The organism is Sinorhizobium kostiense (assembly GCF_017874595.1).
GTDB classification, from domain to species: Bacteria; Pseudomonadota; Alphaproteobacteria; order Rhizobiales; family Rhizobiaceae; genus Sinorhizobium; species Sinorhizobium kostiense.
In genome coordinates this window covers 115,344-171,409 of the sequence record NZ_JAGILA010000003.1, presented here as the reverse complement: position 1 = coordinate 171,409, position 56,066 = coordinate 115,344, and the positions used below count along the sequence as shown (strand labels likewise).

53 protein-coding genes and 6 pseudogenes (3 of these 59 running past the window's edge) are annotated in these 56,066 nt (G+C 59.3%); 10 read left to right on the top strand and 49 right to left on the bottom strand.

The features are described from left to right. The 10 genes and pseudogenes from sctQ to J2Z31_RS13515 all read right to left on the bottom strand — a co-directional run. Window positions 1-823 carry the 5' portion of a type III secretion system cytoplasmic ring protein SctQ gene (gene sctQ / locus J2Z31_RS13560; protein ID WP_050577623.1) on the bottom strand. It extends 194 nt beyond the left edge of the window, so 823 of the gene's 1,017 nt are visible here — the first part of the coding sequence; it begins with the start codon at window positions 821-823; its stop codon lies off the left edge, out of view. Continuing rightward, the gene (locus J2Z31_RS13555; protein ID WP_028002613.1) at window positions 820-2,136 is read right to left on the bottom strand and encodes a FliI/YscN family ATPase; all 1,317 of its coding nucleotides are present in this window, start codon (window positions 2,134-2,136) and stop codon (window positions 820-822) included. The genes sctQ and J2Z31_RS13555 overlap by 4 nt, the downstream gene beginning before the upstream one ends. After that, window positions 2,129-2,689, bottom strand: coding sequence for a type III secretion system stator protein SctL (sctL, locus tag J2Z31_RS13550; protein ID WP_028002612.1), 561 nt, complete (start codon window positions 2,687-2,689; stop codon window positions 2,129-2,131). The genes J2Z31_RS13555 and sctL overlap by 8 nt, the downstream gene beginning before the upstream one ends. Continuing rightward, a complete protein-coding gene (locus J2Z31_RS13545; RefSeq protein WP_028002611.1) occupies window positions 2,676-3,320 on the bottom strand; it encodes a hypothetical protein in 645 nt (214 codons plus the stop codon). Before J2Z31_RS13545 ends, sctL begins: the two co-directional genes overlap by 14 nt. After that, the gene (sctJ, locus tag J2Z31_RS13540) at window positions 3,317-4,114 is read right to left on the bottom strand and encodes a type III secretion system inner membrane ring lipoprotein SctJ (protein WP_033058253.1); all 798 of its coding nucleotides are present in this window, start codon (window positions 4,112-4,114) and stop codon (window positions 3,317-3,319) included. Before sctJ ends, J2Z31_RS13545 begins: the two co-directional genes overlap by 4 nt. Window positions 4,115-4,125: 11 nt before the next feature. Continuing rightward, window positions 4,126-4,605: a hypothetical protein gene (locus J2Z31_RS13535; protein WP_028002609.1), complete on the bottom strand. Its 480-nt coding sequence runs from the start codon at window positions 4,603-4,605 to the stop codon at window positions 4,126-4,128. 53 nt (window positions 4,606-4,658) lie between these two features. Further along, on the bottom strand, window positions 4,659-4,907 hold the full coding sequence (locus J2Z31_RS13530) for a hypothetical protein (protein WP_028002608.1): 249 nt from the start codon (window positions 4,905-4,907) through the stop codon (window positions 4,659-4,661). 149 nt (window positions 4,908-5,056) lie between these two features. After that, on the bottom strand, window positions 5,057-5,854 hold the full coding sequence (locus tag J2Z31_RS13525) for a GH12 family glycosyl hydrolase domain-containing protein (protein WP_028002607.1): 798 nt from the start codon (window positions 5,852-5,854) through the stop codon (window positions 5,057-5,059). Window positions 5,855-6,398: 544 nt separating this feature from the next. Continuing rightward, window positions 6,399-7,775 (bottom strand): radical SAM/SPASM domain-containing protein, encoded by a 1,377-nt coding sequence (locus tag J2Z31_RS13520; protein WP_028002606.1) that lies wholly within the window; start codon window positions 7,773-7,775, stop codon window positions 6,399-6,401. A gap of 746 nt (window positions 7,776-8,521) precedes the next feature. Beyond that, window positions 8,522-8,668, bottom strand: a pseudogene (locus J2Z31_RS13515) (MucR family transcriptional regulator); the annotation flags it as partial. A 407-nt stretch (window positions 8,669-9,075) separates the two neighbouring features. On the opposite strand from J2Z31_RS13515, the pseudogene J2Z31_RS13510 reads away from it, so the two are divergent. Then, window positions 9,076-9,226: pseudogene (locus J2Z31_RS13510) on the top strand (transposase); the annotation flags it as partial. Between the two features lie 1,188 nt (window positions 9,227-10,414). Here the strand turns inward: J2Z31_RS13510 and J2Z31_RS13500 are convergent. The 4 genes from J2Z31_RS13500 to J2Z31_RS13485 all read right to left on the bottom strand — a co-directional run bounded on the left by J2Z31_RS13500 (window position 10,415) and on the right by J2Z31_RS13485 (window position 15,841). Then, on the bottom strand, window positions 10,415-11,662 hold the full coding sequence (locus J2Z31_RS13500; RefSeq protein WP_028002605.1) for an aminotransferase class III-fold pyridoxal phosphate-dependent enzyme: 1,248 nt from the start codon (window positions 11,660-11,662) through the stop codon (window positions 10,415-10,417). 13 nt (window positions 11,663-11,675) lie between these two features. After that, the gene (locus tag J2Z31_RS13495) at window positions 11,676-12,899 is read right to left on the bottom strand and encodes a GMC oxidoreductase (RefSeq protein WP_234710695.1); all 1,224 of its coding nucleotides are present in this window, start codon (window positions 12,897-12,899) and stop codon (window positions 11,676-11,678) included. Between the two features lie 257 nt (window positions 12,900-13,156). Then, on the bottom strand, window positions 13,157-14,596 hold the full coding sequence (locus J2Z31_RS13490; RefSeq protein WP_209439321.1) for a condensation domain-containing protein: 1,440 nt from the start codon (window positions 14,594-14,596) through the stop codon (window positions 13,157-13,159). A 126-nt stretch (window positions 14,597-14,722) separates the two neighbouring features. Further along, window positions 14,723-15,841, bottom strand: a complete 1,119-nt coding sequence (locus J2Z31_RS13485) for a sulfotransferase family protein (protein WP_234710694.1) — start codon at window positions 15,839-15,841, stop codon at window positions 14,723-14,725. A gap of 738 nt (window positions 15,842-16,579) precedes the next feature. Here J2Z31_RS13485 and J2Z31_RS29975 point away from each other — a divergent pair. Beyond that, on the top strand, window positions 16,580-17,473 hold the full coding sequence (locus tag J2Z31_RS29975; protein ID WP_209602386.1) for an aldose epimerase family protein: 894 nt from the start codon (window positions 16,580-16,582) through the stop codon (window positions 17,471-17,473). Between the two features lie 492 nt (window positions 17,474-17,965). Here the strand turns inward: J2Z31_RS29975 and J2Z31_RS29620 are convergent, their stop codons facing one another. Continuing rightward, window positions 17,966-18,100 (bottom strand): hypothetical protein, encoded by a 135-nt coding sequence (locus J2Z31_RS29620; RefSeq protein ID WP_268828480.1) that lies wholly within the window; start codon window positions 18,098-18,100, stop codon window positions 17,966-17,968. A 271-nt stretch (window positions 18,101-18,371) separates the two neighbouring features. On the opposite strand from J2Z31_RS29620, the gene J2Z31_RS29255 reads away from it, so the two are divergent. Together J2Z31_RS29255 and J2Z31_RS13470 are read left to right on the top strand one after the other, a co-directional pair. Then, on the top strand, window positions 18,372-18,590 hold the full coding sequence (locus J2Z31_RS29255; RefSeq protein ID WP_328243441.1) for a DUF1515 family protein: 219 nt from the start codon (window positions 18,372-18,374) through the stop codon (window positions 18,588-18,590). Between the two features lie 336 nt (window positions 18,591-18,926). Then, on the top strand, window positions 18,927-19,979 hold the full coding sequence (locus J2Z31_RS13470) for a beta family protein (RefSeq protein WP_028002600.1): 1,053 nt from the start codon (window positions 18,927-18,929) through the stop codon (window positions 19,977-19,979). Here the strand turns inward: J2Z31_RS13470 and J2Z31_RS13465 are convergent. The 16 genes from J2Z31_RS13465 to J2Z31_RS13390 form a co-directional block, all read right to left on the bottom strand. Continuing rightward, on the bottom strand, window positions 19,918-20,520 hold the full coding sequence (locus tag J2Z31_RS13465; protein WP_084617831.1) for a sce7726 family protein: 603 nt from the start codon (window positions 20,518-20,520) through the stop codon (window positions 19,918-19,920). The two genes, J2Z31_RS13470 and J2Z31_RS13465, sit on opposite strands and share 62 nt — an antisense overlap. 181 nt (window positions 20,521-20,701) lie before the next feature. Further along, window positions 20,702-21,109 carry a site-specific integrase gene (locus J2Z31_RS13460; RefSeq protein WP_234710729.1) on the bottom strand — a complete coding sequence of 136 codons (408 nt, stop codon included), beginning with the start codon at window positions 21,107-21,109 and terminating at the stop codon, window positions 20,702-20,704. 189 nt (window positions 21,110-21,298) lie between these two features. Continuing rightward, window positions 21,299-22,987, bottom strand: a complete 1,689-nt coding sequence (locus tag J2Z31_RS13455; protein WP_028002597.1) for an enoyl-CoA hydratase-related protein — start codon at window positions 22,985-22,987, stop codon at window positions 21,299-21,301. Window positions 22,988-22,996: 9 nt separating this feature from the next. Continuing rightward, the gene (gene hypE, locus J2Z31_RS13450; RefSeq protein WP_033058249.1) at window positions 22,997-24,052 is read right to left on the bottom strand and encodes a hydrogenase expression/formation protein HypE; all 1,056 of its coding nucleotides are present in this window, start codon (window positions 24,050-24,052) and stop codon (window positions 22,997-22,999) included. After that, window positions 24,049-25,206: a hydrogenase formation protein HypD gene (gene hypD, locus J2Z31_RS13445; protein ID WP_028002595.1), complete on the bottom strand. Its 1,158-nt coding sequence runs from the start codon at window positions 25,204-25,206 to the stop codon at window positions 24,049-24,051. The genes hypE and hypD overlap by 4 nt, the downstream gene beginning before the upstream one ends. After that, entirely contained in the window at window positions 25,203-25,430 is a 228-nt protein-coding gene (locus J2Z31_RS13440; RefSeq protein ID WP_028002594.1) for a HypC/HybG/HupF family hydrogenase formation chaperone, read from the bottom strand. The genes hypD and J2Z31_RS13440 overlap by 4 nt, the downstream gene beginning before the upstream one ends. Then, entirely contained in the window at window positions 25,421-27,694 is a 2,274-nt protein-coding gene (hypF, locus tag J2Z31_RS13435) for a carbamoyltransferase HypF (protein WP_028002593.1), read from the bottom strand. The genes J2Z31_RS13440 and hypF overlap by 10 nt, the downstream gene beginning before the upstream one ends. 3 nt (window positions 27,695-27,697) lie before the next feature. Further along, window positions 27,698-28,615 (bottom strand): hydrogenase nickel incorporation protein HypB, encoded by a 918-nt coding sequence (hypB, locus tag J2Z31_RS13430; protein ID WP_028002592.1) that lies wholly within the window; start codon window positions 28,613-28,615, stop codon window positions 27,698-27,700. Further along, window positions 28,615-28,956, bottom strand: a complete 342-nt coding sequence (gene hypA / locus J2Z31_RS13425; protein ID WP_028002591.1) for a hydrogenase maturation nickel metallochaperone HypA — start codon at window positions 28,954-28,956, stop codon at window positions 28,615-28,617. The genes hypB and hypA overlap by 1 nt, the downstream gene beginning before the upstream one ends. Then, a complete protein-coding gene (locus tag J2Z31_RS13420) occupies window positions 28,949-30,061 on the bottom strand; it encodes a hydrogenase assembly protein HupF (RefSeq protein WP_028002590.1) in 1,113 nt (370 codons plus the stop codon). The genes hypA and J2Z31_RS13420 overlap by 8 nt, the downstream gene beginning before the upstream one ends. Further along, the gene (hybE, locus tag J2Z31_RS13415; protein ID WP_028002589.1) at window positions 30,058-30,573 is read right to left on the bottom strand and encodes a [NiFe]-hydrogenase assembly chaperone HybE; all 516 of its coding nucleotides are present in this window, start codon (window positions 30,571-30,573) and stop codon (window positions 30,058-30,060) included. The genes J2Z31_RS13420 and hybE overlap by 4 nt, the downstream gene beginning before the upstream one ends. Then, window positions 30,563-30,778 (bottom strand): rubredoxin, encoded by a 216-nt coding sequence (locus J2Z31_RS13410; RefSeq protein ID WP_028002588.1) that lies wholly within the window; start codon window positions 30,776-30,778, stop codon window positions 30,563-30,565. The genes hybE and J2Z31_RS13410 overlap by 11 nt, the downstream gene beginning before the upstream one ends. Beyond that, on the bottom strand, window positions 30,775-31,623 hold the full coding sequence (locus tag J2Z31_RS13405) for a hydrogenase expression/formation protein (protein WP_028002587.1): 849 nt from the start codon (window positions 31,621-31,623) through the stop codon (window positions 30,775-30,777). Before J2Z31_RS13405 ends, J2Z31_RS13410 begins: the two co-directional genes overlap by 4 nt. Next, window positions 31,620-32,213 (bottom strand): thioredoxin domain-containing protein, encoded by a 594-nt coding sequence (locus J2Z31_RS13400; protein WP_328243363.1) that lies wholly within the window; start codon window positions 32,211-32,213, stop codon window positions 31,620-31,622. Before J2Z31_RS13400 ends, J2Z31_RS13405 begins: the two co-directional genes overlap by 4 nt. Before the next feature lie 248 nt (window positions 32,214-32,461). Then, window positions 32,462-33,736 carry a hypothetical protein gene (locus J2Z31_RS13395; protein WP_028002585.1) on the bottom strand — a complete coding sequence of 425 codons (1,275 nt, stop codon included), beginning with the start codon at window positions 33,734-33,736 and terminating at the stop codon, window positions 32,462-32,464. Window positions 33,737-34,142: 406 nt separating this feature from the next. After that, window positions 34,143-34,847, bottom strand: coding sequence for a PLD nuclease N-terminal domain-containing protein (locus J2Z31_RS13390; RefSeq protein WP_028002584.1), 705 nt, complete (start codon window positions 34,845-34,847; stop codon window positions 34,143-34,145). 1 nt (window position 34,848) lies between these two features. Between J2Z31_RS13390 and J2Z31_RS13385 the strand changes: the two genes are divergently transcribed. Further along, window positions 34,849-35,187 (top strand): hypothetical protein, encoded by a 339-nt coding sequence (locus J2Z31_RS13385; protein WP_150852053.1) that lies wholly within the window; start codon window positions 34,849-34,851, stop codon window positions 35,185-35,187. A gap of 286 nt (window positions 35,188-35,473) precedes the next feature. On the opposite strand, the gene J2Z31_RS29250 is transcribed toward J2Z31_RS13385, so the two are convergent. The 7 genes from J2Z31_RS29250 to J2Z31_RS13350 all read right to left on the bottom strand — a co-directional run bounded on the left by J2Z31_RS29250 (window position 35,474) and on the right by J2Z31_RS13350 (window position 41,766). Then, window positions 35,474-35,860 carry a site-specific integrase gene (locus J2Z31_RS29250; RefSeq protein ID WP_234710692.1) on the bottom strand — a complete coding sequence of 129 codons (387 nt, stop codon included), beginning with the start codon at window positions 35,858-35,860 and terminating at the stop codon, window positions 35,474-35,476. A gap of 824 nt (window positions 35,861-36,684) precedes the next feature. After that, window positions 36,685-36,915, bottom strand: coding sequence for a HypC/HybG/HupF family hydrogenase formation chaperone (locus J2Z31_RS13375; RefSeq protein WP_084617830.1), 231 nt, complete (start codon window positions 36,913-36,915; stop codon window positions 36,685-36,687). A gap of 10 nt (window positions 36,916-36,925) precedes the next feature. Further along, window positions 36,926-37,393 carry a HupE/UreJ family protein gene (locus J2Z31_RS13370; RefSeq protein ID WP_234710691.1) on the bottom strand — a complete coding sequence of 156 codons (468 nt, stop codon included), beginning with the start codon at window positions 37,391-37,393 and terminating at the stop codon, window positions 36,926-36,928. Between the two features lie 142 nt (window positions 37,394-37,535). Continuing rightward, window positions 37,536-38,144 carry a HyaD/HybD family hydrogenase maturation endopeptidase gene (locus tag J2Z31_RS13365; RefSeq protein WP_050577622.1) on the bottom strand — a complete coding sequence of 203 codons (609 nt, stop codon included), beginning with the start codon at window positions 38,142-38,144 and terminating at the stop codon, window positions 37,536-37,538. After that, the gene (cybH, locus tag J2Z31_RS13360; RefSeq protein WP_028002580.1) at window positions 38,145-38,858 is read right to left on the bottom strand and encodes a Ni/Fe-hydrogenase, b-type cytochrome subunit; all 714 of its coding nucleotides are present in this window, start codon (window positions 38,856-38,858) and stop codon (window positions 38,145-38,147) included. Between the two features lie 12 nt (window positions 38,859-38,870). Further along, a complete protein-coding gene (locus tag J2Z31_RS13355) occupies window positions 38,871-40,661 on the bottom strand; it encodes a nickel-dependent hydrogenase large subunit (RefSeq protein ID WP_028002579.1) in 1,791 nt (596 codons plus the stop codon). A gap of 22 nt (window positions 40,662-40,683) precedes the next feature. Further along, window positions 40,684-41,766: a hydrogenase small subunit gene (locus tag J2Z31_RS13350; protein WP_028002578.1), complete on the bottom strand. Its 1,083-nt coding sequence runs from the start codon at window positions 41,764-41,766 to the stop codon at window positions 40,684-40,686. Window positions 41,767-41,951: 185 nt separating this feature from the next. On the opposite strand from J2Z31_RS13350, the pseudogene J2Z31_RS29245 reads away from it, so the two are divergent. From J2Z31_RS29245 to J2Z31_RS13335, 4 genes and pseudogenes are all read left to right on the top strand, one after another. Continuing rightward, window positions 41,952-42,264, top strand: a pseudogene (locus J2Z31_RS29245) (nucleotidyltransferase family protein); the annotation flags it as partial. Window positions 42,265-42,570: 306 nt separating this feature from the next. Next, a complete protein-coding gene (locus J2Z31_RS13345) occupies window positions 42,571-42,846 on the top strand; it encodes a hypothetical protein (RefSeq protein WP_028002577.1) in 276 nt (91 codons plus the stop codon). Window positions 42,847-42,959: 113 nt separating this feature from the next. Continuing rightward, a complete protein-coding gene (locus tag J2Z31_RS13340; protein ID WP_028002576.1) occupies window positions 42,960-43,697 on the top strand; it encodes a response regulator transcription factor in 738 nt (245 codons plus the stop codon). Then, window positions 43,694-44,881: an EAL domain-containing response regulator gene (locus J2Z31_RS13335; protein ID WP_028002575.1), complete on the top strand. Its 1,188-nt coding sequence runs from the start codon at window positions 43,694-43,696 to the stop codon at window positions 44,879-44,881. The genes J2Z31_RS13340 and J2Z31_RS13335 overlap by 4 nt, the downstream gene beginning before the upstream one ends. Window positions 44,882-44,956: 75 nt before the next feature. Here J2Z31_RS13335 and J2Z31_RS13330 read toward each other — a convergent pair whose 3' ends face one another. The 6 genes from J2Z31_RS13330 to J2Z31_RS13305 all read right to left on the bottom strand — a co-directional run bounded on the left by J2Z31_RS13330 (window position 44,957) and on the right by J2Z31_RS13305 (window position 53,907). Further along, the gene (locus tag J2Z31_RS13330; RefSeq protein ID WP_050577621.1) at window positions 44,957-47,275 is read right to left on the bottom strand and encodes a PAS domain-containing hybrid sensor histidine kinase/response regulator; all 2,319 of its coding nucleotides are present in this window, start codon (window positions 47,273-47,275) and stop codon (window positions 44,957-44,959) included. Between the two features lie 951 nt (window positions 47,276-48,226). Then, window positions 48,227-48,418 (bottom strand): hypothetical protein, encoded by a 192-nt coding sequence (locus tag J2Z31_RS13325; RefSeq protein ID WP_028002574.1) that lies wholly within the window; start codon window positions 48,416-48,418, stop codon window positions 48,227-48,229. 61 nt (window positions 48,419-48,479) lie between these two features. Beyond that, a complete protein-coding gene (locus J2Z31_RS13320; RefSeq protein WP_209602385.1) occupies window positions 48,480-48,938 on the bottom strand; it encodes a MucR family transcriptional regulator in 459 nt (152 codons plus the stop codon). 655 nt (window positions 48,939-49,593) lie between these two features. Then, a complete protein-coding gene (locus J2Z31_RS13315; protein WP_209602384.1) occupies window positions 49,594-50,322 on the bottom strand; it encodes an MIP family channel protein in 729 nt (242 codons plus the stop codon). A gap of 1,469 nt (window positions 50,323-51,791) precedes the next feature. Next, window positions 51,792-52,649 carry a sterol desaturase family protein gene (locus tag J2Z31_RS13310; RefSeq protein WP_209602383.1) on the bottom strand — a complete coding sequence of 286 codons (858 nt, stop codon included), beginning with the start codon at window positions 52,647-52,649 and terminating at the stop codon, window positions 51,792-51,794. A gap of 757 nt (window positions 52,650-53,406) precedes the next feature. Next, window positions 53,407-53,907 carry an NUDIX hydrolase gene (locus tag J2Z31_RS13305; protein WP_209602382.1) on the bottom strand — a complete coding sequence of 167 codons (501 nt, stop codon included), beginning with the start codon at window positions 53,905-53,907 and terminating at the stop codon, window positions 53,407-53,409. Window positions 53,908-54,201: 294 nt separating this feature from the next. Here J2Z31_RS13305 and J2Z31_RS29970 point away from each other — a divergent pair. Then, window positions 54,202-54,354: pseudogene (locus tag J2Z31_RS29970) on the top strand (hypothetical protein); the annotation flags it as partial. 172 nt (window positions 54,355-54,526) lie between these two features. Here the strand turns inward: J2Z31_RS29970 and J2Z31_RS29965 are convergent. Then, window positions 54,527-54,757: pseudogene (locus J2Z31_RS29965) on the bottom strand (HipA domain-containing protein); the annotation flags it as partial. A gap of 204 nt (window positions 54,758-54,961) precedes the next feature. After that, window positions 54,962-55,222 (bottom strand): HipA N-terminal domain-containing protein, encoded by a 261-nt coding sequence (locus J2Z31_RS29960; RefSeq protein ID WP_408022036.1) that lies wholly within the window; start codon window positions 55,220-55,222, stop codon window positions 54,962-54,964. Between the two features lie 71 nt (window positions 55,223-55,293). Beyond that, the gene (locus J2Z31_RS13295; protein ID WP_037436056.1) at window positions 55,294-55,524 is read right to left on the bottom strand and encodes a helix-turn-helix transcriptional regulator; all 231 of its coding nucleotides are present in this window, start codon (window positions 55,522-55,524) and stop codon (window positions 55,294-55,296) included. A 368-nt stretch (window positions 55,525-55,892) separates the two neighbouring features. After that, window positions 55,893-56,066 (bottom strand): annotated as a pseudogene (locus tag J2Z31_RS13290) (type 2 isopentenyl-diphosphate Delta-isomerase) (its annotated part continues 12 nt past the right edge of the window); the annotation flags it as partial. Next, a protein-coding gene (locus J2Z31_RS13285; protein WP_209602381.1) for a terpene synthase family protein crosses the window boundary here: on the bottom strand, window positions 56,054-56,066 show its end. The gene runs 884 nt beyond the window's last position; only the last 13 of its 897 coding nucleotides appear in the window; its start codon lies off the right edge, out of view; the stop codon is at window positions 56,054-56,056. The gene J2Z31_RS13285 and the pseudogene J2Z31_RS13290, both read right to left, overlap by 25 nt.

Genomic DNA, 56,066 nt, shown 5'->3' with positions numbered 1-56,066 from the left:
GCTTGATCGGGATATCGGAGATAGCCGAAGGCTGCGGCGGCCCTTGCAGATCCTGGTCCACGTCTTCGTTCGTCATGAGATGCCTCATCGGGTTCCTGGGGCGGGTCAGCAAAGGCTCGTCGAGCGTGAAGCCGCGTTGCGTGCGGGTGCAGCGGGCGAGATAGCGCTCCCCCGTGACCGCGACGGCGGTTTCTGGCATTGCCGGATCGATGACGATCGCGTCGCCCGGCGCGAGATTTTGAATCTCGCCGGCCGTAAGAAGGGCAAAGCCGCGCCTGAACGCAACGCTCGTCGTGAGCCCGCTCAGGCTGCGCCGGGGCAACCGGGCCGCCCAGCGGACAAGTCCGGCAAGCGTCTCCGGATCGAATTTGCCGCAAATCGTGCAGGCGAGGCCGTCCCAGCTCACATCGAAGGCGAAATTCAGCGCCGCGCGATCGACGGTCGGCTCGTCGAGTTCGGTGAGCGCGATCTGTCCGCCGGCCTCATTCTCGATGGCGCCGAGCGCATCGGCAACCAGGCACTCGAGCAGGTTGGCCTTCGTTGCTGGCGGCAGCAGGTCCCACCGGGTCAGCGGCTCGAACCGTTCCACGAACAGTCTCAACGTCCCCTCGGGCACCCACAGTTCGGCGGCGCGGCCGGCGATCTCGAGGCGGACGGCCACCGGGTCGCCGATCCTGCCGATGGCGATCTCCGGCGCTAAAGGGCGAACCGCCACGGTGCCGTCTCCCAGCGGGATTCGCCACGGCTTTCGGGCACCGATGCGGGGGGCATCTGCGCGCATGTTGGTTACGGCTTCGATTGTACGGATTGTCGCGACGGTCATCGGGCGAGCTCGCGAAGCGCTGCGACCGTTTCATCGAAGGTGCGACAGCCTTTAGCGCCATACAGAAAGCTGTTGATCCTGTCGCGCTTGCGCACCGCCTCGTCGGCGGCCGCATCCTGCCCCTGCCGATATTCGCCGACGCGGATGAGGAGCTCAACCTCCTTGTAGAGAGCGAGCAATGACCGCAGATGGTTTGCCGCCTTGTTGTGGCTCTCATCGACGACGGCATTCATCGTGCGGCTCCTGCTGGCGAGCACGTCGATGGCGGGGAAATGCCCGCTCTGGGCGATACGATCGGACAGCACGATATGTCCGTCGAGAAGCGCGCGGGTCTCCTCGGCGATCGGGTCGTCCTGTTCCGCCCCCTCGACCAGCACCGTGTAGAACGCCGTCATCGTTCCGCTTGCGCTGTTGCCGGCCCGTTCGAAAACCTGGGGCAGCGCGGCAAAGACGGAAGGGGGAAAGCCGCGGCGCACCGGCGGCTCGCCGGCGGCAAGACCCACCTCGCGCAGCGCCCGTGCCATGCGCGTGACGCTGTCGACGATGAGAAGCACACGCTTGCCCCGGTCGCGGAAATGCTCGGCGACGGTGGTTGCCGTCAGCACGGCCTTGTAACGCTCGAGCGCGGGCCGGTCGGATGTGGCGACGACGAGCACCGTGTTCGACGGCTTGCCCGCCGGCATGACGCGGTTGACGAATTCCCCGACCTCGCGTCCGCGCTCGCCGACGAGCGCACAGACGACGAGATCAGCCTCGCTGTTTTTGATGATGTCGCCGATCAAAGTCGATTTTCCGACCCCGGGGGAGCCGAAGATGCCGATCCGCTGACCTTCCCCGCAGGTCAGCAGGCCATCGATCGCGGGAATGCCGACCGGGAAACGACGGTCGATCGGGCGCCGCGACAGCATGTCGGCCGGCGCCGCGTGAAGCGGCTGCGAAAAGCGCGCCGTCTGGCCCGTCTGGCCCTCCGCCTTGCGAAGGATGTTTCCGTGGGCATCGATGATGGCGCCGATCAGGAAATCGCCCGTCGTAACCGAAGGCTCACGGCCGGACGGAACGACTTCCGTGCGCACTGATATGCCGCGGGTATCCCCATGCAGCGAAAGAAGAGCGGTTTCGCCGTCGACGCCGACGACATCGGCGAACCCCAGCCGTCCCTGACCCGGTTCGCGCAGTTCGCAAAGCTCGCCGATCCGCACTGCCGGAAGATGCGCGCGCACCAGTAGCCCCGAAACGCCGATGACACGGCCGCTAGGCCGACGCGTCTCCGCCCGAGCCATGTCTCTTTCGAGCCGCAGCAGCGCTTCAACCACGCTCGGCCGCCTCCATGAGCGCGGCGATCTGTTCCCGAACGCCGATATGCGCCCGGCTCGCAGGAGTCTCCATCACGATTTCGCCGGCCGAAAGGAACTGGTCAGCGACCACATCGATGCGCTGATCGAGCCCTTCGATCGCCTTGCGGACCACCGCCGCCTCGCCGGCGGCAACGCGCAACGTCACGCGCTGGGTCTCGGCCGTTTCGGCGATCGCCTGGGTGACAAGGCGACGAACCCGCTCGTCTGCATCGAGACTACCAACTATTCTGGCGACAGACCTGAGCACAATCGGTGTGACTAGGCTTTCGATATTGAAGAGCGCCTTTTCCGCCTTGGCGGCTGCGGCGGCAAATCCCTCCGTCGCCCTGCGCAGCCCTTCGGCATAGCCTGCGCGGTAGCCGTCCTCCCGTGCCGCCTCGCGTACCTCCGAGGCCTTTGCGGTTTCAATGGCCGCGGCCTCCCGTGCGGCCGCGGCCAAGGCCGCAGCTTCGCTTACCAAACCGAACTCCCGAGCCGGGATGACGCGGCTGCGGCGCCTAAGCTCTGTCATCGGCGCCGTCCCTTTCTGCTATCGTCGCGGCGGCCGCGGCAGCGCCGATGGCGCAGGCGGCCGGCCGAATGAGCGTCACGGACCCGGCATCGAGATCCCCCCAGTCGGGCTGCCAGGCACCGGCCAGGCCCTCGCTCTTGAACCATAGAGCGAGGATTCGACCGCCATCGGCAAGGACGAGCCGGCGGCTTTCGTCCTGGGACGGGTCGAGCGGAGCCGCTGAGGCGGGGGAAAGCACGGCATGGGCAAACGCGAAACGAACTGCCTCACTGCCGAAGACGCCAGAAAGCGCTGCGACGATCTCGCGGGCAAACGCCGTTCCAAATGCGTTCAAATGGTAGGTCAGGCCTGCGCGCAATGCCGCCTCCTTCCTCGCATCCGAAGGCAGGAGGAGAAATCGTCGCAGGCTGTCGCTGCAGGAGGCGGGATCGCCGACCGCCTGCGCAATCCACTCGAAGAGCCGCGTCTGCATGCGGGGCAGAGCCGCCATTCGCCGGCAGAGCGTCGCATCAAGCCAGTCCGCTCCGCGGGCCATGGCCATGTCCTCCGCCTTTGCGGCAACGAGAACCGACCGGCGAATGTGCGCATCCTCGAGCGCCTTTGCTCCGTCCTGCCGGATCGCCGACCTCATCGGCTTTCCTTCCGACGCGGGGCGATCAGAAGCAGGCTCGCTGCGGCCGCGAGAATGACGGCCGCTACGATCGAGAGGCTGCGATAGCCAAGCAGTGGTCCGAGGCTGACGAACTCGTCGGTGGCAGCAGGCTCGGTGGTTGCGGACGTTACCGCCGGACCCGCTGTCGACGCCGTCAGACCGACTTCCGACCATGGGCTGGTGATGACGGAGACGTCCTCATAGGCCAGTCCCCGAATGCTGTTCAGCATTATGGAGCGGCTTTTCAGCTCGATGTCCGCCAGGTCTGCGCCCGGTCGATACTGCAGCAGCGCCGAAGCGCGCGCCTTCTCCTTGATGAGGCCGCGGCCGTTGTCTTCCGGCAGAACGACGTGCACGCGAGCCGCTGCGACGCCATCGAGCGCCGACAAGGTATCGGCAAGCTGTTGTTCGACCGCGTAGGCCATGCGTGCCTTCTGCTCGAAGGGGGTCACCAGAAAGCCGTCACCCGGAAAGAGATCGGCGACGGTGCTGCGCGGTTGGCGCGGCAGACCTGCCTCGGCGAGAAGTTCGATCGCCCTGGTGCGATCGCGGCTGTCTACGGAAATGGAAAAGGTCGAATCCTCACCCGCCAGGACCTCCGCGTGGATTCCGGCCCGCTCCAGCACAACCTGCGCGTCGCGGGCGTCACGCTGGTCCAGCGCCGTCAGCACGTCTTCGCTGCAGGAGGAAAGTAGAACGCAAAGAAGGATGGCGGCTGAGAGTTTGCCGGCGCGCGACCAAGGCGTCGCGTGACTATGCGGGAAGACAGCCATGATGGGGCGCCTTACTGCCCTTGAGTCAGTCGCTTGGAAGACGACATGACGGATTGGGTGAGCGACGACAGGAGCGTCATACCTGTGGCGAATTGCTGCGATGCCTGAAGTCGATCTATCGACTGGGTCAGGGTATGAACCCCCGTCGCCGCCTGCTCAACCTGTTCGGAAGCCTTGGCGAAGCGCACCGCTGATGGTTGGGGGCCATGATCGCTCTCCAGCTTGAACAAAGAGACAAGTCGATCAAGAAGGGCTGGCGCTTTCTCGCTCGCGGGAGGCAGGGAGATGGGCAGGTTCTCCGGGTCCGCCTGCGGCGATATCTTCCTCAAACCGGTAAAGGTCAGCTTCTGGACATCTGAAACAGGCGCGAGAGAAGTATGTTCGCCGCTGATCCGCTGCGCAACCACGTCGGCTGTTCGAAGCGTTGCCCCCGTCGATAAGGTCTGGACGGCCGCCAAAAACCCGCGCTCGGAGAAACCTTCTTGGCTCATCGAGAAATCCTCCAGTCGCTACTGGGCCGAATGCGTCGGCCGTTGAGGAACCTTCAGCCCTCGTCGCCTTCGTCGATGGCTTCCTTGGTAAAGTTGAATAGCGAATTGTTCAGCATCAGTGTGTTGGACACCATGCTGGGCAGGTAGGCCTCTATCGCCGCCGACAACACCTGCTCGTCGCTGTTAGGATCGACCTTCTTTGCGGGGTTTGTCCCTCGCTCGCCCGCTCCTCTCGCGGCACTGCCTCCGTCGACGACATGTGAGAATACACTTGGATGGCTACCCACGGCATCAATCGCCATTTCTTCTCCCTCTCGCCTGATTGGCCTCTTGACCAACACGTCCCGTTATACAGAGAGTGTCGTGTGCGCTTGCTTTCCCGGGTCGGGCCCAGTGAACTCGACTTAGACGACGTTCCCGAAATAAGAGGAACTGGCTATGCGGCCGTGTGTCACGTCGAGCTAACGGAGCAGTTTTTGAAGTTGAAGTTCTTCCCGCCTGGGGACGCGGTAATCTCGACGCCGTACTGAACGCTGCCGACGTTTATGTCGCCAAGGTGGCCATTCGACTTGAGCCAATCCAGGATACTCTTGATGTCCACCGTCCCGTTATCGGTCTTGGAAGTGAGCACCAGTGAGATGACCTTGTGACCATTATAGCCTTCGAACACGTTCCAAGTCGCTCCGCCTACATTGACATTGCGGTGGATCGGAATCGCCGCCCCGGAAGCGTCATAATGATATGAGATGGGCTTAACATTGCCGCTGCCGTCTGGATTTCCGGTGTAGTTTGTCCAGAGCATTATCTCATTCTGATGTGAGCTGTCCCAGATGTCGTAGGCGGTGTTCCACGCGCCGCCAGCAGGAACATCCTGATTGAAGCTCGATGTCAGAGTGTTGATTGAACTGAGTGGTTTCCCGACATTGAAAGCCTGGTGGGGGTAGCTCTTGATGCCATCAGTATTAGGCTGGTTCGACCACACGCTCCACTGGTTGTCTGCATGAACCGAAATCGTCTGAGGCCCAGCGGCCTTACCCCCATATATGTCGTTGTTCCAAGAATAGCCACCGTGTGAAAAGTCTCCGTATTGAGCGCTCGAGCTCCAAATCGGAGCGTTTGTCGATAGAAGCGCCGCAGTCGGTGAGTTAGCTCCATTCACAGCTTGCCTGAACGGTTTATCATCCTGTGTGTCGACATACCCCGGCGGGAAGGCCAACGATCCGGTACCATCTATCCGATTGGAATACATAAGGCTCTCCTTCTGTTGCGAGAACAAAGATCTCGGGCCTGCGCGACGACACTGACGGTGATACCCTCTTTTCTCCACACTAGGGAAATCGAGTTTTTGCATGTCACTATTCAACTGACGGATAACGGGGGATCGTGTGACGTGCGGCGTCGAGCAATCGCTGGCGGAAGGCGACCTTTGAGAGGAGGTTCCTCAGTCTCGATTTTCAGAGCGCCGACCCTGCATGACCGAACTGAACGTCGAGCCATCTTTTCCAGCGCCGATATCCGATTCAGCACGGGACCAGTGGGTGCCTGGTCTGCTGGGCGCATTCGCTCCGGTCGGCTCCTGTCATAATCCGTCTCCCATGCAACGAGGAAGCGCCGATTTGGAATACGGTGCCGCCGCCGCCTGAACGACTTCGACGCTTCAGAGCGGAGCTCCTTGAGCTGCGCCGACGAGACCTACCCGTCAGAACTAGCGTGCCGAGCGTCAGTCTTGCACAATTGTGCGCGCTCCAGCATCTTCCCCTGCAACTGACGAATCCCTGACCTGCGCTAGTTAGCTAGTTCAAGAACGGACCGCCGCAAGACGGATCTTTGCCGAAGTAGCTGCCCGTCACGTTGAAAGAATCGACAAAACAGGACGTCCGGCAAAGGTGCAGCTTGCTGCAGATGGCGCAGTCGGAATCGACGACCTCTGGATCTGTCGCTCGCTCACAAAGTCGTGCGAACGCATCGCTGTTCCAAATTTCTTTAAGGCCAGCATCGAACACATTGCCCAAAGTAAAAGCCTTAACCCCGTGCATCTTGTCACACACGGATACGTCGCCGCTCGGAAATATCGACATTCCGGAGATCATGCCGCCACAGGGATACCAGTCCGTCTCTGTCCACAATTTGTTGGCATCCTCGGGCGGTTCAATATTACAGAGGTGTGAGTACTGTTCACGCTTTTGTTCGATCCGATCTCGGACACGTGACAGTTCTTCAGGAGTAACGTTGGGAGCACAATTGGCGGCGGAGTTGATGGCTCCGCTCTCCATATAGGAAATGCCGATACCTCCAACTCCCAAATCAACCAGGAAGTCTATCGTTTCCTGCACCGCATGCTGAGTCATCGGCGTCAGCACGCTCTTGATAAGCACTCGGATTCCGGCCGCGCGTAAAAAACGAATCGCATCGACTACCTTGGGAAAATGTCCGCTGGTCCTGGTCACCTGATCATGCAGTTCAGGCGAGCAGACGTCCAAACTGATCGTCACTTCTTCCATGCCTGCATCTTTCAACCGAAGGGCAATGTCAGGATCAGTCCCGATTACCGTTCCGTTGCTAGTGAAGACCGGGATCATACCCCGTGTGAGGGTGCGCTCTAGCAACTCAAGCCAGCCATTAAAGATGGTCGGTTCGCCACCAGTGAATCCTGCAAACACCACGCCCCAGTCCGCCGCCTCATCCAGCAATTCAAGGCACTTGCTCAAGCTCCAGCGCCGGTCGCTCCTCTGGCGATTATCTTGATAGCAATAGGAGCACCTGAAGTTGCAACTGAACGTAAGAGTGATGCTGATCCCCGCAGGAACGGGCCATTTGCCAAAAGTTGCGAGGTCAAGCGCGGAAGGATCAGCCCGGTAGAGGAATTCTTGCGGACTAAATCGCTCTCTTGGGACTGGCGTCGTGTCGAAATTAAGAAAATGCCGATACTTGCTCAACAACTGATCAATTTGTGAGTGAGCATCAACATCCTTAAGGCCGAAGGTTTGGCCATAGATAAAGGCGATTTGGGGTGGGAGGAGACCTTTGTCGCACAGCGACAGAAAGAACGCGTGAGAAGGGTCAAGCATTTGGATCTGGGAAGGGTGGTGACCATGAGCCAAGGCGTACCCCGCCATCGGCTTTAGGCAAACCGTTTCCTTGAGCTGGGGGAACAACTTGGTATCGTCCATGGTCGCTTATCCAGATTTCCGATCAAGGTACGTCTACTCGATTACAAGAAGGGCAGCTGGCCACGAGCGCAGCCAGCTCCATCGCTCTGAGGAGGGGCCCGGGCCACTCCAAAAGCCGCTCGCGAGCGCGAGCGGCACTCCTCAAACCCTCCACCTTGCCCCGCTCTGCACCCCAAAAGAGGCCGGCGCTGACAAAGTGCCGATCCGGATTTGAGTTCCGTCAGCCAATGACGTCGATGGACCATCAATGTTCAGTGCAGTTGACGGAGATAGACTTGGTATTCCAGCAGCCCGGCCAGTCCGGCCGGCGGACGGCGATTTCGGCTGCCCCTTGCACGGGTAGCGCCCGTGTCTCTGTTCGAAGAGCCTCTGCACGAAGCTGCGCAGCCAAGATCTTTAGGGTATCTGGTGTATGCAAGTATCCCAAGGTTTGGTGGTCGGCCATTAGTCAATCTCCTTCGTTGAAATGTGCCAAAAGGCTTGCAAGTCACGAGAAGCAAGCGTCATGCCGTGTCGGCGCAAGTGCGGCTCCACGCCGTGAATGTCCGGATTTTCCTGGTTTTTTTTTCAAGCGGGTACACGGGCATCCTTGTATGTCTCAAGTTCGGATGGTTCGACCGGGGTAGAATTTGTCGGATAGGCGACAGCTTTGTCTTATCGAGATCTCGTGCACGTAGGTGAGCGGGCCCGGCGAGCCGTGCCGGCAGATCATGGCCTGGAGAAGGTCCACTACGAAACAAAGGTCACGCTGGTCGGGAGCCCCCACCCAGCGAGGCGTAGGTTTGCTGGATAAGATGTGGAAGCTCGCCGACGGGAATGACATTGCGGCTCAAATAGGCGGACACGATTCGACTGGTGAGCTCAAGTCGCCGTTCCTTATCTCCAAGTGCGATTCCGCCAATGGCCCGATCAGGGCAATTCGCGCTCCATGCGAAAACCGGATGACGCTATTCGCCTCATGGCAGCCATTGTTGATGCTCTTAGCCGATGGTGCCTCACTTTGCTCCCATTCACCCAACCATGATGGGGGATGGATAAGGCAGGCATCGCATTTCTGGCACTGATACTCGTGCTCATCTCTCTCGTCGTAAGCATTCTCGCGATAGACAACGGAGCGAAGAAGGCCCCTCACGACAAGGCGGCGATTCCGGCCGCAATCCCGAGCAACCCAGGAATTTAGGCAATATTCAGCGAGGCCGGGGAGTGGTGAGCTTCTCCCCTTACGCCCGGTGAAGGTGACCTTGCCCCGCTGAAATAAACCATTTTGAAGTAAGCTCTGGCCCATTGAGAGGACCAGGGAATGAAGCGCAACCGTTTCACGGACGAACAGATCATAGGCATTCTGAAGGAGCACAAGGCGGGCACGCCGGTCTCGAAGCCTTGCCGCAAGCACGGCGTCAGCGATGCCAGCATCTACAAGTGGAAGGCCAAATTCGGCGGCATGGACGTGGCTGATTTGCGTGATCTGACGCGAAAGGCTGAGCGCGGAGAGTTTTCGCTCGGGCCGATGTTGATGGCGCTGATGCGGGCGAATGCCTCGACCGGGCGAAAGGCATCGTGATTGGCGCTTCATATCGGGTTCAGTGATCGCGATCGAATGCGGGCGTGCCCCAGCGGTGCAGTGGATACAGTACGATTTCTGCCGTAGCGGCAGGCGGCTCCTGCGGTGTGCCCCGGGAAATGTTGCTCGAGAGATCGTTCGACGAGGCAATCGATCAACGTGACCAGGTCTTGTTCCGTCAGGCCCGGAAAAAGCGGGGACGCCTCTATCATCATGGTCTTGACGACGGCTTCAGCCGGATAGTTCGAAGTGAGCAACACCGCCAACCTGGCGGATAGGTGACTCATGGCGTGGCCCACACTGCCAGGGACATCATGTGTCTGTCGCATTGTGAATTCCTTGCAGTCCTACTCGACGCGAGACGGGTACGCCGCGAGTCATTGGCAAAGCGTGTAGGCAATCGTGGGCATTTTATGCATCGGCCTGAGCGTCCTCGCTTTGCGTAATGCGCGTTGAAATCCACCGGGTGCAATTCGCGCGTTGATCGACATCAACTGTCGGTTCTGCCGTGCGGCAATAGGGTTTCGGAGCGGAGCAGATGCCGTGCTCCCGGTCTGGGTAGCTGATGGTTGAGTGGGGGGCAAGGTTTAGTGACGGATGCGGAGGGCAACACGACTTGTGAGGCGCTCGATATTGTTCCGCGAACTCATAGGTTTCGTTAGTTTCTCGCACTCCAAAGTTCCCGGATCTTCGTCCACCAGGGCAACAGCTGGCTGAAGTCTAACGTCAGATTTCCTCTCCTCTGGTTGGCGACCTTCACGACGAACCTCGCGGAGTGCCCATCCACGCATGTCCTACCGCATGAGCCCCGTGACGACCCAGGTCTTGGCTGGACGCGCGAGGACGTGCCCTCGCACCGGCAGCGTTGGCAGGCGCTGCTGCAGGCGCTTTCGGCGCCGCCGTCCGCGACGGAGTCCTCCTGCCTGAAATCGACGTCCGGTGGAGCGATCTACAAGCAGTGATCGCGGCCGGGGGCGCCGCGGCGAGAAGTCCGAGATCGAGACGAACGATGAATTCCGGGCCGCTGTCCATCCACCACTCAGCAACGGTACGCCAAACGCCGGGTTTTCTGCCTGTATCACGCCCAATGATGCTTGTTGGAGAGGCATGCTTTCTCGGTGGCGCGGAACGCCTGCGCGAAGTATTCGACGATGGATGCGTCAGTGATCTGCGCAGCCATGTCCTCGTCCTTGCGGTAGTCAGCCAGTGCTCGCTCCAGTGCCGGCAGCAAAGCGCTGAAAAAAATGTCGTCCATGGACGCATTGCTCATGTATTTTCCTGGGTATCCCGTATAGATACCGTGCTGTAGACACCTCTGAGCGAACGCTCTTCCGTGCCTTTGCGAGGGCAGAACGATATCAAACATAGTATCGCTTCCGAGAATTCGCGCAGGTATTCCGCTGCGCTCGAAGGAGGTTTGGAACTGTGTCTTGAGCGCCGAGCCAATCTCGGCGAGGCGAGCGACGATTTCTGCTTCCTCAAAAATATCCTGCGTCAGGTTGCCGGCCACGAAGGCCCGGTTCTCGCGTAGGTAGGTATTTCCGAGATAAGCCCTGTCGGCTCCCGCCATGGCATCGGCGGTGCCGGCAACAACGGAAAGTCCGACGCCTTGTGCTATCCCTTTGGCCAATGTGATGAGATCGGCTTCCACACCGTGCTTTCGGCAGTAGCCGCCCTTGGCGTAACGAAGTCCGCACAGCACCTCGTCAACCATCAGCAACACGCCGTGCAGTCTTGCCATTCTGGAGATTTCCTGAAGAAGTTCCGGAGAGAAGGCCGTGGGCTCGGGCGTAAAGAAAATGCCTGCCACCTCCCCCTCGTTCTCGGAAAGCTGCTGCTCCAGAATATCAAGGTCATATTGGAAGTCCTGGACGTGTCGATCGTTGGCTGGCGGGTTGTCCGACCAGGGACTTTGTTGAAAGATATCGTGCCACCCGTGAAAGCCAGCCGTCAGGATAACCGGCCGGCCGGTTCGGTGCCGGGCGATCCGAACCGCCGCCTCGGTCGCGCAAGATCCCGTCCTCAAGAAGAATACTCTAGGATTGCTTGGGAGCATTTCCATGATTTTCGCGGCAAGTATCCGGCGTTGTTCACTCACCGGCGATGGCAGAATGTCAGGCTCGTGCTTCATGGCCTGTGCAAGCCTGCTCTTGAACAACGTGTTATTGCTGCCCAGGGGCGAAGCCCCGCTGCAGGATGTCATATCCAGATAGATCTTGCCGTTGATATCCTCCGCCGTCGCACCGTTGGCGGAACGGAATATTATGGAGGACCGGGTTTCACGCTCCCATTCAGCCAAATGTCCGATAGCGCCGGCATCGAGCATCTAAATTATCCTTCTACTCGAGTAACAGGGCCATTCGCCGCGCGTTGGCCATGATTGTGTGTGTCGGATTGCTGTTGCCCGGAAAATTCATAACCGAGCCGTCCATGACATAGATGTTGGTGGACCCATGAATCCTGCCGCAGTTGTCGACGACCGACTTCCTGGGGTCACGTCCGGCAGGCATGGTGCCATGCAGATGGGAACTGCCTTTTGCATGGGATAATGGTTCGCGCTCGATGCGGGATGTGCCAAGACGGCGCAGTATGTCTTCCGCGCGGTCGGCGAGAAAGCCTAATCGCGCATGGTCATTGTCCGAGTTTGTATAATGGAAACGGATGTAGGGGATGCCGTGCCGATCAACGGCCTCGGTAAGTACAACGCGATTGTGCGACCATGGCTCTTCCCCAGCTATGTAGTGCAGCCTCACGCGACCGGCGTTCTCATTTGGCGAGAGGAAGTTCGCCTCATAAATGAGGCCGCCAAATCCACATGGCACGTCGCTATGCTCGTAGAACTCGTCCGTATATACGGTCGCATGCGGCCCCCAGTGCGGAACCAATACACCGGAGCCGCAATCATCGGACTCCATGTAGCCTGTGGAGTAGCCGCTGATCTTGAATGAGAGGCCCCGCCCAACAAGATCAGATCCATTTCCTATCCCCTTCGGTGCATGCCCGCTCTTCGAGCGAAGCATCAATGCCGCTGATTGAATCGCGCTTGCGCAAACGATGACCCTCTCGACTGGAATCCGGATCAGTTCCGATGAGAGCGGCAGATAGCATTCCAGTGCGTCAGCCCGACCGTCGCTGCGAGTATCGATCCTGTTGACGAAACAGCCGTATAGTACTGAAATCTTTCCCGATAGGGCGGAGTCATCCAAAACGTTTCTTGTAAGCACGGATGCTTTCGCATCCGTTGGACACATCAGCTCATCGCAAGATGAACACTGGTTGCATCCGTTGCTCGTTCCTGGCGGCCGAATTGCCAGTGGGATATTTTTTGGCTTTATGCCGAGTTCCTGCATCGCATTGGATAACTTCACTCCACGCAGGCTGGCTGGATAGGATGGGAACCCACTAGTGCCACTGATCTCCAGCAAATGCTCGATCTCAGAGTAGTGGGGCTCGAGATCCTGGATGGTAATAGGCCAATCAACCTCCATGTCAGTCGTAAGATATTGAGAAGCCGACAGATCTGCTTGTCTGTATCTGAACGTGATTCCATCATAGAACTGCATTCCGCCGCCGACGCAGCATGCTGTCCAAGGGTTACCGTCTGCGGAACCACTGGAGGTGAGTGCCCGGCTGTAGGCCAATTGATGAGGCCCGTGGAAGGCGCCGGGGGAAACCAAGCCTCCATATTCGAGGACGGCCACCTGGCAGCCCCTCTCCGCAAGCGTTCGCGCGACAATCGATCCAGATGGCCCGGAGCCCACTATAACTGCATCGAAAGCTGTGTAGTCACGAGAGGCCGCTGCAATATGTCTAATGTCCGTCATGCGCAATATTCTCCGGCGGGTTCTACGATGGCGGGCCAGCAACCCGTATTCGCGACGCAGGCCAGGACGTGCCTTGCGCGGGCGACGTAGTCGGGGACCGCGACGGCTGCCAGACCCGTGGCGGGGTGGCGGTAGTTGACGACGAGGCCGTCATAAGTCCGCACGACCCAGAGGCATACCTCGTCAGGATCGGTGCTCCGGCTGCGGAGGGTGATGACTTGCCAAGCTTTCCAGCTGCGGGCGCCGGGGGTACGACGAAGGTCCATGTACGAGACCATGAAGGGGTCTCGGAGCGGTTGCCCGAGGAGTTCGGCCACTCGGGGGATGGGTACCCGAGCCAGCTCCTTCGCCTGATCCACACTGGAGACCGCCCGACATACGGCCTCAGGAAAGGAATCGGTTTTGCTGAACGGGAAGGCCACCGGGCCCATACCCACGTACCAGCCAATGGAAGAACGCCACGGGCCGGTCCGTTTGTGGAAGGGGACCATCGTTCGAAATTCTCCCGAACCGGAGATTTCGTAGCCGACCTTCGCGAGACAGGCGAGCAGTCCGGATAAGATATTGCCTCCGGGCTCACGGCAGTGTTGCGCGAACGCTTGCGCAGCGGATGCGTCGAGAAGCTGGACGTATCGACTTGGCTGAGCAGCCGCGTTGCCGCTCACGTCACCAACCGGCACAGGAAACTCCGGCAGCCGGCCGTCCGCTTCGGCAAGGAAATGCCGCCAGCTGACGATGGACTCATGGTCGACGGTCAGCGCATCGGCTTCGGTCCGTTCGGCTTCGGCGAAATCGACGTAACTGGCAGTGGGGGGAAGGAGAGGTGGCGCAGGCTTGCCGCCGCGTGCCGCGAGTGCTGCAGCGTACAGGGTCTGGATCTCATGTGCGGTTGCGAGAATGGAGTAACCGTCCATCAGCACGTGATCGGCGGCCAGACAGACGGTTGTGGCCTCTGGGCGGTCGATGGTGACGCACATATATGCGGGCCAGCCGAGGGGACTGATTTCGCCGTTAAACAATTCCTCGAGATATCGAGCCAGCTGCCGGCCGTCGGTGAAATCCCCCGCCGCACTGGGGTGAATACTCACGGCTCCGGGCGGCAGCGTCCTCCGCTGCAGATGGCCGCCCGATTTGGTGCCAGGTGAGAAAGTGAGATGGCTGCGCAAGATTTCGTGGCGGTCCGTCCACTGGCGCAAGGCCGTGGTGAACGCATGCGCATTCAGCTGGGCGGGCAGACCGAATACGGAGCCCAGCCAGGATGGCAGCAGGGAACCCCCGGCTGCCATCTCGAGTGCGTGCGTGATGTGTGCTTCCTGGACGTGGGAAGCTCTCCGTGGATCGGCTACCCAGGTCGTTTCGCGCATACGCGGGGCGCATCGCCACACGGTGAGACGCCCCGGAAACAGACTGAGTGCTGGCAGGTCAGTGAATTTCATAATACGGCGCGCGCCTTAACCGCGAGGAACGAAAACAGTGATCATGATGAGGGAGCCGTTTGGTCAGCGAGAGGAGGTTAGAGTTGTGGGGCAGGTGGCGTCGGGGCATTTCGTGCGCCTCCTGTGTCACTGAGCGTTCCCGGGGCCCGGCACCGATCGGCAGTAGCCCAGGTGCGCCAGTTCCTTCCCCGCGATCCGTTCGAACTCCTCGATCTCTGCGGCCGTGAGATCCTGCAGGTACCGTCCATTGCGCCCGGCAAATAGCGGTTTGGCAGCGGCTCCCGCTGCGGGATGGCCCCAAGGCTTGTCGAAGAGCGCGTGTTTCTGCTCCGCATGGTGCATGAGCGCCTCGTCCCATGGTAGGTCGAGGAAGTCCACCATCCGCTCGATGGTCTCGCGAGGGCAGGTGACCAGATCCTCATACCGCACTTCCAGATAGCGGCCATAAGGCTCAGCCTGACGGGGTCGGGTAACGACCTCCATCCAGCCGTGCGCAGCCTCCGTAACAGTCCGGTAGCCCCACTCGGGGACGGTCTTTAGGTGGGAGGCAGCCACGTCACGGCCGTCGCGGATGATGTGGATGAAATCGGCTTTTGGCCAGATCGCCGCATACGTACCGATATCTTGGATCTTTCGCTGAAGCTTGAGGCCCCACCGTGCGGCTCCCGTCTGTTCACGTCGAAATTCGCCAATGGAGTCGATGAGCAGGCAACGGTCCTCCAGGGCGGATAAATCGGTGCCGCGCTTGGCCTTGAGGCTGCGCACCAGCCTCCGCACGTCGTCACGGCCGAGTCCGAAACGCTCGCACTGCACGACGAAATGCGCGCCGTCATACCACTCAGGATCGATGGTGTCCTTCGTCGCGCCGACGAGCCGTGCGTCGCGGACGTCTATCATGTCGCACACAGTCAGGATATGCGGACCGAGGTTGACGGGTTCGGTGAAATCGATCTCCGGGCCGACAACGAGGTCGGGATGAGAGTCGAGCAGCACGCTGAGCAGTGTCGTGCCGGACCGGTTCTCGCCGCCGAGTAGAATAGGGTTAGACGGCAGGGTGAGAAGAGGGGAAACGGACGTGGATTGGGTGGCATGATCGGGCCAACCAACAAGTTGTTCCGAATGTGCCTGACGATTCACATTACTATCGCCATCGCCATCCCAGTGATTTTCTGCACCTTGAAATGTCCGTTGATCAGCACCGCGTTGCGAGAGGCGAAGCAGTCTTTGGGCATCAGGTACGTTCATGCGAACGTCTCCTCAATGTTCGAAACGACCACCAAATGTTAACACCCAGAACACTCTTAACAAAATAGATACTTTTAATAGAGTTATCGGTTCGGAGTGCGTTTCTCAGGAGAGACCCAGGCGTCGCATCCTGCAACGCTCGGCTTTCGTCTATCCCGCGATCACTCGGGTGTTTGAATTCGGGCTGATCGGCAATACCGTGGGTGATCAGTCTCGGGTGCGGTGCAGCCGCCGGAAATGGCCTCAACCGCGCGCCGCCGGCGGATCTCGACGTTGTGTCCCTGTTGAAGCTTCGGCTTTGATTCCTTGCTGGCCGCCAGTGGTCAGCTCGGACTGGCGCTCCAAGGCGAACTCCTGACCGATCTCAAAGTAATCTACTGCCGACGCGGTTCGACGATTACGGTCCACGAGATCGCCATGCCCGCCGTGCAGCGAAACAGCGGCATAGGCACCAACTGGCTTCTTCCCGGATCGCTGACCTTCGCAACTACTTCAATGCGTCGGCATACGAGGTCGACTGCAAGCGGTAGGCTCTAGCAGGTAGAGGCCGAGAACGCTATGGTCGCTGACCGATAAAGCCCCAGGATGATATATATCGTTTTCCGGCTAAGCGGCCAAGGTTCGGGTCCTGGACCGCAGCTGCGGGATGAGTTGAGCGCGGCATGGTTATACTTCCTCAATCGGTATCGAAGATAAGATCGGGCTGACGAAAAACCTTTCACCTCCAGGGAGTATCGCATGCAAAGTGCTGTCACGATTCATTGTGGCGCCGCGCGAGCAGTCATCAGCCTTCAGGGAGCTCAGCTTCTTAGCTGGCGGGTTGGCGCTAACGATCTTTTGTGGCCAGGCAACCCCTCATCCTGGAATCAGAGTTGTCCCTTGATGTTTCCTTCATGCGGTTGGAGCGCCTCTTCGACCGTCGAAATAAACGGCGAATGTTATCCAATGCCTGTTCGCGGCTTTATCGGAATGCTCGATTTTGAGGTTGTTTCTAGCTCGGAGAGCGAGGTAACGCTTCGGTCGTCTGATACGAAATTTACGAGTACGATGTTCCCATACGAGTTTCTTTTCGAAGTTAAATTCAAGATATCTGATTGTATGTTGAGCATAGATATCTGCGTAAAAAATAGATCCGCAATGTCGATACTGCCGTATTCTATTGGCCTGCATCCAGGATTTAGATGGTCGCGGAACTCATCTGACAAAAGTGGCTGGAGATTGCAGTTTGAGAAGGCGGAGTCGCCGCTTGTTCCATGCATATCTTCGCAAGGATTGATTAAAGCTGATCAGAGGAAAGTTCCATTGCGTGGGCGCCTCCTATATTTGCATGACGGTCTTTTTCAAGACGAAGCCCTTTGTTTTTTGAATGCCAGAAGTCGGAGGCTGTCGCTCATCGGGGAAGGTGCAACAGTCCACGTGGACGCACCAGATGCACGGCACTGGATTATATGGTCTCTTCCAGATCAACAATTCCTCGCGTTAGAACCGTGTACGGGTCATGGCGACTTAGAGGGGACGCACACTGCATTTGAAGACCGGGGATATAATATCAATCTTGCACCTGCAGAATCTCAGCTATTCCGAGTGCGGTTTGAGTTCTCTGAAAAAGAGGATTGTCTAGACGAAACTTGAAATGGCCCATAAGTCCCCAACTTCGTCGGCAGGCTCAATGGTGCCGAAGAAGCCTTGGCGAAGTTCGGCGGAACAGCCCAGGAAGGCGACGCAAGATCTCGGTCAACTTGGCAATGGCCTCGGTCCCTTCGGACAGGTGCTCTCCTCGGGCGCCGGCGGCGGTGGGTCTGGCCTCCTCAGCAGCCTATCGTCCTTCGGTATGGGCGTTTTCTCGCGCTCGGGCCAGTTTGCCTCTGCGATGATGTGGGTTGAGGCATGCGAGAGCACGTTTTCGAGAGCATGCCGTCGGAAGAGATCATACGGCGGGTTCAAGATATCGATCTGATGTCCAGGCGGCGCGCCTATTGAGAGATCAGAGCGGTGGATAACTGCCCTTCAGCCGGCAATCGAATCTTGCCAGGGCGCCAATTCGCGCAAAGATGGCCGCGTCTGTGAATTCGAACGCTCAGACGCCGGGCCTCTTCTTTCGTTGAGAGAGAAGGGGCCTTTTTCTTATGGCATCGCCTGCCAAACGAAGGCGGCGAATGAGGAAGCCAGCACGCCTATAGCCGCCAGCCTCAATATCTTCATCCGGCGTGTCCTCTTGCCGGTCCAATCGTAGCCCATCAGCCCTCCGAACGGCTTCATGCCGTATCTCGGATATTGACCTAATTCTCCCTAAGAAAAGGAAAACTCTATGGCTCGGGAACCCTTCCAGTTGCCCTCGAACTCATGTTCGGGGATGAGGGCGGCTATTTCGAATCGCAAGTCTGACCGCGGCGGTCCGACGAAACACGGAGTGACGCACACAACGCTGGCGGCGTGAAGGCGGTTACGGCCGATCAAGTGAAGGCGATGAGCGGGGAAGAGGCCGAGGACATATACCGGCGCTCCTGCTGACCGCCATTGCGGTGGCAACATTCTAAGGTCGGAAAACAAATCGGATGTCAGTCGTGCGTCGATTTATCGGCGACTCGATGAGATGGTGCAGCGGGTCGGAGAGCTGGCAGGCTCGACGACGGCAATGCGGGGCGACATTGCCGAAATGAAGCCGATGACCGACCATGTACAGCGTTGGAAGAGGATGGGCATCGGCGCCCTGACGGTAATCGGCATCGGGGGGACGGTGTTGGGGTGACCTTCGCGGATGCGATCAAACGGGTGTTGACGATCGTGGCGCGGTAAGGGTGTTCGCCAAGTCGCAAAATTGGCGACTGGACGCCGCGCATCATCGTCATCGCCCGCTGCCTTCGGTCAGGTGTCGGCGGTGCCGATTGAGCGACAGTTCAGAGGCTCGGATCTGACGAAAAAAGGGCATGTCAACTAAAATCCGGTTAAGCGTTTCCGGCAAGACGGCTTTCTGTGGATAACGGGGTCGAACGCGGAAGTCGCAATCTACGAATTGCCGACTCCCCCGATAGTTGATCTCCTGCTGATGCAACCAACGAAGTTGTGTCCTCAAGCGGAGCATGCGATGACATACAGACCATTATTGCGATGGAAACGTGGTGAGCAGAGCGCTGTCGCGAATCTCTCACCTCAACTGAAGCGCGAAACTCTTCCCCTCCTTACATTGACTGGCCACAGTTATAACCCGGCATCAGGCGCGACCGTGGACGCAGCTTTCGATGCCCGGATCGCGCAGGATGCGGAACGGCTACGTACTGCCTGGGCGGGCCATCGAATTTCCGTCGATTTCGACGCAATAGATCCGGATGCTGAATGCGAGGGTGGTTGCCAGCCGATTCACCGCTTCTTTGATGGACTCGCCGGGGAAGTAGATGCTCGCCCCGTCCTCCGAGCCACCAGTGACCCTCGCTTCATAGAGGCTGTCGCAGGATTTGACGTTCCGCCGACTATCCGCCTTACCCCTGATGACCTCGCTGATCCGGCGATAGCTGGAATTATCGATAGCCAGTTAGAAGCATGCGGCGCTGCGCCTGGCGATTGCGATCTGGTCGTGGACCTGAGCTACATCGCCACCCCCGGCCGATCGACAATCACGGCGCAGGGTGCCCTTAATGCCGTGCCCTATCTAGAGCAGTGGGACTCGGTGACGCTGGCAAGTGGATCGTTTCCGGAGAACCTCTCGCAATATGCAGTGGGTAGCCACCTCGTGCAGCGTATCGAGTGGGAAGTCTGGCAAGCCGTCCGTGCGGCCACCGAGATACCTGTTTTGTACGGTGATTACACGACAATCCATCCGATCCCCGTTGAAGAGGGTCTTGACCCCCGGACCATGAACCCGAGCGCATCGGTTAGGTATACCTACGAGGGCAACTGGTTGTTGCTGCGAGGCGAAGGGACGCGGAATCGCGGCGGCCCGGGTTTTATGCAATTTCAGACGCATGCCGATTCCCTCGTTCGGCGGCCAGAGTATCGAGGTGAGGCGTTTTCGTATGGGGATGAGCGTATAGCGCGTATACACCGTCGCGAAGACCGTGCAGGAAATCTTGAGACGTGGGTTACGATTGGGGTAAACCACCACATTGCCGAGATCGTCGGTCAACTCGCCATCCTGCCCTAGCTTTAAGGGCTGAGCGCACTTCAGCTCGAAGTGTATCGATATCGAGTGCCACGGAAAGGCGACCATAGAGCGCTTCCCGTGGCTTACTCCTCACACCGGCCGCGGCGCCGTAACGCTCGAGGGTGGCAAGCGCTTCATCACGCCACAGGAGAGAAGCCAGTGTCGGCGCGTCAAGCCCACGATTGATTTCTGGTAGCCGCTCACGCGTCACGACCACGCCCCCGCCGCACTTGCTCGCGATAGCGAGTCCCCACCACTCTGGTATCATCTCCTCAGCTGCCTTGCGGTGGTTCTCCGCAACAACCAGACTGATGCGATCCAGGACCTTGTTATAGAGGTCCCGCTGCTGAGGCAGCCGCTCAAGTGTGTCACGCTCGCTCTTGAGTTCGAACCCCTCTATCTGGCCGTTTATGACAGCGATATCAACGCGGGTCGCTCCATTGAGGAGCCCCAGCTCGTCGAGCATCAACGTGTCGGATTCGCCCGCATGGGCTTCTTCCAACCATCGCCAAACGCTTTCTCTTACATCCCTGTCACGCATGTCAGCCCTGCATATTCCTTCAAAAGCTTACCAGCAACCCGGTTAACGATCTTCACGGGTGATGTTATGGTCCTGAATCCTGCGCCAGGATGATGTCGAAGGAACCCGTCTCCGGCATGGTCCTTGAGCCGATCGGTACGGCGGACGTATGTCTCAACGGTTTGTGGGTCCCGATGGCGCGTTACCTCCATGATCCGCGAGATGCTCGCCCTGTTCTCGGCGGCCGAGGTACAAAACCAGCTAGGAGGGAATGACTGGATAGCCGCTCGACATCGAGGCCGGCCGCATTCGCATATCGCTTTACGACCAAGGCGACTGATTGCGACGTGAGAGCATCGGTCGTCAGATGGTCGCCACGATTGATCCGGCGGAAGATCGGCCCCGATGTTATACCCGCCGCCTCGAGCCAGTCCCTGAGCCTGTCAGCGGACCTGAGTGCCTTTCCATTCAGCACGGCCACCGACTGACTTTTCGCCTCCTGATCCGGTTTGACTTGGGGAGAAACACGTCCACGCTCTTGTTGGAGGTCCTCGACGGTGATCGCGATGAGTTCGGAGCGGCGGAAGGCGCCAGCGAAGCCGAGTAGCAGCAGAGACCTGTCACGCTTGCCCTGGAGCGTCTCTGGTCGATACGGGCGATCAGGGCGTGGATAACGTCCACGGTGGCTGGCGCCTTCTGGCGGGCCGCTGTGCCGACGGTCCGGCGAATGCCCTTCAGGATCGCTGCCAAGCCGGCATGTCGCACCTGGTCGTCAACAACGAGAACGGTGGCATGCGAATCAGTCATCGCATGGTCTCCTGCGCTCCGCCTCGTTGCCGCCGGCGCGATGGACAGCGATGCTGACCGGGGTGCGGGACTTGGGCGTCTTCCGGGTGAAATTGTAGCGCGCCACGTGATAGCTCGGATCGAAGCCGTAGAAATTGCGCCGCAATCGGCGCAATTCCTCTTCCCGATAGGCGGCAAGCGGCTTTGCAGCTTCGTCGCGGGCGCGCCGGGCTCGCTTTTCTGCAACACGCCCGGCAAGCTCGGAGGACGCTGCGAGTTCGGCGGCGGCGCGGCGCAGTTCCTGGTCGGCGACGTCGACATTCCCCCGTAGTCGCCGAGTTGCGAGCCCGAGTTCGAACGCTTCGTCGATCCCCATCGGCAGCCTTGCCCGCGTGACGCGGCGGCCGCGATCTTCGCCGACGCGGGCCGGCAGGAGGTACGTCCAGTATTCCGAGCCGTAGAGATTGCCCATGTCCTTGTAGTGCGGGTTGAGGATGGCGCCCTCCCGCATCCAGACCTCATCGGCAGCGAGTGACAGGAAGACGCCACCGGCCCCCGCATTGCCGAGCACCCCCGCGATCACCAGTCGGTCGTCGGTTTCAATGATCTCACGCACGAGTTCGTTCATGGCATTGATGTTGCGCCAGGATTCATCGGCTGCGCTGTCGGTGCTTTCGATGATGCCGAGATGGATGCCGTTTGACCAGCAATCCCCGTCGCCGCGCAGCACGAGAATGGGGAGCGCGCGCGCCTTAGCAGCCACAATAGCCTCCCGGAGGAGATCGCAATCCTCGGACGACATCGCGCCGTTGTGGAAGCGGAAGTGGAGAAAGCCGACACTGCCCTCCTCTTGATAACGGCAAGGTTCGGGACCGTTGATGGCGGTTAGCGCCGCCGCATCCGCGCCAAGAAGGTAAAGCGCCGGCAGCTTCAGGCTGCGAGGTTCCGGCCGACGGAGTTGGCCGATCCAAAGGGCACCTTCTCGGAATGCAACGGCCACCTCCTGCCGCGATCGCGCGACTAGTGCGCCGGGGGGTCCCGACACTCCCGCCGCCAGTTCTGCATCGAACACGAGGAAGGGTTGCCCGCTGATTGTCAGTGATGCTCCGGGATCGCCGTCCGATGCATGAATAATGCGGAGCGCTTCTTCCGGCGACTGCAGCGCGGGATCTAGAGCCCGATTCGACTTTCGGCAGGCAGGGCGCTCGCGGCCTCTGCCCCAGTTCGCTGGCATGACCGGCCCCTGCCTGCGCTCGATCCGCTCAATCGCCTTGAACACGCAAGCAGTTGCAGCCTCGGTCACCTCGTGCCGATAGATGCTCGATTTCCGGGTAGCCCGCATCGGGAACTCTGCCCAGGCCCAGACCGGACCGGCATCCAGTTCCTCCCGCGCTTCAATCAGCGTCACGCCCCAGGTCGTTTCGCCATCGAGGATCGCCCAGTCAAGCGAGTTCGGTCCACGGTCGCCACGGATGCCGGGATGGACGATCAGGCAGAGCGTCTGGCGCCAGACGTCGGCAGGGATCGGCCGCTTGAGAAAGGGTGCGATCATGAGGTCGGGGCCGAACAGCGCAACCGCTTCGCGGGTAACGTCGTCATGGATGTCGAGTTCGACGGACACGTCGTGTCCCGCCTGCCTCAGGTCGACATGCAGGCGCTGGGAGAGCGAATTGAAGCTGTGGCAGAGAAGCAGAATGCGCATCGGCCTCGCTCAGCAGATCCGGGGTAGTTGCTCGCCCGACAACCAGTCGACGATGCGGCCGCCACCGAACGACGTCGCCATCTGCACGAAGCAATTTTCGTCCGCGACAGCATGGCCGATGAGCATCGCCTCGGCTCCCAGCGGGTGGGCCTGCATCGCCGCGAGCACGACGTCGGCGCCATCCGGCGCAACCACGGCGACCAGCTTGCCTTCGTTGGCGACGTTGAGTGGATCGAGGCCGAGGAACTCGCAGGCTGCGGCAACCTCCGGCTTCAGCGGGATCGCTTCCTCATCGATATGGAAGCCGATCTTTGATTGGTTGGCGATCTCGTTGAGTGTCGCGGCTATGCCGCCGCGCGTCGGGTCGCGCATCAGGCGGATGTGCTTGCCGCCGGCCGCCACCATCGCCGCCACCAGTCCATGCAGTGCCGCGCTGTCGGAGATGATCGCGGTATCAAATTCGAGGTTCTCGCGCTTCGACATGACAGCAACGCCGTGATCGCCGATTGAGCCGGATATGATCACCGCATCACCCGGTTGGGCCGCGTCCGCCCGCAGGTCGAGTCCGTCCGGCACCCTTCCAACGCCGGCAGTTGAGATGAAGACGCCGTCGGCCTTGCCGCGCTCCACTACCTTGGTGTCACCGGTGATGATCGGCACACCGGTCTCGCGCGAGGCGTCACCCATGCTTTGGGCGATGCATTCAAGATCGGCAAGCGGAAAGCCTTCCTCGATGATGAAACACGCCGAAAGATAAAGCGGCACCGCACCCGCCATGGCGATGTCGTTGATCGTGCCATGCACCGCGAGCGTGCCGATATTGCCACCCGGGAAGAACAGCGGCGAAACGACGTACCCATCCGTGGTCATAACCATGCGCCCGGAAGGCACCGCAAAGGTTGACTGGTCGTTGCCGGCCCGCAGCCAATCATTGTCGAGGGCCTTGTGGAAAATGTCCTCGATCAGTTGCCCCATGGCGCGTCCGCCTGCGCCGTGCGAGAGATCGACCCGGCCGTTGGCGATGTCGAGCTTCCACGTGTAAGCCTTCACTCCCATCTTGTTCATGCGACGGCTCTCCCCGCGTCCGCCTGTCTTGCCTTCTCGCGGAGGCGGCCATAGGTCCAGTGGGCGGCGCAGGCGCCCTCCGACGACACCATACAGGATCCCATCGGTGTGTCCGGGGTGCAGACCGTACCAAAGAGCTTGCAGTCGGCCGGATTCCTGGCACCGCGCAGGATGGCGCCGCATTCGCAAGCGGGATTGTCCTTGGCCGCCGGCGTTACCATGGAGAACCGTTTCTCGGCATCGTAGGTCGCATATTGCGGCCTGAGCCTGAGTGCGCCATAGGGCACCTCTCCGAGGCCTCGCCATTCGAAGCTCTCGCGAAGCTCGAAGAAGTTGGCCACCTCGGCCTGGGCCTTCTCGTTGCCGAACACGGTGACGGCGCGGATATATTGGTTCTCGACCTCATGTCTGCCGTCATTGACCTGCCGGACGAGCATCAGGATCGCCTGGATGACGTCCAGCGGCTCGAAGCCAGCCACCACGACCGGCTTCTGAAACTCCTCGGCAAAGAACTCGTAAGGCTCGGTGCCGATCACGGTCGACACATGGGCAGGACCGATGAAGCCGTCGATCTTGATGGTGCCGAGCTTGCGGACGTCGGGGCTCTCGAGAATGTTCTGGATCGCCGCCGGCGTCAGCACGTGGTTGCAGAAGATCGAGAAATTGCCGAGTCCCTTGGCGATCGCCGCCTTGAGCGCAAGTGCAGTCGGCGGCGTTGTGGTTTCGAAGCCTATGGCGAAGAACACCACGTCGCGATTGGGTTCAGCTTCCGCGATCCGTAGCGCATCGAGCGTTGAATAGACCATGCGGATATCGGCGCCGGCCGCTTTCGCCTTGAGCAGGTTCGATCCGTCGGAGCCCGGCACTCTCATCAGGTCGCCATAAGTGCAGAGCGTGACCTCCGGCCGCATGGCGAGCGCGATCGCCGCGTCGATCCTGCCGATCGGCAGCACGCAGACGGGACAGCCCGGTCCATGAATCATCCGCACATTCGGCGGCAACAGGTCCTCGAGGCCATAGCGGGAGATGGCATGCGTGTGGCCGCCGCAAAACTCCATAAAGTGATAGGAGCGCACCAGGTCGGCGGTCGCAACGATCTGCCGCGCGATATCCATGGCGAGTCTTCCGTCGCGGTATTCGTCGATATACTTCATGCCGCATCTCCGATGGCAGCTTCCCGGATCAGCGCGAGTGTTCTTTCCGCCTCTTCCGGATCGATTTTCGCCAGCGCGTAACCGACATGGAGAACGACATAGCCGCCGACTTTCACATCGTCGACGAGCGCGGTCGAGATGATCTTCGAGACGCCGCCGAGCGTGACCTTCGCCATGTCGTCGGGCAGAACCTCCTTGACCTGGACCGGAATCGCTAGGCACACGTCCGGTCCTCCTCCATTGATACGTATTCGTTCATGATGACCTGGCGCGCATAAGCCGCCTGGCCGAGCGCGATGCCGCCGTCATTGGCCGGCGCGAGTCGCGGCAGATAGGGATCGAGACCGCGCTCACGGAGCGCTTGGATCAGCCCCGTCGCAAGGACACGGTTCACCATGCAGCCACCGCCAAGCGCGATCCGCCTCGCGCCGAGACTGCGGGCTCCATCTTTCGCCCAGTCCGCGAGGCCTGCGATCAAGGTGCCGTGGAAAAGGTCGGCTGCGGCGGGAGCACCAAGATTGCGTTGCGCGAGATGCAGGATCAGCGGGCGAAAATCGAGCCTGCCGTCGCGGATCGCGAAGCCACCCTCCAATTCAACAGGATTGCGAACCTGCGCCTCGAACTCCATCGCCGCCTGTCCCTCGTAACTCTGGACGAGGCGGACGCCGGCTATCGCCGCCGCGGCATCGAAAAGCCGCCCGAGACTCGAAGTCCAGGGCGGCTGCATGCCACGCTCGAACATCGCCGTGAGCTGCGCAACGCCGCTATGGCCCGGCCAGAGCCGTGGTGCGAGATCGATATATCCAGCCGCCTGCAGAGCCGCGACGCCCATGCGCCATGGCTCGCGCGCGGCACGGTCGCCGCCCTGCAGCGGCAGCGACGTGAGCGAACCCGTGCGGTTCCAGTGATGACCGTCGAGAGCCAGCATCTCGCCGCCCCAGCTGGTGCCGTCGGTGCCAAAGCCGTGCCCGTCGAGCGCAAGACCGAGAACCAGCCCGGAAAGCTGATGCTCCGCTGCCACCGCCGCCACATGGGCGAGATGATGCTGGACCGGCACGACAGGCAAATTCAGGCCCTGCGCGATGCGCACCGAGTGGAAGTCCGGATGCAGGTCGCATGCTGCGAATTCCGGCTTCACATCGAGGATCGAACAGAGGTGACTGAGCGCCTCTCGTTGAAAGCGGATCGCCTGCGCGTTGTCGAGGCCGCCGACATGCTGGGACAGAAACGCCTCGCGGCCGCGCGTGACGCAGATCGTATTCTTGAGATCGGCGCCGGTCGCGATCACTGACGGGCCGTCAATGCCCAGATCGATCGGCTCAGGCACAAAACCGCGCGCGCGGCGGATGAAAGACGGCGCGCCACAGATCACCTGCATGACGGAGTCGTCCGCCCGGATGGCGACGTCGCGGTCATGCGTAACGATCAGATCGGCAATCGCGGCGAGGCGGCGTTCTGCATCCGCATTGTCTGCGACGAGCGGCTCTCCGCCGGGATTGGCGCTGGTCGCGACCAGCGCGGGAGGATGGTGCCGGCGCTCCGCCAGCGCATCGAACAGCAGGTTGTGCAGCGGGGCATAGGCCACCATGACCCCTATCCGTGCGAGTCCCGGCGCGATCAGATTGGAGAGTTCGCAAGCGCGGGGCTCCACCAGGACGATCGGGCTGGCGGCCGATCCCAGCAACACCTCTTCCGCCTCGGACAGCCTCGCAAGCTCTCGCGCCGCGTCGATGTCGCGCACCATGACTGCGAACGGCTTGTGGTCACGCGTCTTGCGCAGCCGGAGGAGATCGATCGCCGCATCATTTCGAGCGTCGCAAAGCAGATGGAAACCGCCGATCCCCTTGAGCGCGACGATGCCGCCTTCCGCAATCTTCGCAGCGACCTCAGTTATCGGGTGGCTAAGCCCCGGCCCGCAATCCGGGCACGCGACGGGCTCGGCATGGAAGCGCCGGTTTTCGGGGTCGGTGTAGTCAGCGGCGCAGGCCGCGCACATCGGAAACGAAGCCATCGATGTCTGCCGCCGGTCATAGGGCAACGCGCGGGTGATCGTGAAGCGCGGGCCGCAATGGGTGCAATTGACGAAGGGGTAGCCGAAGAACCGGCTTGATGGGTCTGTCAGTTCGCGCCGGCACTCGGCGCAAGTCGCGGCGTCGGCGCCGATCCGGGTCGCGCTCCGGCCACTCAGGCTTTCGAGAATCTCGAAGCCTTCGCGGGCGGAGGGAGCGAGTTCAAGCACGTCGATCGAGTCGATGCGGGCGAGGGGCGGGGCCTCGTTCCGGACCACGTCGGGGAAGCGATCCGCGTCCGGACCCTCGATCTCGATCAGCACGCCGGCGCTGTCGTTCAATACGAAGCCTGAAAATCCCATGTTCCGCGCCAACCTGTAGGCAAATGGCCGGAAGCCGACGCCCTGCACGGCGCCGCGCACCCGGAGCCTCAGTCGCCGGATGGGGCTTACGGTCGATCGGGCAAGCGCTCGGGCCATGGCTCAGGCCTCCTTGGACCGTGCGGCGCGACTGGCTGCCGAGGCTTCAAGCCAGGCATAGAAGGCCTCCATACCCTCACCCGTGCGGGCAGACACGGTCAGCGTCTGCAGCCTTGGATTGACCCGCAGCGCATTGGCGATGCAGAGCCCGACATTGAAATCGAGATACGGCAGCAGGTCGGCCTTGTTGAGGATCATCAGGTCGGCGGCAGCGAACATATCAGGGTATTTCAGCGGCTTGTCCTCGCCTTCGGTGATGGACAGGACCACCACCTTGTGCGCCTCGCCGAGATCGAAGGCGGCGGGACAGACGAGGTTGCCGACGTTCTCAATGAAAAGCGCGGAACCCGCCTCGGGCGCGAGATCCTCCGCCGCATGCCCAACCATATGGGCATCGAGGTGGCAGCCCTTCCCGGTATTGATCTGAATCGCGCGGGCGCCGGTCGCGCGAATGCGGGCGGCGTCGTTTGAGGTCTGCTGGTCACCCTCGATGACACTGATGGCCAGGCGGTCCTTGAGGTCGTAGATGGTGCGCACGAGCAGGCTTGTCTTGCCCGAGCCGGGGCTGGAGACGAAGTTAAGCGCGAAGATGCCATTGCGCTCGAAATGGCGCCGGTTCTCGGCGGCATGCGCGTCGTTCTTGGAGAGAATGCGGCGCTCGACCTGGATGATCCGCTCCTGGCTCATGCCCGGGACATGGACGCCGGCGATACCGCGGCCATAGTGGACGCTGCCGTTCTCGGTGTGGTGATGGTCGTGATCGCCAAGGAGGTGGTGATCGTGGTCATGATCATGTTGGTGCTCTTGTCCTTGCCCATCATCGTTGATTTGATGATTGTGGCCATGCGCATGGGCGTGGTCCGCGCTCTGGTGCTTATGGCCCTCGATGGTCGACGTCCCGCAGCCGCATGCCGAACACATCAGATCACCTCCATGTCCCTGATCTTCAATTCGTCGCCCGCCGTCATCTGAACCCGATGCCTGCCGCAATCCGGACAGCCACCGAAGCGTTCGGCGAGCGCCACCGTCTTCGCGCAATCCAGGCACCAGCCTTTCCCGGGAACCCGATTGATTTCGAGCGTGGCGGCTTGCGCAATCGTGCCATGACGCACCGCTTGGTAGCAGAACAGCAGCGCGTCGGGGTCGGCGTGGCTCAGCACGCCGACGTCGAGGCGGACCGACTTGACGCGAGTTGCGCCATGCTGCCGGGCCGTCTCGCAGACAATGGCGATCACGCTCTCCATCAATGACAGCTCATGCATGGGCGGCCTCACGAATGCCGATGTCGAAGGGGACGCAGGGGTCGAAAAGCAAGGCAAGCAGGGAGACGGATCGCGCTGCGCTCTCACCTGTCCCGATCCGCGACAACAGCAGCCTCTCGACGAAAGGGCCCACCGGGTGAAAATTCCACTCGGTCGGCGCGAGGATGCGATAGGCGCCGAGCCGGCCGTCGCTGCCGACCTCGGCGTGGTGATAGAGCCGCCCGCGCGCGCATTCCACCGCGCCGTAGCCGCCCGCGCCCGGCGTCGGTCCGCCGGCGGCAAGCGATGACCAGTCTTGATCGCCGCTTGTCGCGAGGCGCGCGAGCTGCGCCAGGCAATCCTGGATATCGCCGATGCGTGCAAGTAGGCGCCGCGCCAGATGCGGCTTGCGGGAAAAAATGGCGCCACTGCGGCGGGCATAGGCGCCCGTTTCGACGACGCGGCCTGGAAGGTGCGGCATGCGGGCGAAATCCGGTTCATCTGGGAGACGGGCGATGACCTCGGCGTCGTCATCCGCAGTCAGGGGTTCTGGGGTCCGCTGCGCGAAGTCAGCAGCATCGCCGAGTTCCTGCAGCATCGCAGCGAGGACCGAACCTACCACCGGTTCATCGCCATCGCGGGGAGTCCCCAAGGCATGGGCGGCAGCGGTAAGCCGCGCCGCATCGGCCGCCAGGCTGTCTTTGGCGATTTGTCCGCTCCGCCCCTGCGATACAATCACGTGCGAGGCGGCGAGCGCTTCACGCAACTGCCGGCCCACACCGAGCGCCATTTTCTCCGGGAGCGGCGTCGGCCAGTGCAAGATCAGAGGGCGGAGGGTCTCGAAGATTCGCTCGGCCAGCAGGCCGGCGCCGGCGGCCACACGCTCCTCGTCGCCCATCGGCGTGTCCGTCGCATTGAGGACAGCAATCCTGCATGCAAGCGATTGCGCGAAACCGCAAAGCGAAAAGACCTGTCCCGCCAGTGCGGGCGCCTCCTCCGCCCGGCGGCCAACGAACATGCGGGCGAGCCCCTGCGGCCGGTTCGCCTTCACGGCGACCGAACAGGCGAGTCCACGCGACACCGTCACGTCGATCCGGATCGTGCCTGCACTGAGGAGATAGGTCATTCCGTCATCGCCTCCTCGTGCTTGCGGAATTTGCCGTACAACAGGTCGCGCCGATTGAGGGGAGCCGCGGGGGCCGGGGGCGGTTCGAGGGCGGACGGATCGAAGAAGGCCCGAATGGCCCCCTCGGCGGTTTCCGGCGCCGCCTCCATGGTGGCGAATTCGAAGACCGGGGAAAGCAGCGAGCAGGAATCGACACGGCCAATGGTGTCGAGCTCGCCGGCGATGAAATCCACTTCGCCCGCAGGCAAGTTGATCCGCGCTGTCGTGCCCACCGCGGCGGGCGCGGCCTGCGGCGCGTCCGGAAAATCGAGCGCCACGAGGTTCATGGACCAGGGCGTCGTAACAATCCCGAATTCGCGGCCGCCAAAGGCGCGAAAGCCGGTAGCGGCGACGCTGAGCACGGAGTTGCAGATCGACAGGTCGGCCATTGCAGCGTGAATGTGGCGGTAGCGAGCCTCGAGCCGCTGCCCGATTGCCAAGGCAAGGTCAGAATCGGCCGGGTTAGCGTTCATGACGTAGCCTGATGAACTGCGTTTGGAGCGCATCGCAATTAGGGCAGCGCCAATCCTGCGGAAGATCGGCAAAGGATGTACCGGGCTCGATCTGCCCGACGGGGTCGCCTTCAGCCGGATCGTAGACGTGCCAGCAGATGCCGCTTTCCATTGGGTCGTCGTCCGACACGACCTCGCGTTTGTCCAAATTCTCGAAGGCGCTCATCTGAAATAAGCCTCCTCGATTTCACGCATCCGCGCCTCGGAGTCCCGGAAGTCCTCCTCGGCCGCGATCGCGACGGAGGGGATGTCGCAGATCTCGAGCGTGTCGAGAATGATCGTGTCCATGGCGTTGTAGAACTGAACCGACCAGACATTGCGTGCGCCGGTCGCCACTGCGCGGCAGGTGCCGTAGCCGCGCGAGGTGAGCTGCACAGGCCCCGCGCCCAGCGTCTCCTGCAAAAACGTCATGTCTTCCGGGCTCATCGGAAAGAGGGAGAAAGCGATGACATGTGCCGGCTCGCCATCCCGGTAGCGGCCGATCCTGTCTCTGATCTCGGTCAGCACGGGCATGACGTTCATCGCGCCAGCAGGCGCCGGTCCATGGCTGATCGTTGATGGCAGCGCCGAACACACTTGCCTGACGACGGCGGGAATGCTTGCCACCTCGACATAGTCGGCGACGAGCCGGCCGTCGCCGTCGGTGAAGCGGATGCGCCAGACGCCGGCCATAACCGTTTCCTGCATCCGTGCGGTGATGCCGTTCGAAAGCGCTGCGACGCCCGCGACTTCCCCCTCGCCGAGGGCGTGGGTGATCAGTTCCTTTTCATCATCCGGATAATCCGTGATGTCGAACAGACGGCCCTTTTGGTCGGCCCTCTGGAGAGCGAGCGCCTCGGCGAGCTCCGGCAGGAGCATCGCTGTCCGCCGACATCGGCGGATCATCTCCTCGGCGCTGCTGGTGGCAAGAAAATTGAGCTTGCGCGCACGGAGCGGCGGCTGGCAGCCGATCGGCATGACAGCCATCGCCGCGTCTTCGCGCTCGGTGCCGACCCAGAAATCGGCCTTCATCGGACGATCACAGTACCGTCACGCGTGATCTCGATCTTTGGCCCGCTCGGGGGCATCATGACGGGCGCATCGGGCGCCAACCAGGCGCCGACCTTTTCGACATATTCCGACCAGTCGCGTATTTTGCCGAGGACGCCCACGGGCTTATCCCGGCGCGTGACAACCAGGCTTGGCATCACAATAACGTTGAAGCGGGCCTTGAGCTTATCCTCGGCCGTATGGCGGACTACCGCACCGCGCAGACGACCGCAGAAGAACAGCAGGAGTTCAGGAAGAATCACGGCGACGTCAATGGCCTCAGGCTGCTTTGCCGGGTCGCCTGTAAAGAACAGCAAAGCATTCTCGCTCGCCGTCGAAGCGAGGAAAGCGTCGATGTTCGTCTCATCGACGAGAGGCAGGCGCGACCGCTCGCTTAATGCGCGGACCAGAGCAGATGTCATTTTACCTCCACAAATCACCATGCGAAACGTTCCGAATGATGATCTGCAAACGGCGTGCCAGACTGAGGAAAGTTGGTTTCCGGTGATCTGTAAGGGAATATTCGCCTCAGACCCGTCCCGATGAAGACTGGACGGAAGGTCAATTTCCAACGTGGTCCTATTCTTTTCAGCCGCGCAGATGCGACGGCAGTTCCGGCTCGCGGGAGATCAGATCTGCGAACAGACATTCGAAAACTCAAATCTCTCATCGTAATGGGAATTAAAGCATTGTTTTTAAAAGATCGGCAGGTAAGTCCGAAATGACATTTTGTGACGTTGTGACGGGCGAAAATTTGTGAGGCGGGGCGGGGTTATCCACAGGCGAAGTCGCGAGCGGATGATCTGTGTAATTGCGAGACTCAAAATGCTGATGGCAAATGCTGAACCCACGCCATCACAGCGTTGGCCGCGCCAATAAGCGAGTCAACAATCTGCTGCTTGTGTGCTGTGTAGGCTCCGCCCGTTTCCTGTTGGATCACGCCTTCAACTATTATGGCAGCGACGCCAAGCGCACCCAAGCCGAGCCACCGGGCGATTCGCCGAAAAGTCGAGACCTGGGCGGCGACATTGGCGGTGTCAGGCGTCGGGCTTTCGCTTTCGCGCCTCAATTCTTTAATTGCCGCCATGACTTCTTGAAATTGCTCCTGGGTAACAGAGCGCTCGATCTCAAGCAGTTCCGGCGGATGATTATGCCCTCTGTTCGGCGCGACGCTTGCGTTTCTCAGAATGACCACCTCCAGCTCGTCAAGGCGGCCAAGCATTTCTCGGCGAAGGGCTCCAATATCTCCAGCCTGATTTGGAGATTCAGGCCCCCTTGCGAAAGATGATCCGGCGAAGGATGCCCCGGCATAGGCCGAGCCATTTACGACGTGTTCATTCAGCGGGGCAGCACCGACGGCGCCAGAGGGTTCCGGCGCGTCTACCATTAAGCCGCGACCGCGTTCGACCGCGAGAATGCGGTGATTTCCATCCATTAGATAGGTTTGGCCGGGAGGCAAGTCCGGAAACTCCTCACTGTCGTCAGTGACTTCAGAGATATCCGGCAAGGGCTCTTCCATGGAGTAAATGCCGTCGTCAGCTTTCCTTGGCGTATATGTCACCGGTTCGCCCTGATGTGTGACCGGCTCCCCTCGAAAAGTGACCACTTCCGGTTCCACTCCATTATCGGCAGTGATATCGCCACTGTCCGCCGTGACGAAAGCGGATGAAGCTCTACGCACGGCGAAAGCCTGCTCGGCAAAAGACTCGCCAGCAAACGCGGCGAACGAGTCAGACGACGGGACAACTGGCGGCTCGTCGTGGCCAACATAGCCGTCTTCTACATAGCGATCCTCAACATAGCCGTTGTCTCGACCGCGCCGTGTATAATGCCGAGACTCAAAGTCATCCCGATCATAGTCCGCCTCGTCGAAGGCATTGATGCTAAGCTGCCGTGTGAATTCGCCGGGTCGAAGCCCTAGCTCGGTTAAAATGTCCGGGTCTGTTTCATCATCGAAGCGAACAAGATAGCCGTAGATTTCACCATCGTTGCCGTCGATTATCTCAACTTCCCAGTCCGTCTCTTCTAACAGACTAACATCAACACCCCATTGCGCCGCTATCGCCTCTGCCCTCTGGTCTTCATCAAATGCCATGGTGTGCCCTATGATTCATGATATGCGGTCCAAAATAGACGAGATACGAGCAACGAAAAGCCCGCCGGTGAAGACCGGGCGAGATAGGGGCGAAGGTGCTTCGGAATGACGATACGAACAGAGTAGCGCCCGTTGCGTTCTTTCCAGTGCCGGAGATTGCCAGCCATTTGAAACCATTTTGCGACGCCAATATGGGCTAAAAGCCTTATGGCGCAAGGGCTTCCAAAGATTTCAAATGGATAGAATGGTGGGCGATGAGAGACTCGAAAACTCAAATCGCTCATCGCAATGCGGCAAATTGTTTTTAAAAGATAATTAGTTACGACTAATAAGAAGTTTTGTGACGTTTTGATGGTCTTAGTTTTGTGACGCGGACAGGGGTTATCCACAGTCTGAATCGTGCGGGCTATCTCCATTCGTCCAACTCGGCCTTGCTGTTGAAGCGCCTCATTAAGAAACCACCCTTGAGGGCAAAAGTGCCGTCTTCGAATTGCACTTCCACGCCGTTCCTGAAGGCTTTGGCCGTGCCTGAATACTTTTCGACGCTCACTACTTTGGAGTGATAATCGGGGTCTATTCCGCCATTCTGTTTTAGTTTTTCCAGATATTCGAAGTAAATTTTGTTGGCCTCGTTGGTACTGTCTAGCTCATCCTGCTTCTGTTGCTCGATTTTTCTCTCTTGATCTTTCACCGCTCTTGCAATGATTTTTGCCTTCAGAGATTCAAGGTAGCTCTTGTCACCTAGGGCAAGGTATTTTTGCGCGAACTCATCAATGTAGCCCGCGCCATAGCTTTCGATGTCCTTCGCCGCGGCCGCTATGTCATCATCAACGTCAAGAAGCGCCAGCCACTTCCCTTCGTCGTAATTCTTCGATTCTACCTCGACCTTCACCGGGGACATGTGGAGGGGTTGCTCATTCCGTATGGTCGGGGAATACGGCGTCGGCGCATTGGCACGCCCGGCGACTGCTAGTGCAATAATCCCTAACAAGGGAAGCAGCGCACATACGAGCGCCCACGCTGCCGCATCGCGATTTCTCGACTTTGCCATTTCTGAGCCAATCACAGCGAAAACGACGGCCAAAATCAGATAGACGATTAGGAAAGCCATGATGCCACCTTTTGGTTGTCCTCAACTGTTAAAAGTCAGCCTGCGAACGCCGTCAACAGATACCAATACAATGCCCGCCGATCTTCACCGGCGGGCACGACATCGAAAGTCAGAAGAACAACGCGCTTGCGGCGACGAAAAGCGCCAGAAGCATGCGATGTTCGATAATGATGGTGATGCGCATTCGCGTCTCCAACATTGGAATCTCACCGTGAAAGACGGCGCACTTTCAGCAGCTGCTGAGGGGTTGCGTGCGGCTGGCGAAGCCGAGATACCGCCAATGCAGGATGGTCGAATTCCTGTTATTTTAGCGACCAACTTGAGGCGGATTCTGTCATAGCCAAAATCATTTCGCAGGCGAAATGTTATGTAATAACACTACGCCGCAAATTCTATCACGATACCGTTGAGATGCTAGTATGGAGGGCTAGCCGAAAGCGGCCTTGGCGGAAGAATCCCAGAAATCACATAGTAAGTAGGCATCTCATTCAACTCATAGCGATCTGCACATTGTGGGGTTCGTGCTTATCGCGAAGGTGATCTAGCTTTAAATCGGGGTAGGCTATTGCGTCGACCAGTTCCACGTTGCTCAAGCATCCCTTGCGCAAGAAAGCCGTTTCGCTGCGTCATTGTTGATCAATTGGGATGGCTTTAATTCGATCCATTGCTGCGGCAAGGCCAGGAAGCATAACTTCGCTGCGACCGTAAAGCTCCTGGGAGCCGCCGTCAGTGCGCCCCGTCATGTAGTGGCGGGCGTCCTCCGGCACGCCGTCGCGACGGCAGAGATCTTCGAACAGGTGACGCCAGCCGTGATTAGGGGAAAGCTCCGGGCGTTTGTCGAAAGGTATCAGCCCGCGAACCCATGTGCTGATACGCGGCTGGACCGAAACTTCGTCCTTCGTCTCGCCCGTGAACAGACGGCCAGCCTTTGCGCCCCTGATGAAGTCCAGCAAGCCTTCGTCGGCAAGTGCTTTATGGACAGGGATACGGCGTTCACTCCTGGCCTTCTTCAAGGCACGGTTGCCAGCGGTCGTCACTTTCCAGAACCACCGGCCACTTACCTCAAAGAAGTCTCCTTGCGAAGGCTTCCGGCTTCGCTGACGCGCATGCCCGAATAGGCACATAGCCAGGGTATCCACCGGAACATTGCCTTATCCTCTTTCCGGGCGGCTTTAAGCACAAGCTTAGCCTCGTCCATCGTGAAGGCGCGAAGGTAAGAGGGTAGGTCGTGTAGTCAGGGGCCTTGATGCCGTTGAGCGGGTCGCCAGCCGGGAAGAAGTTCGCCGGATCGTTCTGCCTTCCCCAATTCAGGACCGTGCGAAGGTTCTGAAGCATCGCCTTCACGGTGCGGTTGTGCCCTTGACCGCATCGGTATTCCGGCCAGCCGGGCGCGCTCAAGGCGAGCGCCGACTAGTTCCTCCAGTTCGCCATCGGTCAGCTTCCCGGCGAAGCCATCACGGAAGCGCCGGGCGTGGTCAAAGTCGATTTCGAACTGTGCATATCGGTGGTCGGTCGCGCGTAGCTGCGCATCAAAGTCGATTTGGCTCTGATGATCGCGAAGAGCGATCTGCTGGACCGTGAGAGGGTAGGCGGGCGCACTTGCCTGCTTGCCGGTCGCGGCCTCATGCTTCTGCCGAGCGATGCCGATTTGACGCTGGATTGAAGCGACGGCGGCGGCGTGTTGCGGAGGGCCGTGCGCCGGTCGCCGCCTAGCTGGATTTCCAGTTCCGTCTTGTTGTCGAGATAGGGCCGAAGATTAGGCGGGATGACGAGACGGGCCGAATAACGCCCGTTGCGCTCTTTCCAGTGTTGGGGCTTGGCAGCCATTCGAAACCCATTATTCTCGTCCTTCGACCGCTTCGGCCAGACTCGCAAGCGCATCGTCGATCGCGCGCGCTTCTTCAGCTTCGAGCACGCGGATGGCTGAGCCGAGATGGGTGAGGATATGAGTGCCCGGCGGCTGCGGGCCGACCAGCATCAGAGAGATCGTGGTTGTCTTACCGTGGCGCTCGCACTGGGCTGCGAACTCGTTGCCGGCAACGACCCGCATGGGAATGCCTATGCACATGATGCTTTCCTCAATTCTCGACAAAGAAGATCGGGAGCAGGCGCCCTGGGATATGGTTCAGCCGGCAAGCAGAGCCGCCCGACCGGGCCATGCGCATCGCGGCATGCCCGGCTTTACCGAACCTGAGCGAGGCCAGACCGATGCCCACGGCGTGTAGGGCGGTTGTCGCGGCAAGGAAGCCGGCCACATAACCCCCAGCGTACGCCATTGCCGGAAGCTCGATTCCCTGGGCGTGGCCATGGAACAGCGCCGAGACGCCAACCACGGCCGCCGCCACATGCGCCGGAACCTTCACCTCAAAGGCCACAAGTAGGCCAAGCACAGCCACCGCTAGTGCGGTCGACGTCTCCACCATGGGAAGCGGGACCCCGGTGCTCCCCATCACGCCGCCGACAGCCATCAACCACACGAAGGCGGAGGGAACTATCCGGCGAGCCTTGCCGCCCACCGTCGACGCCCAGAAGCCGACCGCGACCATCGCCAGGATGTGGTCGAGGCCGCTGAACGGGTGGCCAAGACCAGCTCCATCGTATGCAGGCGGACATCGGCATGGGCGACGCCGGATACCCCCAAGGCGGCGAGTGTCGCCCCGATCCTGTGGTATGTCATGGATGTTCTCCTCAGAAATTCAGGGCGGCCGCTTCGGTACGGCGTTCGTAATTGTCGAAGTCGATATCGTTTTCGAGGAGCGGCGGCACTACCGCGTCCTCGGGCCGTGCGGTCACCGGAACGCCCCAGTCACGCAATATCCGGACCGCCGTCTTGACCGCGGCAGGTAAGACGGCCTTGACGGGCTCTGTAAGCGGTCCGCCCCAGTCCTCAAGATGGAGCGGCTGACAGCCGATCAACGCCAGCCGCTCGGGATAGTGGCCCATGAAATCTGCAGCGCTCAGCACCTCCTGGAAGCCGGTCTGGTGCAGGCTCATTTTCTTGGCGCCCGTGAACTTCGGCACTTCGTTGTCTTCCACTACCTTCATCGTGCCCGGCTCAAGTCCATAGTCGATGGCGTCGAAGACGATCAGCCGATCGTGCTCGTTGACGAACTGGACGAGGTAGAGCCCCTGCGTGCCGCCGTCGAGGATGGTGACGTTATCAGGGACTTCATAGGTTTTGTGGAAATGCTCCACCGCCCGGACGCCAAAGCCCTCGTCGGCCCAGAGGATGTTGCCGATGCCGAGCACGAGAATGCGAGGTGTCGGCGCGGATATCAGAGGATAGGGAGCCGCCATCTAGTCCTCCCGGTCCTTGAACAGCCGCTCGCCCGAGATCATCGAAGAGATGATGCTCTGCCGGCACATAATGTCCTCGCGCACCGCCACATAGATGTGGACCATCACGAAGACGAGGATCACCCACATGCCGAGATGATGGAAGGTGTGGATGTCCTGGCTGTTCGGCCAGATCGAGAACACCCAGCCAAACAGTGCATATTCTAAGCTGTCGCGGCCCGCGCCCTCGCTATAAAGCGCAAAGCCGGTGATCACCATGAAGAAGAGGGGCAAGGTGAACATCGGGAGCATGGCGAGCTGCGCCAACGGATTATGGCCGACATATTTCTTCGGCTGGCGCGCCAGGAATGTGTACCACCGCACCTCGTGCAGCCATTCCTTCCAGAAGCGGCCGCTCCAGAACGGCACATAGAAGATCTGCCGCGCGTGGACATTGCCGACAAAGGCCCAGTAGAGGCGGAGGATCAGGAACACGGCGAGGACCTGCCCCGCCGCGAAGTGCATGAAGCGGATGTAGCCCATAAGGAAGTTGGCACTCGCCTCGCCGGGCACGGACGGCAGCGGCGAACCGATGAAATATCCGGTGAGGGCGAGCGTCAGGATCGAAAAGGCGTTGACCCAGTGCCAGATGCGCACTGGAGCTTCATAGACATAGACGTTCTGACCCTGGACGGCGTCTTCGCCATCGGCGGCGATAGATTCATGGATGGTCATGATCGAGCCTCCTCACCGGACCTGGACCCTGGCCATTTCCTGACCATGCGGGCTCATGACGTGCGTCGAACACGCCAGGCATGGATCGAAGGAATGGATGGTCCGGAGAATTTCGAGGGGCTGGGCCGGATCGGACATCGGGGTATCGATGAGCGATGCCTCGAAGGCGCCGATATTGCCTTTAAGGTCGCGCGGGCTGCCGTTCCATGTTGTGGGAACGACGCACTGATAATTGTCGATCCTGCCGTCCTTGATCTTGATCCAGTGCGCGAGCGCGCCGCGGGGCGCCTCGGAAAAGCCGACGCCCTTGACCTCCTTGGGCCAAGTTTCCGGTTTCCACTTGTCGATATGGGCAGTCGAAGAGTCACCGGCCTTGATGTTGGCGATCAGCTTGTTCTGGAAATAGCGCATCTGGTGGCCAGCCCAGCTCGATTCGAGTGCGCGCGCCGCAGTACGGCCCAGCGTCGAAAAGAGCGCCGAGACCGGCAGGCCGAGATCCGTGAGCACCCTGTCGACCGGATCCTTGAACTCCGCCTTGTTCTGCGCATAACCGATCACCCAGCGGGCGAGGGGGCCGACCTCCATGGCATGGCCGCGCCAGCGCGGCGCCTTGATCCATGAATATTTCGCAGCCTCGTCAAGCTGCTCGATATTCGTCCTGGTGCCCTTGGCATTGAGGCCCAGTTCATAGTGAGGCTCGGTGACGCCGTCCCAGGGATGGAGGCCCTTGGTCTCGTCGGGATATTTGTACCAGGAGTGGGTCACGAATTCCTGGATCTGTTCGGGGTCCGCATGGTCGACCGGATGGACTTCCGCGAGATTGCCGTTGATGATCGCGCCACGGGGCAGCTTAAGGCTGGCGTCGGAATAGTCGTTGGCATGTTCCGGCAAGTCGCCATATGCCAGAATGTTTTTGCCCGATAGCCCACCACCATAGAGCCATTCCTTGTAGAAGGATCCGATGGCCATGATATCGGGGACATAGACCTTGTTATTGAACTCAATGATCTGATCGATGATCGAGGTCACCAAGTTCAGCCGTTCCATATTGATCGCGCCGACGGCGCCTGTGCCGTCGAGATTTATCGCGCAGGGCACGCCGCCGACGAGCCAGTTGGGATGCGGGTTCTTGCCGCCGAAGATCGTGTGGATCTTGACGATCTCCTTCTGGAAGTCGAGCGCCTCCAGATAATGCGCCACCGCCATCAGATTGGCCTCAGGCGGCAGCTTGTAGGAAGCATTGCCCCAATAGCCGTTCTTGAAGGGGCCGAGCTGGCCAGATTCGACGAACTTCTTGAGCCGGGTCTGGATGTCCTTGAAATAGCCTGGCGAGGAAAGCGGCCAGTCGGAGACTGATTGCGCCAGCGCCGAGGTCGCCTTGGGATCGGCCGAAAGCGCCGAGACCACATCCACCCAGTCGAGTGCGTGGAGATGATAGAAATGTACGATGTGGTCATGCACCTGGAGCGCCAGCTGCATCAGGTTGCGAATAGAGTTCGCATTGTCCGGAATGGCGATACCGAGCGCATTTTCCACGGCGCGCACCGACGTCAGGGCATGTGTGCCGGTGCACACACCGCAGATACGTTCGGTAAAGGCCCAAGCGTCGCGCGGATCTCGGTTCTTGAGGATAACCTCGATGCCCCGCCACATCGTGCCGGTCGACACGGCGTTGCGGATGATGTTGTTTTCGTCGACATTCACCTCGATCCGCATATGACCCTCGATGCGGGTGACCGGATCGACGACGATGCGCCTGCCGGAATTGTCGAGCGTAAAGCCGTTCGGAGTTTGACTTGTCACGTTGGTGTTCCTCCCCTGAGGATTAGGCGCCGGCTTTTTCGCGCTTGCTGGCGACGCGCTTGACGGCAGACACGGCGGCATGCGCGGCGATCGCGCCGCCCACGATGCCCGCCGCGGTCAACCCGACCTTGTCGGCATTCGCCTCGATCCCGAACTGATGGAGGTTGGTCAGCCGGTCATAGAAGCTGCCATTGTCCCAGAAGCCGTCTTCCGAACAGCCGATGCAGCCGTGGCCCGACTGGATCGGGAACGAGACGCCACCGTTCCAGCGGACAGTGGAACAGGCATTGTAGGTTGTCGGACCCTTGCAGCCCATCCTGTAGAGGCAGTACCCCTTGCGCGCACCCTCGTCGTCCCACTCCTCGACGAACTGGCCGGCGTCGAAATGCGGGCGCCGGTAGCACTTGTCGTGAATGCGCTGCGAATAGAACATCTTCGGTCGCCCCTGCCGGTCGAGTTCCGGCAGCTTTCCGAAGGTGGTGATGAAGGTGACGACGCCGGTCATAACCTCAGCGATCGGCGGACAGCCGGGAACTTTGATGATCGGCTTGTCGAGAATGACCTTGTCGATCGGCGTTGCCTGGGTCGGATTGGGTTTGGCGGCCTGCACGCAGCCCCAGGAGGCGCAGGTACCCCAGGCGATGATGGCAAACGCGTCCTCGGCCATCCATTTCAGCTTCTCGACGAAGGGCCGTCCGCCGTCGATGCAGAACATGCCGTCCTCGTTGAGCGGCGGATTGCCCTCGACGGCGAGGACGAACTTGCCCTTGTACTTCTCCTTGGTCTCTTCGAGGATCGCCTCGGCCTGATGGCCGGCGGCCGCCATGATCGTATCATCATAGTCGAGCGAGATCATCGACAGGACCACGTCCTTGACCAACGGATGGGCCGAGCGGATGAAGCTCTCCGAACAGCATGTGCATTCGAGGCCGTGCATCCAGATGACGGGCACGCGTTCCTTGGTCTCCAGCGCCATCGCCATTGCCCTCGCCGCTCCCGACCCGAAGCCGAGGCTCGCGGCCGTCAAGCTGCAGAACTTGGTAAAACTGCGCCGGGTAATCCCCTGGCGACGAATGACGTCATAAAAGGTCTCGGCAGCTGCCATGTTGCTCCTCTAGCAATCCAATCCCCATCACACCGCCCGGATGGACATCGGGGGAGTCTGTCAGGAATGTTCGCAGCAAGAAGCGGGCCAGTTCTGAATCCCGAGGCCTACTTTCCTCCTGTACCTCCGAAAATTTCCGGGCTGGTTATACCTTTCTTCAAAAAAGGTATAACGACGCAGTCATGCTGAAGCCGATCGATCTCATGTATCAGACGATGCTCGCGGAGCTGGGACAGCGTTCGCTCGACGCGGCATGGTCCGTCCACTTTCCCCCGGATGGTCGCTTCACTCCTGTCACGGTGAAGCAGCGACGGTACTGGTACTTCGACCAGCCTGACGGCGAAGGCGGTCGCATGATGTCGCTAAGTCGGTCCTGCGAACGATCCCGAAGTTGCAAAGCGTGTCGAGGAGTTCAAAGCGCAAAAGGCTGATCTTCGGGCATGGCGTCGAATAGTCTCCACCCTCACCCGCGAAGGCGGGATGGCCGCGCCGGAATCCAGCGCGCCTCTCAGCGTCAATGTCCAATGCACCTCTTTTACCCTTTTTAACGGTTTCGAAGTCCCGAGTTAACCGCGCGGATGACACTAACGGGCTAGCTCTTCTCTCTCGCAATCGGCGTCTGAGATCAGCGACTGTCTCCAAAACGGGTCATCGCTCATGATTGTTACCGCTCCCCGGAGCCGCCTTCACTCTACCTATCTATCTCGCGTGGCGGCCGAAGTCAGAACACGTGTGCAACTAAAGAGAAGTTGTCGTTTCATAGTACGGCTGGTCTATCCGGCGAGGGCCTTGCGGAATCTGACAATGATTAAGGCGGTCGTTGTGCAGATATCTGAAAGCGGTGCCCGAATAAGGACAAGCTATTCTGCAGTTCCAGATCACTTTTATGTCGTGCTCGGAAACTACGAATACTTTATGGGAGCAACTGTATTTCACCGCTCAAAGGATGAAATTGAGGTGGAGTTCATCAAACCGCAGCCTTCTCGTTTTGTTAACGTTCTTTCGCGTGTCCAGTTTCCACTCGCGACTATTCATGATCTGAAGAGCGTTCTTGAGGCCGACCAGTACCGCTTGTCGTGACCTTCAGCCGATATTGCCGCGCCGAGGACGCGGCTGATGCTTCCTCGCGGGAGGGAGCATTTCGGAGAGTGTGGGGTTTGTGAGTTTCGGCTAGGTCGCGGGAGTCTGATGCGTTGGACATCCTATTGGTTGAAGACGATGATCTGGTCGCAAAAACGATCATCCACTCCTGGCCAGTGCCGGGAGACAATATCCATTTGCTTTCAAGCTATAAGCGGTGCCTGCGGACGATACACAGCGCGGAGATTAATTTCTTTGACGGTGCGATCGTTGACGTAAATTTGCCGGACGGGAACGGGCTGGAGATACTCCGCACGGTCAGGAGGCACTCGGATATCCCTCTGATCTTGATTTCAGGCATAGGAAGCCCAGAGAGTCGGGCAACCGCGTTGGATGCGGGCGCCGACGATTATGTAATGAAGCCGTTTTCGGTTCGTGAACTCCAGGCTCGCCTCACCCGCGTTGTGGCAAAATCGGGGAGCAAGCGCTTCGCGGTTCCTCCGGGCGAGTTGGCGATTGGAAGCGTTTGTTGCGACTTGACTACGAGGGCCCTAATCTGCCGCGGCAAAACCCTGCCCCTTACCGATCTCGAAACCCGTTTGCTGTCAGAACTCAACAGAAACCTCGGACGGGCCTGCAGCAAATCGCAGCTTTCCAAGCATGCTTGCTTCCGGGAGTATGACCCGCGCGACAAGACGCTGGATGTGTACATCGCAAGATTGAGAAGAAAGATCGGTGAGTTGGATTCGAACAGTGTGGAGTATGTGCAGACGGTTCGTGGAGTCGGATATCGTTTACTTACGTCAATGGGGACGACTGCTACGTCAAACACGCCGAAATCCAAAGAATGAGGTTCAAGGTGAAGGCGGTAATTGTTGATGACGACCAGGAGATCTGCGAGCTTCTGCAATTCCAACTGCAGCACCTCGGAGTTGAGGCCCGTGCAGTTACAAAAGCTAGCGACGTGCTCGATGCTGTGAAGCAGGAGAGCCCCGATATTGTGTTTGTCGACATGTCTCTCGGTGAAGCCGATGGAGTTGATGTTTTCCATATTCTCCGGGACATCCGCTTTATGGGGGCTCTCGTCATAGTCAGCGGTCATCCTGAAAGCGTGCTTCGTCACGCGAGGGATGTTGCCCTTCGCCTCGGGCTGGATGCAAAGGCGCCACTGAAAAAGCCATTCCGGCTGCAAGATTTGAGACGTGTTCTAGACGAGGCGAGCAGGGGCCCATCGGCGAATTTCCCGCGCGTTTTGAAACCATGTCCCGAGGGGCTCTTACGCGAGGGGATTCGGAAGAATTGGCTCGAATTCGGGTTTCAGCCGAAGGTTGAGCTCAAGACTGGATGCCTCAGGGGGGCAGAGTGCCTGGCTCGAATTAGGCACCCCAGCGCAGGTCTGCTCTTTCCCGGTCAGTTCTTGCCCTCGGCTGACGACGACGATCTTCATGAACTCACCGTCAGGGCCGCGGAGGCCGCGGCAAAAGCCGCATCACTCGATTTAGGGGACGGTGTGCCGCTCCGTTTCTCGATAAATGTTTCCACCCGAAGCATGCAGCCGGCATTGATTTTGCAACTCAAAAAGGTTCGTGATGGCGCGGTTAGGCCCGTTGACCTGATCTTGGAGATCACCGAAAGCGACCTTGGTGGTGATAGTTCGGTCTGCCAAGCATTTGCAACACGCGCTGTCTTGCATGGCTTCAAGATTTCAATCGATGATTTCGGTTGCGGTTACGCCACCTTTGAACGGCTGCGGCGTACACCCTTCTCTGAACTCAAGTTGGATCGATCTGTCGTAGCTGGATGTTCAGGCGACCGCGCTTTGAGAAATATCTGCGTTGCGACCATCCAGTTGGCCCACGGCTTTGACGCACTCGCAGTTGCTGAAGGCGTCGAGACTCAGGAGGATGCCGCCGTTCTTGCCGAGATTGGGTGTGACATCGCGCAAGGTTATCTCTTTGCACCCGCATTGCCTCTGGAGGAATTTGCGGCATACGTTCGATCCCCCATTGAAGCCCGTTACAAGACAAAATCGTAGTGCAGTCTCCACGCAAATCCTTAATCTGTGCAATCTGCTCCCCGTGATATTGGGGAGCACAAGTCCGAACCGCGTTCACAAACAACCTTGCACTCTCTTGCCTTCAAGCATCAGGCGCACCTTTGCAGCCAATTCCCTTGGTCGGTAAGGCTTGCTTAAAAAGTGGAGCCCAGGATCGAGCCCACCTTGATGAATTATGGCGTTGTCTGTGTATCCGGAAGTAAACAATACAGGTATTTTTGGTCGAATCCTGCGAGCTTCCTCCGCCAGCTGACCTCCATTCAGACCACCTGGCATGATTACGTCGGTGAACAGAAGGTCGATGTCAGCGATGTCTCGCAGAATGTCCAGAGCCTCTTGACCGTTTCTAGCGGAAATGACCTGGTAACCAAGATTTTCGAGCTGCGCCGCTACATAGTTCAGGACCAGCTCATTGTCCTCTACTAGAAGAATCTTCTCCGTGCCTTGGGGCAGTGCGGCCTTCTCCGGACTCGATCTCGTCTCTTTCTCGCCCCGAACGGCTCTCGGAAGGTAAACCTTGACTGTCGTTCCTTGGCCGGGCTCCGAGTAGATCTTGACATGCCCGTTCGACTGTTTGGTGAAACCAAAGACCATGCTGAGGCCGAGGCCGCTCCCCTTCCCAGTCTCCTTGGTTGTAAAGAATGGCTCGAAGACGCGCGCGAGGATGTGGGGTTCCATCCCAGTCCCTGTGTCAGAGATGGCTACTACCACGTATTGACCGGGAGCAATGTCCGAGTTCCAATCCGCATAGTGTTGATCGAGAGAAAGATTTCCGGTTTCAATCGTCAAACGTCCGCCGCGCGGCATCGCGTCGCGCGCATTAAGGCAAAGGTTCAGGATCGCAGCCTCAAGCTCGGACGCATCAACAAACGCATTCCAGAGGCCGGCTGACTGGATGAATTCGATTTCTATGTCTTCGGAAAGTGCTCGCCGCAGCAGACCGTCCATATCCTTCAGTAGCGAATTGAGATCGACCACTTGCGGCTCGAGAGCCTGCCGGCGCGCGAAGGCGAGCAGCCGATGTACGAGGTCAGCACCTCGTTGAGCGGCAGCTGAGGTCATTTCCGCAAGGCGGCGAAGGCTCTTGTCCTCGCTCAGCCGTTCGGCGAGAACCTCCGCGTTGCCCAAGATGACCGTTAGAAGATTATTGAAGTCATGCGCTACGCCGCCCGTCAGCTGCCCCACGGCCTCAAGCTTTTGAGCCTGCCTCAATTGCTCCTCAATCGCCAGGCGCCTCGTTATGTCCGAGTTGATCGAGAGGATGGATTGCGGACCAGCAGCACTGTCACCCATCAACGAGCAGCGAGCCTCTACGGTAATGCGGCTTTCGTCCCTGCGCCGTTGCACGATCTCGCCGCTCCATTCCCCAGTCGCCACGACAACGGCGACGTAAGCGAGGGGATTGGATTCATCGCTGTAAAGCAGTTGTCCAAGCGATTTCCCGACTGCTTCTTCCGCCGTCCACCCGTAGATCCGCTCTGCGCCCTTATTCCAGAACAGAATTCTATGGTCGATGTCATGCACGATAATCGCATCCCGAGCCATGTCGAGAAGCGCCGCCTGTTGCGCAAGCTTATCTTCCGCTGCCTTGCGTGCTGAAACATCACTCATACCACCTACGCATCGGACCGGCTTTCCATGGCGGTCGTAGATGATGTGTGCAGTATCCTCGACGTATGCAATCGAGCCATCGCCACGAAAGAACCTGTATTGATCCTCCCATGTTTGTTCCATGGAATCCATCGCCGCTTGAGTGGAACGTAATACACGCTCTAGATCGTCCGGATGAGTGTGCGTCTTCCAAAATTCAAGATTGCGACGGCTTTCTTCGGGAGAGTGGCCGAATACTGCCTTGAGGCCTTCGCTCCACCAGATAGTATTGGTAACAACGTTCCAATCCCAAATCACGTCCGCAGTTACGTTTGAGACTGCGCGGAACAACTCCTCGCTTTCACGCATCTTCTGTTCAGCAGCCAGACGCTCGGTGACATCCAAGGCCATAATCAGCCTCGCACTTCGGCCTTCGAAGTCGAAGGCATGGGACGATATCTCTGCGAAGATGATCCGGCCGCCCTTGAGGCGATGCCGCCAGATGCTTGGCTGCTCGAGATCGTGGCGCCCGTTGGTTACACTTTCTAACAAGGCGGGCACATCTTCGGGTGGAAGAATGTCCCTGATGGTCATCTTAAGAAGATCCTCCCGAGAGTACCCGTAGCGGGCAACGGCAGCGTTGTTTACCATCAGGAAACGGAAGGTTTCGGTATCGTATACCCACATGGGTTGTGGGTGAGAATCGAATAGCTGTACGTAGTATGATTCACTTTGTTGCGGGGCGCTGCGGTTATCATGAGTTATTATGGTGGGTTGTACCATCGCGATCACACCAAGTTCATCTGCAGGTTAGGGCCTCCAGCCATCAAGCTTTGGCGGCTTCATGTCGGCGATCCTTACATCGGCGTCGAGATCGATGTGCGAGCCCATACATCTCGATCGGATTGAGCCGTCCGACAAGGTACCGGTAGGCTTTCGATGACCGTGTCCAGGAATTCGCGGGTCGAGCGCAGTTCGCCTTCGGGCCGCTTCGACCACAGCGGCAGAGACCGTCTGTTGTTTACGTCGTGTCCGTCTGCAGTCGTTTTCCCCGACATGACGGCGGCTCCTCCCTTACGACTGTTACCCTATTCACACGCACTTGCACACCAAATGTTAGAAGTCGTGAAGATGGTGCAACATCCAGATGGAAGCATCGTTAATTTCGAAATGGAGATCTCGATTGAAACACGTTGGAAAATGATCCTCTCGCGCCCAGGCGCGCACCCCACGCCTTATGGTGCTATCCGACGCGCTTGTTTTGGCGCTATCCGCGGTCGCGCCGGCCCAGTGCTGGTGGGTGAATGCTGTCGGGCGAATGACGGGACGTTTGTGCAATCCTGTTGGCGCACTGGCTGAGTAGGTCACTGTCTCCGCCGTGTGGAATGGCGGTCGGCCCATCTATTCCAGCTCTCACAGATGGCCACCCGTCCGATGATGCCGGGACGTTCCAAGAGGATTTTCAGTGTCCTGATGACATCGGCCGCGCCCACCAGGGAGTCCCTGACCTCTTCGGCCGAAAGGTCGCGAGCGCATTCCGAAGGTATCCGGAGATCGGATCAGAGCGTCTCGTGCACGATGAGCCTCTACAGCGCCCGCTTGTTCGCGCGAGTCGCGGATAGTGTCTATCGCGCGGTCAAAGAGCGACTTATCTACATAGTGTGTGAGTGCGAGCATTCGGGCAATCGGCCCGTGGCTCGCCGAGCACTCGCCCAACAACTGGGCAGTCGAATGTCAAGCCCAACCCAAGTGCTTGCGCTTCGCCAGCTTCAGGAAAAGTCCAAACCAGAAGCGGTACTCTGGCGTGTCCACGCCGCGGTACGCTTCGAGAGCGCGGTAGGCGACCGAGGTGGTGGCGTCTTTGCCGTGCTCAGCCATCGCTGCGTCGATAGCATCTTCTTCAGTCAGATCTCGCCATTCGATCATTAGCTGTCCTTTCTTCGCCGGCATGCTCTCTTTTGCGATCCGCCAAGCTCGGGCACCTTCATCAGCCGAACTTCAGGCCCTTCTTCTTGCGAACAGCGGGCATCGATGCGGGTTTCCTTCCCAGCCCCGTCGCGCGTGCGAGTTCCGAGCGCTGTCGAGTATAGTTCGGAGCTGTCATCGGGTAGTCGGCTGGAAGCTTCCACTTTTGGCGATACTGCTCCGGCGTCAGACCGAACTTTGCCATCAGGTGTCGCCTGAGAGATTTGAATTTCTTGCCGTCCTCCAGGCAGATGATGAAATCGTCTGTCACGGATTTCTTGATCGGGACTGCGGGGCGTTGCTCCTCCGCGGAGGGCTCGATTTTGGATGGTCGATAACCCCCATCCAGCGAGTCGTAGGTTTGCTGAATAAGATCGGGGAGCTCGGCGGCGGAAATGACATTGCGGCTCAAATAGGCGGACACGATGCGGCTGGTGAGCTCAAGTCTCCGTTCCGTTATATCTGGGCGCGATTCCGTCAATGATCTTCTCCGAAGCATGTCACTAATTGTAATTGATCCATGTAAAGAGCAGGTATTTCGGTCGGAAGGAAGGCGGGATGAGAGAAAGATGCTGATTATCGACAGCTTTTGTGGTCCTCTGTTCTCGTTTGCGATCGCGAAACGGTTCGGGCCTCGACAGCGGCTCCGGCTTTCCGTCGTGGTCGCCTCGCATCCCCTGACTTCATCGGTATGAGGTATGCTGCAGGATCTCGTCTGCGCAGCCTTTCCTCGCCGGCGAGATAGGCATTTACTTTAGAGGCTCAAGGGGTGCGGTGGCGGCCCGCACGCTCGCGTCTGGCGTGCCAAGAAAAGGAGGCGCCGGTTCGCTTGCCGCTCATCCTTAGACAGACCGGCGGCGTCCAGGTCCGGATTCGGCGCCCGGCTTCTTCGTCGATGAGTCGTTCTCCTATGAGCGCCATGATAGAACGGGGCAGGGGAGGTCCTGTCCGCTATGTGCTGTAGCGGACCGCACGCACATCCGAGAGATGATGCGCCGGTCGGCCAGTTGCCAAATGGTTCACATTGGACGTGGGACCGGACCATGCAGAAGGCCAGATCAACCGTTTCTAGATCGGGGGAAATGGAGTGCCGTTTCACCGGGAAAACATCAATAACCGGTTTAAGTGGACAAGCCTTACTTGGTTGGCACAGCGATATGGTGGGCAGTGCAATTGAGCTTGCGTGGGCGGTGTGACGATCCAGGGGCGAGGGCCCTACTCAACTGAAGGAGACCCGCCGCAGCGCCGCCAAGCATGGGAGCGAGGATATAGAGCCAGAGTTGATCGACTGCGGCTTCTCCTGCGAAGAGCGCCGGACCGAGCGAGCGGGCCGGGTTCACGGAAGAACCGGAAACCGTGATGCCGGCAAGATGGATCGCGACCAGGGTAAGGCCGATCGCCAACCCGGCAAGCGCGCCAGCGCCGCCCTCTGCCGTGCTGCTGAGCACTACGGTCACGAACAGGAACGTGGCAACGAACTCGAACAGGAACGCAGAGGACACCCCGTAGGCTGCCCAGCCGTTCTGAGCGAAACCGTTTACGGCGATATCGAAGCCATCGACTTTATCCGTTGCTATAAGGTAAAGCACGCCTGCCGCCGCGATCGCCCCGACACACTGGGCGGCGACGTAGGCGACGAAGTCACCCGGTCCAAGTCGCCGTGACACGAGGAAACCGAGGCTGACGGCCGGGTTGAGATGCGCGCCTGAGATTGGACCGACCGTATAGGCCATCGCCACTACGGACAAGCCGAAGGCGAGAGCGATGCCCAAGGGGCCCACCTCCGAATGCATGAAGAGCATCGTGCCGCAGCCGAAGAAAACGAGTGCGAAGGTTCCGACGAATTCGCAAATATACTTGTTCATGTTCGCTCCGTTACCTGAATTTGCGTGATGGTCTGTGTTGTAATCCCGGAGCATTCGATACTCCGCGGCTCGGCCGAGCATTCGGCGTTACCGACACGGTGTCCCAGCGTCGTGGAGATGACTCGCGCAGCACCGATAATTCCCGCGTCGTGCATTTTCTCGAACTCCCCAGGTCGGCGTAACAACCAAAGTCGCTTTGCCGCTGAAATCCATCGCGATCACTTCGAGATCACCGGCACTGTGCTGCAATCGAATTCTGCCGATTTCCACGCATATGGCGTGCCAAAGGAGAAAACTGTTTAATAACAACGCGATCAATTCGATAGCGCTCTGTCCAGTATCCGACAGAATCGAGAACTCTACAGTGAACGCTTGTCGCCTCTTGGACAGCATGAAGGACCAAGTCGCAAACTTCAGCCGGACGACGCAGCGGTACGGATCGAACTACCTATGTTAAAACGTGACCGGACCCACAGTCGCTTCGCCATTCTTAACCATCAACGACTCTGTTTGCTTTGTCGCATCGACAAAAAGGTGGCAGGACATTGCGCCAGATCAATGCGCGTTCAGAGAGTGTAGCTGAGATTCGAAGAGTTGGCGCAAAGGAGGAACGCCATGACACACCCCCAAAATTGGAGGTCCGCGTTCGCAGCAGCTCTTGATCGGGCACGGAAACCTGCTGTTTCGCCCGGCGACCCGGCGAAGGCGGCACCGCAAGCCACCGGGCTAAGAGATGATACACGGCCGGCCGGGAGTGAGCCGGGAGAACCCCATCTTTTGCTCATGCGGATCGAGGCGCTCCAGCTCAATCCCACCCGAGTCAAAGCCTTGATGCCAGCCGACTTTCGCGTGCTGGCCCACGTTTGTGACTATTGTCAAGACAAGGTGAGGTGCGAACGTGATCTTCTCTATGAGGCAGCCGGCAAAGCTGTTAGCTGGGAGAATTACTGTCCGAATGTCTATCGGTTGGAAGCGATGGGTTTGCTTCAAACAGTTCGCCCGCAGTCGACGGGGCGCAGCGTCGGCGCCCGCCAAGAGCCTGCGTGAGTCCGCTTGAGAACCTCTTGGGCCCGGTCCAGTACCGAAGGGTCATCCTGAACTATGCGGATTGCCCGTTTGAAGTGCCGTGCCCTGGAATCCCGCGCTTCATGGCGGCTAGCGTCGGTCCTGACCATAACCTCCACATGCAGTCGGGCACGCGTGGACGAACCGGCCGAGGCCTGAGAGTTTCGGCGCACGCTGCATCATTAACTCGACAGTGTCGGGCTGTGCCAGCGTTAGAGGGTCCGCTCCAAAGCGAGCATGTAGTGTGCCGCCGACGGAAACTTTTCTGCTTGTGTTGCACCACCACAGTCCTGCCTATCCGCTATTTTAAGTGAGAGGCTTGCCCGGCGTCAGAGGGAACTGTTCCATATGTATTGCTTGTCTTGATGGTCTTCCGACCTCGACGACGCGTAAACCTCCACTGTTCAATCGCCAGCCTCTACACCACTTCCAACTTTAGGTCTCTGCCAGCGATGTCGATCAAATGGGAACATAACGTAATCGCGCGCGGTGAGCGGCTCGGGCTGGTCTCGGAGGCCAACTTCCGGCCACTCATTCTTGCTTGGCCAGTATGCCGTTCGAAAAACGGTGTCCCAGATCGTTGTAAAAAACCCATAGTTTCGGCGCCGGTGATGCGCCTCCAACGAGTGGTGAATGCGGTGGAACTTATTGTCGCCAATGATGTATCGAAGCGGCCCAAGATTGATGCGGGTGCTGGAGTGTGAAAGATGGGCCTGAAAGGTAATCAGTGTCATGGCAACAACGGGCACTACGCCAGATTCGAAGTGGAACAGCCTGAGTGGTAGTGCTACCAACGCCGCGTAAACGAGTGGCTCGGAAATGTGATGATGGCAATTCCATGCCGTCAATTCGCGGATCGAGTGGTGAGTAGCGTGCATGCGCCAGAGGAGCGGAACAGCATGCTGTGCGCGGTGCATCCAGTAGTAAAAGAAGTCGCCGACAATCGCGACTAGAACGCCTGAAAGGACAGCCAATCCAGTATTAATGATTGCGTTGTCAGAGTGAAGCAACGTACCGAAATTGATCGTCACGAGCGGCTTTACCCCTAGCCAGCCCAAGCTCACAGCGAAGAGGTGCCAGACAAACGCTCCGAATCCGAGGCGAATAATCCAATTCCGCACACCGCGAACGTATGAGGCAAAACTGTATCGATAAGCCGGAAAGGTTAGCTCCAGCGCGGCGCAAAGGGTAGCGAAGATCAAAACCAGCTCAAACGCGTTCACGAAGAGCTGGATCATCTGATTAACATCGAGAACGTGCATTTGTTTGCTCCGGCAAAACGTTCAAATGCTCCAACCTCAAGTCGGAGTGACTCTCATCAACGCGGTCGTCTTCGTCACGAGGGTGAGTCCAATTGTTATGAATCTCCAGCGCGGCGCGATAAATTCGGGTCGGCATCGGATCGTTATCCCCGCAGAAATCATGAATTGCATATAGCCACGTGATGCCATTTTCCTTTCAGTGCCATTCAGACGGTGATCATTCCGACGGCACAGCGGCGCACCGCGAGGATGTGCTATGCGGCATTTTCGCAGACTGGTAAAATCAGTTGTTTGGATGAGACCCATCCGTGTCCCAAATGGTTGGAGGAGCCGAGTAGGTGACGTGGATCGGTACTCCTTATTGCCCTATCTCCTCGTTGCAGCTCTCTCCGCGAGCTCGCGCCAGACTGTCGGGTTTGTCGAGTCCGCAACACGGCGATGTTCGGCGGGGCGTGCCGCCGCATTCTCATTGAAGCCGTTAAATATCACGCTGACCTGCCCCTGAACTTTCATCCAAGGCGATTAGAGGCTTGGCGGTTGTCGTTATTGTTGTCGCCGATCAAGGAGGATGACGTTTCCTGTTCCAAGGCGCGACTGGCGGCAATCAGCTCCGAAGACGGTCGAAGACCATACCCTCGCGTCGGCAGCTGGTGAATTTCGTCAATAGTCCTGAGACCGCGCGTGCGACGAACATCGTCAACAAAATCTGGAGATGTTTAGCCTCTCTAGCGGTACGAACATCATGCAAGCGCGGCCTTCATGCCTTTTTGTAGAGCTTCCGGATCCCTCGAAGAAGCGTCTTGAGTTCGGGTTCGTCGACTGCGCAGGCTGCTTCCTCTGGCGAGAACCACTGAAGCTGGCGTTGTCCCATCTCCGGATAGTCTCGTTCGAGCTCCGAGACATTTAGCAAGTGAACCTGGACGAGGGCGGGCGCTGCTTCTGGTCCCTTCAGTTTCTTGACATAGGTGTAGTGCCCGACAGGTTTCTTTTTCACCTGCCCCCGAACCCCGGCTTCTTCCCACGCTTCTTGTCGGGCAACCTCATGCGGCTTTTTCCTGGGTATACGGCAACCTTTGGGGATGACCCACCGGCCACTGCCTCGGCTGGTGATAAGCAGAACTTGAATGTCGTTCGCTGCCTCCGGATTCGGCCTCACGCACACCGCGGCGTATTGGGCGATGACCTTACCCTTCAAGCGCTGGTCAGATACCTTCATCAGCTCGGATAGAGCGGAACGGTTCGTATTATCAGCCGGCATACGCCTCCTTCCTTTTTAGCGCTGAAACCATCAGCCGGTGCGCTCGTCGGTAGCTGCTGCTGACGCCGCGCCTAAGAGAGAGGTTCAAGAAGCATGCCAACTGCACAGCAAGAGCCGTCCTGGCATGATATTTAACGGCTTCAATGAGAATGCGGCGGTCGGCCCGGCCAACAACAGCGTGTCGCAGACACGACAAATTCGACAGTCTGGGCGATGCGGTGCGGAGCCGGCGATTCGACTCGGTCAGCGCACGCTACGAGAGCTGTAACGAGGAGATAGGCCCTCACGGACCATATTCCATCCGAACACTGGCGCGGTGCGTTCGTCGTGCCTCCCGTTGCAGCGACCGAACTTGGGCGGAAGCCCTTAGCGACGATGGAGGATGGCGGTTCTCGCGACTCCGCCGCGCGCGTGCCTCGCGAACTCGACCGCGTCCGCGACGAAAGCGGCGCACCGAAGATGAGCCGCGGCATCCCGATCTGGCCTCCGGAAAGCCGTGGCCTATTTTTGTGTCCGATCCCAACGTGGAAGACAGCGGCTGATTCATCAAATGCTTGGGCCGGCAGTACGGACGACGCGGATATCGGGCGGGGATGCGCCCGCCTTCGCTGGCGTATTTCGTTTCAGGAGGCACGCCTAGCGCCTGGCAAAAATCTTCCTGGTGTATGCGGCGCACGACGCCGCTGGCATCGCGGACACGGTCATATCTTTCGACCAGAAGAAACGAGCGTCCTTCCGCAGACCGCGGTTCGACGGGGGCGACGTCTAGGTCGATTGTGGCGCCGAGCTTCATAACGAAGGCTTCGTTTTCGGTCGTCCCTGGGAAGCGCGCGATCGGCGGCTTAAGTATGTGCGTGGTCGCCAGGCCGGGAAAAGCGGAAGCGCGATCCGCCCGTCAATCAGAACAACTGGCACTTTCGATTGCGCGCCGGCCAACGATAGTCTCAAGCCTTCCTCGCCGGCCAGTAGCGGCCGCGTAGAAGTGCGTCTAGCACGCGAACGATTCCTGCGTCGTCCAGAGGCGTCGGCTGCTGGTCCGCAATCGGTCCTGTCTCTATGGGTTCCTGATCGTCCGGCAAGAGTTGAAGAGCGCCGGCAACATCGCCGCCCAAGCGATCGAGTAGCGCGAAATCATTTGCAGGTGAGACGCCCAATGCTTGCGCTGCAACCAGGCGCTGCTTTCTTCGGGCAGTAGGCCGCCAAAAAATGGTCTGCATTCACGACGGGAAAAACGCTCCGGGCGCTTCGGGAGGGAGGCCGAAAGCGGAAGTGTGCTTTCATTATCAAGCCAAGCTTCAGCGTAGGCGAAGCCGATATCGCCGTGGCTATCCTAGCTGAATTGCCCGACAATTCGACCATCCCACCAGACGTTGAGAACCCTTGCCGTCATTGTCTGCGTTCACCAGGAGCCAGAATATCGATCGAACAGCCGAGCGTTTGCAGAACCTGCAACACTTTTCCTATCTGAGCTGTCGGCTTGCCCGCCTCGAGATCGACAATGAACCGGAGCCCGACGCCAGCAACGCCTGCAAGCTCGTCCTGCCGCAAGTTTTGCTCCTTGCGTGCACTTCGGACCAGGGCGCCGATATCAGATGGAGTTTTAACCCGTTTTGCCATTATTATTTCCCGCTCGGGAAAATAGCAGCATACTTGGCGCTCTGTCGAGATGAATTTTCCCGGACGGGAAAATTAACGCGGCTGGATGATATCTTGGGCAAATAAATTCCCGAACGGTAAACTTTATACAAGGTTGGCTCCTGAAATTCTTCGAATTCGGCAGGCTCTGAGTCCCAAGCCATGGTAAGCAGTTCCTCGTCACGGTTAGAGATGCAGCGAATCAAGGTGCGATCTGCTGCATGGCTGAGTCTTCATGGCGATGTGAACCGAATAATGTGGGCTGTCGCTTTCGGCATCGCTTGAGGCCGCCGCTTGAGGACTTCGGCTTAGTCCGAGATGACGATGACGTCTCCGAAGCCGCGATACCCTCGCTGCGAACCGACGCACATGGTGATCCCCAAGGCTTGCGCTGCCTCGCTCAGATGCCGGTTGATGGCCTCGGCGGGTGGCATGCCGCCGGTCATGGAGCTGATCAGCAGCGGCGCGCGTACGGTCTTGCCCAGCAGCTAGGCGCACAGGTCGATCTGCGTCAGGTCCAACTC

Coding starts and splice junctions, on each gene's coding strand:
- sctL (WP_028002612.1), bottom strand. CDS start 2,689: ATGACAGAGCTTAGGCGCCGCAGCCGCGTCATCCCGGCTCGGGAGTTC.
- J2Z31_RS13545 (WP_028002611.1), bottom strand. CDS start 3,320: ATGAGGTCGGCGATCCGGCAGGACGGAGCAAAGGCGCTCGAGGATGCG.
- sctJ (WP_033058253.1), bottom strand. CDS start 4,114: ATGGCTGTCTTCCCGCATAGTCACGCGACGCCTTGGTCGCGCGCCGGC.
- J2Z31_RS13535 (WP_028002609.1), bottom strand. CDS start 4,605: ATGAGCCAAGAAGGTTTCTCCGAGCGCGGGTTTTTGGCGGCCGTCCAG.
- J2Z31_RS13530 (WP_028002608.1), bottom strand. CDS start 4,907: ATGGCGATTGATGCCGTGGGTAGCCATCCAAGTGTATTCTCACATGTC.
- J2Z31_RS13525 (WP_028002607.1), bottom strand. CDS start 5,854: ATGTATTCCAATCGGATAGATGGTACCGGATCGTTGGCCTTCCCGCCG.
- J2Z31_RS13520 (WP_028002606.1), bottom strand. CDS start 7,775: ATGGACGATACCAAGTTGTTCCCCCAGCTCAAGGAAACGGTTTGCCTA.
- J2Z31_RS13500 (WP_028002605.1), bottom strand. CDS start 11,662: ATGCTCGATGCCGGCGCTATCGGACATTTGGCTGAATGGGAGCGTGAA.
- J2Z31_RS13495 (WP_234710695.1), bottom strand. CDS start 12,899: ATGCAGTTCTATGATGGAATCACGTTCAGATACAGACAAGCAGATCTG.
- J2Z31_RS13490 (WP_209439321.1), bottom strand. CDS start 14,596: ATGAAATTCACTGACCTGCCAGCACTCAGTCTGTTTCCGGGGCGTCTC.
- J2Z31_RS13485 (WP_234710694.1), bottom strand. CDS start 15,841: ATGAACGTACCTGATGCCCAAAGACTGCTTCGCCTCTCGCAACGCGGT.
- J2Z31_RS29975 (WP_209602386.1), top strand. CDS start 16,580: ATGCAAAGTGCTGTCACGATTCATTGTGGCGCCGCGCGAGCAGTCATC.
- J2Z31_RS29620 (WP_268828480.1), bottom strand. CDS start 18,100: ATGAAGCCGTTCGGAGGGCTGATGGGCTACGATTGGACCGGCAAGAGG.
- J2Z31_RS13470 (WP_028002600.1), top strand. CDS start 18,927: ATGACATACAGACCATTATTGCGATGGAAACGTGGTGAGCAGAGCGCT.
- J2Z31_RS13465 (WP_084617831.1), bottom strand. CDS start 20,520: ATGCGTGACAGGGATGTAAGAGAAAGCGTTTGGCGATGGTTGGAAGAA.
- J2Z31_RS13455 (WP_028002597.1), bottom strand. CDS start 22,987: ATGCGCATTCTGCTTCTCTGCCACAGCTTCAATTCGCTCTCCCAGCGC.
- hypE (WP_033058249.1), bottom strand. CDS start 24,052: ATGAACAAGATGGGAGTGAAGGCTTACACGTGGAAGCTCGACATCGCC.
- hypD (WP_028002595.1), bottom strand. CDS start 25,206: ATGAAGTATATCGACGAATACCGCGACGGAAGACTCGCCATGGATATC.
- hypF (WP_028002593.1), bottom strand. CDS start 27,694: ATGGCCCGAGCGCTTGCCCGATCGACCGTAAGCCCCATCCGGCGACTG.
- hypB (WP_028002592.1), bottom strand. CDS start 28,615: ATGTGTTCGGCATGCGGCTGCGGGACGTCGACCATCGAGGGCCATAAG.
- hypA (WP_028002591.1), bottom strand. CDS start 28,956: ATGCATGAGCTGTCATTGATGGAGAGCGTGATCGCCATTGTCTGCGAG.
- J2Z31_RS13420 (WP_028002590.1), bottom strand. CDS start 30,061: ATGACCTATCTCCTCAGTGCAGGCACGATCCGGATCGACGTGACGGTG.
- hybE (WP_028002589.1), bottom strand. CDS start 30,573: ATGAACGCTAACCCGGCCGATTCTGACCTTGCCTTGGCAATCGGGCAG.
- J2Z31_RS13410 (WP_028002588.1), bottom strand. CDS start 30,778: ATGAGCGCCTTCGAGAATTTGGACAAACGCGAGGTCGTGTCGGACGAC.
- J2Z31_RS13405 (WP_028002587.1), bottom strand. CDS start 31,623: ATGAAGGCCGATTTCTGGGTCGGCACCGAGCGCGAAGACGCGGCGATG.
- J2Z31_RS13395 (WP_028002585.1), bottom strand. CDS start 33,736: ATGGCATTTGATGAAGACCAGAGGGCAGAGGCGATAGCGGCGCAATGG.
- J2Z31_RS13390 (WP_028002584.1), bottom strand. CDS start 34,847: ATGGCTTTCCTAATCGTCTATCTGATTTTGGCCGTCGTTTTCGCTGTG.
- J2Z31_RS13385 (WP_150852053.1), top strand. CDS start 34,849: ATGCCACCTTTTGGTTGTCCTCAACTGTTAAAAGTCAGCCTGCGAACG.
- J2Z31_RS13375 (WP_084617830.1), bottom strand. CDS start 36,915: ATGTGCATAGGCATTCCCATGCGGGTCGTTGCCGGCAACGAGTTCGCA.
- J2Z31_RS13370 (WP_234710691.1), bottom strand. CDS start 37,393: ATGGTCGCGGTCGGCTTCTGGGCGTCGACGGTGGGCGGCAAGGCTCGC.
- J2Z31_RS13365 (WP_050577622.1), bottom strand. CDS start 38,144: ATGGCGGCTCCCTATCCTCTGATATCCGCGCCGACACCTCGCATTCTC.
- cybH (WP_028002580.1), bottom strand. CDS start 38,858: ATGACCATCCATGAATCTATCGCCGCCGATGGCGAAGACGCCGTCCAG.
- J2Z31_RS13350 (WP_028002578.1), bottom strand. CDS start 41,766: ATGGCAGCTGCCGAGACCTTTTATGACGTCATTCGTCGCCAGGGGATT.
- J2Z31_RS13345 (WP_028002577.1), top strand. CDS start 42,571: ATGATTAAGGCGGTCGTTGTGCAGATATCTGAAAGCGGTGCCCGAATA.
- J2Z31_RS13335 (WP_028002575.1), top strand. CDS start 43,694: ATGAGGTTCAAGGTGAAGGCGGTAATTGTTGATGACGACCAGGAGATC.
- J2Z31_RS13330 (WP_050577621.1), bottom strand. CDS start 47,275: ATGGTACAACCCACCATAATAACTCATGATAACCGCAGCGCCCCGCAA.
- J2Z31_RS13325 (WP_028002574.1), bottom strand. CDS start 48,418: ATGATCGAATGGCGAGATCTGACTGAAGAAGATGCTATCGACGCAGCG.
- J2Z31_RS13315 (WP_209602384.1), bottom strand. CDS start 50,322: ATGAACAAGTATATTTGCGAATTCGTCGGAACCTTCGCACTCGTTTTC.
- J2Z31_RS13310 (WP_209602383.1), bottom strand. CDS start 52,649: ATGCACGTTCTCGATGTTAATCAGATGATCCAGCTCTTCGTGAACGCG.
- J2Z31_RS13305 (WP_209602382.1), bottom strand. CDS start 53,907: ATGCCGGCTGATAATACGAACCGTTCCGCTCTATCCGAGCTGATGAAG.
- J2Z31_RS13295 (WP_037436056.1), bottom strand. CDS start 55,524: ATGGCAAAACGGGTTAAAACTCCATCTGATATCGGCGCCCTGGTCCGA.